The sequence below is a fragment of the Chitinophagaceae bacterium genome (assembly GCA_007695095.1).
Taxonomy (GTDB): domain Bacteria; phylum Bacteroidota; class Bacteroidia; order Chitinophagales; family REEL01; genus REEL01.
The window spans coordinates 1-42,702 of record REEL01000128.1; the positions used below are offsets into that span (position 1 = coordinate 1).

Genomic DNA, 42,702 nt, shown 5'->3' on the forward strand with positions numbered 1-42,702 from the left:
AAATCAGTTAGTACAAGTGAAGCCTCTTCACCAAAACAAACTTCCGTATTATTAGTAACTATCACACCCGGAGAACGATTTATACTTAATGTAAGCGTATCATTAAACGGGTTTCCGTCATCCTGTAAATTGGCTATAAAAGTAAACTCATATAAGCCTTCAAGTGACATGTCTAACACACTTGTTATCTCTATACTTAAAGTATCACCGACGACTAATGTCCCTGTATTTATAACTGTATTAAATGTTTGAGGAAGAATTCCATCAACAATTAATGTAATTTCTAAACTATCATCAGCAAAATTTAAATCCTGCAACCCCTGGTTAGAGACCAACACCTGAGCTATCTCAGTAGATGTATAACACTGATCCGGCAGAGGAGCTAAAATAGTTTCCAGAGCTATATCATTGTCCGGTGGTGTAAACTCATACGCTCCCGGATCCGGGTTCGCATCTCTGGTTTCTCCATCAATATCTAATGGTACAATTGAAGTTACAGCCGGGTCACCTATACCGTCTATTGCCGGATTCGTAGGAATGAAAATTCCATTTGCCGCATTTGCAAAAGAAGGATCTTCCTCTACACTATTTCCATCCTGGGTTGAAGCAGTTTGCCAAGAAGACAAATCAGCATAATTCGTTAATCCTAAACGACCTAATGTAATTTCAGATCCCGATCCTTCAATGTTAAAAACATTATTATCAGAAATAAATCCAGTTGTTGCCTGAGCAAACCAAAGCGCTCTGATAGTCCCTGTACCGGCATTTATAGCCTCAAATATATTGTTTTTAACCTCTATATTGTCGGCAGCAGTACTGTGATAGTATAAATAATTTGCCGAGGTTTTATTATCATCTACCAATGAAATGGTATTATGATAAATGTTTGTGAAATCCGATGCAAGATGTCTGATTACATAAGAAATAGATGATGGATTATCTATATTGTAAATTAAATTATTTGCAATCAAATTAGGGTTTGAAGCAATTGCAGAGGAAGCATTTATATAAATACCATAAAAAGTTGTACTAGGTGCCTCTTCATAGATATCATAAATCTTATTGCTATTTATTTCAAATTGGCTTGAGTTGCTGACTCTTATTCCATAATAGATAGCACTTACTGTTCTGGTTGGCCTGGTAACTTCATTACCAAAAATAAGATGTGCTGCTAACTGATCCGTGTAGATTCCATATGCATGAGCGTCCTGAAGGATATTATCTCTAATCACTATTCCCTGAGACTGTGCTAAACTCGAACCATTTAATCTAATATTATGATAACCACCGATAATTGTATTGCCTTCAATTAATAAATTATTGGCATTTTCACCATTCGAAGTTGCTAATGTATTTGAATTAGAAGCAATAATACCTCCTACATTACTAACTAATGTATTGGTCTTGTCCAACAGAATAATATTATTGGTTAAGTTTATTGAATCTGCATTGTTGGTCAAATGTATACCCCAACCAAAATCGCTGCTTAGAGCATGTATACCCAAATTATCTATAGTCAAATGTGAAGTTCCATCTAACTGAATTACATATCTGTCAGCTGAAACCTGATCCTCATAAGAGATAATAGACTCTTCCGGATTAGCACTTGTAAATGTTATAGTATTTGTTGAAGAAGCTCCGGGTATAGCAGGAATAATTATTTGTTCATTATAAGTAGCTGAATCCACATTTATAACCACAGGTCCTGAAACTCCGCAATTTACTAACTCCTCTACTGCTTCCGTAAATGAAATGAAGTCACCGTTGCCAAAAGCATTTATTGTATATGTTCCAGATAAAGGAGTTATACAAATAGTAGAGAAAGTTACCGGAGTAAAATTCCAATCTGACGTATCCGTAGCGCATATTACTCTCACATAAACATCATAATCAGCTAGGAAATCTAAAGCAGTAAGATTAAAAAACGTATCTGTGATGGCTGTAAAAGTAGCCGAGTCATTAAAAGTCTCGCCGGCATCTAATAATGCAACATCATAATTCACTGCTCCTGTTACCGGAGACCATACAGCTGTTGCTGAATTGGTAGATAAGTTGATGACAGCAATATTATCAGGTGTTATACATGCAGGAGCTTCTCTGATTTCAAAATCATCAATCGCAACATCACCATTGAAACTACTACCTTTTCTCACTCTGAATCGAACTTGAATAGTATCACCTACGTAATTATCCAAAATAATTTGGCTTGGGATATATGGAGCTGAACTGGATGTTTGTTGCTCTCCAACCAAAGTTTGTACAATATCCCAACCTGAACCGTTATTAATTGCCACACTAAAGGTATCAATATGATTACCATACATGTGGTAATAAAATCTTAATTCCGGAAGAGTAAGTGAAGTAAGGTCAATAGGCGGAGAAATAAAATCTGCTAAATCTCCCTCAGAACCATTTCCTGCTTCTGTAAATATATAGTTTCCACTACCTGTAGTGTTATCTCCTGAAGGACCTGTATTAATAGATCCTGTAGTACCTGTTCGAGTACCCCATGCAAAAACATTATTTTCAGAAGGGGTTCTAAACCAGCAACTATCTATTTCACTATTAATATTATTTGCACCGGTACCTGAAACCCAAATATTATCATCAAAAGTTTCAAGATAAGGAGCAGCAAATGGCGTACATATAGTTCTAAATCCAATTGGCCCAAGCCAATCAGAAGTATCACCTACTGCACATACCGATCTAATATAAAATTCATAATCTGTATTAGGGTCTAAGCCATCAACCGAAAATTCCGGTGTACCAAAAACATTAAAACGATCACCTAAGCCTAATGGAAAACCCTGAGGGCCTCCTTCAATCTGCCATTCTGTGGCCGGGCCTACTTCTGTCCAGCTACCTGACACATAATCAAAGGATAATTCTGTAATAGTTATATCTTCAGGCTCAAAACAAGTCGGAGATGGTTCAATAGTTAGAGTATAACCAACAGTCTGCGGAGCTGCCCATGTTGAAATAACAATATAATATGTATCACCACTATCTACAGGGAAAAAGTCAATTATTCTGTCTGCTGTTGTACTTGAAGCGACACCATCAAGACAGGCTGTACCTATATCTGCGCAGTCTGCATAAATAAAAATACCTGACCATGACCCTACAGGTGACATTGTAATATCAATATTGCCCGTAAAGTCTGCGGTATATGCATAAACAACATCATCACCATTTAAATAAGCACTAGTTGTTCCACAACCTGAAGAACCGGGTGAACCGCTGTAAACATCAAAATAATTCTCAGTATTATCAGTAGTTGTATATGGCAAAGAAGTAATCATAATTGGATTGCTGCAATCAGCACCCGGACCAAAAGTTTCAAAAGATGTCTGTGCCGGGCTTCCCAATTCTAAACCACAAATAGCTGCAACGAACGCATTATATACAACATTTGAATCAAGCCCTGACAATGCATAAAAATTGTCGGTAATGTTTAAAATAGTATCTAAATCACCGCTAGATGTATTTTCATATACCAAAACATAAAAATCTGCTCCCGGAACTGTATCCCAGTCAAATGTAACATCTGTTTGTCCTGTTTTGGTAGCCGTGAAATTTGAGGGGGTAAGGCAATTGGTACCAACTAACATCACGTTATCTATGGCCCACCACCAGCCCCAGGATCCAACATATTTCCACCTGAAGCGCACATCACTTTCTCCTTTTAAAGAAGTTACGTCAAAACTTGCAGTAATTGGATCCGGATATCCGGTACTGGATGTTCTGGTAACCAAGTTATTCCAGGTAACTCCCCCATCTGTTGAATAATCCAGAGAGCCTGAAGATGATACATGTCTGTAACTTTCGGAAAAAGTCAGAAATACTTCTGCAGAAGTAGAAGTACTAAGATCTATAGAAGGCGATATCAATGATGCATCCTGATTGTTGCCTGAACCATAGAAATCACTATCTAAAATAGCAAAAGAAGTATCAAAATCTGCTCCTACCAATGTTCTGTTTCCGGGATTGTCAAACATCCAGGTTTGACCGGTAGTTCCACCGTCATTAATATTTTGCCAATCAGCAATGCTATCGCTTGCTATAGGATTAGAAAAGTCTTCACTAAAATAAATATTTTGCGCAGACAAGCTAAATCCGGTTAAAAGCATAATGCAAAAAGTAAATACTTTAAGGGCTGCTTTCTTCTTAAGTAAGGTTTTCATGTTCATAATCATTTTTTTAATCTTGTAATTTCAAAATTAGAGTATTTTATTTTAAAAACAAATCTATTTCATATTTCTTTTTAGAATTTTAATACTTAGCCATTTAATGTGTTAGAAACTAATCACATGCATTAACTACTTACAGTCATATAAATAATAATAATTTGGAGCACAAAAACTAAAGCTGTCTCACTTACATTCTTATTTTGTACAAATATTTAATATTTATATAATTAATTAAATCAGATGTAAGAATTGGGGGAGTTTTCAACTTAGTTTAAATGCACTAACTTTTATCTGCCCTCCGGACATTAACCCAAAAGAGACAATTAGAAACTTAACGATATTAAAGTTTATACTAACCGTTCATAGAGATTAAAAACTCATTATTTGATTTTGTTCCACGCATCCTTTGGAGAAGGAAATTCATTGCTTCTTCGGCATTCATGTCAGCCAAATGGTTTCTGAGAATCCACATTCTTTGAAGTACATCTTTATCCAACAATAAGTCATCTCGTCTGGTACTGGAAGAAATTAAATCAATTGCAGGGTAAACACGCTTATTAGAAAGTTTTCTATCCAATTGAAGCTCCATATTACCTGTTCCCTTAAATTCTTCAAAAATCACTTCATCCATTCGGCTTCCGGTATCTATAAGAGCCGTAGCTAAAATAGTTAAAGAACCACCATTTTCAATATTACGGGCTGCTCCAAAGAATTGCTTAGGCTTATGTAATGCATTTGCTTCCACACCACCGGATAACACTTTCCCTGAAGGAGGTGCAACGGTATTATGTGCTCTGGCTAGACGGGTAATTGAATCCAGTAAAATAACTACATCATGACCACATTCAACCAGCCTTTTTGCTTTTTGTAAAACGATAGATGATACTTTTACGTGTCTGTCGGCAGGTTCATCAAAAGTACTGGCGACAACTTCAGCTCTTACGCTTCTTTGCATGTCAGTAACTTCCTCCGGTCTTTCATCAATTAACAAAATAATCAGATAAGCTTCCGGGTGATTTTTAGCAATTGAATTTGCTATATCTTTTAATAAATGCGTTTTACCGGTTTTTGGCTGGGCAACAATTAATCCTCTTTGACCTTTTCCTACCGGAGTAAATAAATCAATTATGCGGGTAGAATAATTATTATCGTCATCGCCCAGATTAAATTTTTCCATTGGAAAAAGAGGCGTTAGATAGTCAAATGGAACACGGTCACGTACATTCTTAGGATCCTGACCGTTTATTTTATCTACTTTTAATAAAGCAAAGTATTTTTCGCCTTCCTTTGGAGGTCTAATAGTTCCAAATACTGTATCTCCGGTTTTTAGCCCGAAAAGTTTAATTTGAGAAGGTGAAACATAAACATCATCCGGTGAACTTAGGTAATTGTAATCAGAAGACCTCAAAAAACCATAACCATCCGGCATCATTTCAAGAACTCCTTCCCCATCTATAACACCTTCGAGATCTAAATTAATAACGGGGTCTTTTTTTTGCTGGGGTCGCTCCTGCTTTGGAGCCTGCTTATGTTGAGGAGGCTGATTTTGTTGATTGTCGCTTCTTTCGTTTCTATTATCTTTATTTGACTGATGAGGTTGATTTTGCTGACCTTCACTTCGGGAATCTCTATCTCCCTTATTCGGCTGATTGCGATTTTCTCTTTTCGGTTGTTCCGGCTCTCTTTTTTCCTGTCTGTTAGAATCATCCCTCGATTGCTTCTCAGCTGATTTTTCAGAGAAATTCTTTTTCTCTTTATTAGGGTTAGCAGAAGCCTGTTGAGGGGTTTCTTTAAGCGGAGGTTTGTTATCTTCCTTCTTTGCAGGACGTCTGTTATCAGGTTGAGGCTTTGAATCTTCTTTTGGTAAGCGTGATCTTTTAGTTTGCTTTGGCTTTTCTGACTGAGAAGGTTTTGAAGAAGTTTTCGACTTTTCCTGTTCAGGTGCTGATTCAGGGTTTAAAGCCTGATGATCTAATATTTTATAGATTAGTTGTTGCTTGTTTAAGCGGCTGATGCCTTTAATCTCCATTTCTTCGGCAATTTCTTTTAAATCAGGCAATACCATTTCATTTAATCGCAAGATGTCATACATATATTAGAATGTTTTGTTTGTAGATATTTTATATTATTTGTGGGTGTACTTTGTTTAATAGCAGGCTTATTCAAAACCCTATTTCGTTTTTCAAAAAATTTAATGTAATTCAAATTTTAAGCTTACATTTATTCGTACATACTGCATAAAGCTGTTTTCATTGATATACTTTTCAGACTGAGATTAATTTTGGAGCAACTGTAAAGAGCTTACAGCATGTTTGTTGAATAGTACTTGACAAAAGTAAATGTTTTTTTTCAATCAAATGCTATCTTTGGAAAAAAATTTTATCAATGCTAACATTACAAAAAATAAGAGAAGAAAAAGAAGAGATAATAAAGGGTCTGAAAAAAAGAAATTTATCAGTAGAAAATACAATTAATCAGATCCTTAAGCTTGATGAAGAAAGAAGAAGTGCACAGCATGAACTGGATAGTATCTTGAATAATATCAAAACTCTTTCAAAAGAAATAGGTCAGTTATACGCTCAGGGTAAAGGAGAGGAAGCTGAGCAAAAGAAAACTGAAACTCAAAATAATAAAGAAACATCTAAAAGGATGCAGGAAAAAATGCAAAATGCCGAATCTCAAATTCAAGCATTGCTGATTGAAATACCCAATGTTCCTCATGAAGATGTTAAGGCAGGAAAATCTGCTGAGGAAAATGAAATTATAAAAGATCAAAAAGATTTACCGGTTCTACCTGAGTGGGCAAAGCCACACTGGGAGATAATGGAGAACTTAGATATTATGGACATGGCTGCAGGAACTAAAATAACCGGAGCCGGTTTTCCACTGTATAAAGGGAAAGGGGCAAAGTTACAAAGGTCTCTAATTCAGTTTTTTTTAGATAAAGCAACCGATGCCGGTTATCTTGAAGTTATTCCTCCATTATTAATAAATGAAGCTTCTGCTTATGCAACCGGGCAGCTACCGGACAAAGAAGGTCAGATGTATGAAATTCAAACCGAAAAGTTTTTTTTAATTCCTACTGCAGAGGTCCCAATTACAAATCTTTACAGAGATGCATTAGTTGATCCAAAAGAATTACCGGTAAAATTAGTCGGTTATACTCCCTGCTTCAGAAGAGAAGCAGGCTCATATGGAAAAGATGTGAGAGGCTTAAACAGGGTTCATCAATTTGATAAAGTAGAAATTGTGCAAATTCAAAAGCCGGAAAACTCTTATAAGGCTTTAAAAGAAATGATTGATTATGTCGAGTCTCTTTTAACGGAACTTAATATCCCATACAGAATAGTTAGACTTTGTGGCGGTGATATGGGTTTCACCGCTGCCATGACCTATGATTTTGAAATTTATGCCGCCGGACAAAAAAGGTGGCTTGAAGTTTCTTCAGTTTCGAATTTTGAAAGCTTTCAGAGTAACCGGTTAAAGTTGAGATATAAAGAGGAGGGTAAAACTAAACTTTTGCATACATTAAATGGTAGTGCATTGGCATTAGCCAGATTAATGGCAGTTATAATTGAAAACAATCAGACACAAGATGGCGTGAACATACCGGAGGTATTAAAGCCTTACACCAAATTTGATTCAATAACTTAGGACATATTATCCATAAGTCCCGGAGGTACTCCATCCGGAAAATATTGTTTAGCAAGATTTCCCATTTCAGCTTCGTAGATTTTAGTTACCTGCTCAAAAGCTTTATTGGTGGCAGACATGATAAGGTCTTCCAGTTCTTCTTTATCCCATTCATTAAGAGTTCCTCCAATTTCTACTGATTCTACACGCTGGTTACCTTTAACACTAACTTTTATCTGTCCTCCGGCTGATTCACCTGCTACAGATATATTACTCATTCTGCTTTTTAAAGCCTGCATTTCCTGTTGCATTTGCTGGATTTTTCCAAACATATCTCCAAACATATCTTTTGATTTTAATTTACTGACTAAACTTTATGAAATACCTCTGCAAAACTATAGATTTATTTATTAAGTTTTGATTAGAGATTGGAATTCATTTACAAATTAGCATTTAGCTTCAAAAAAAAAGCCGGAGTAAAATTTTCACCCCGGCTTTTAAAAATGGCATTAATCACAAATCATTAGCTGCAGCCCATGCTATTTCCACAATTCAAACACTTATAGCAAGTGCCGTTTCTTATAGTTATATGGCCACATACATTACAAGACGGAGCATCTCCCATCATACTGCTCATATAATCCTGAGTTGCAGATGTTCCTGAATTTTTATCATTCTCTTCCGGTTCGTTCCTTGAAAAAGTGATTTTTAAAGGCTCCTGATCAGAAGATTTATTGGAAATGCTGTTAGATTTCAGTTCTTTGGATGGTTTTGGTTTTACTACTTCCGATTCCTGCACTTTCTCAATTTCCGTCTGCACATGAACCAAATCCTTTCTGTCTAAATATTCATACCCCAACATACGGAAAACAAAATCAATTACTGAGGTTGTGGTTTTAATATTCGGGTGTCCCTGAACATTACCACTTGGTTCAAAACGTGTGAATGCAAATTTATTTACAAACTCTTCTAAAGGAACCCCATACTGCAAGCCTATAGAAACTGCTATTGCGAAACAATTTATAATCGAACGATAAGAGGCTCCCTCCTTATGCATATCAATAAAAATCTCTCCCAAAGTGCCGTCGCCGTAATCACCGGTTCTGACGAATACTGTATGATTATCTATCTTCACTTTTTGTGTAAAGCCTTTGCGTTTATTTGGTAACTTTTTACGTTCTACAATTTTAGAAAGCTCCCTTTTAAATGAAGTATCCGGTGATTCTATCATTTTATTTCTGGCAACCTCTAAAATCTGCTCAACGGTTAAAGTACTCAAGTCCAATGTTTCTTCAGATAAATTTATCTCTTCAGTATCAACTTTAGTTTTTGATTTCTTTTTATCTGATTTATTGGAAAGTGGCTGTGACATTTTACAACCGTCTCTGTAAAGTGCATTTGCTTTTAGTCCTAAGGACCATGAAAGTTCGTAACATTCCTTAATCTCATCAACATTAGCCTCGTTTGGCAAGTTAATGGTTTTAGAAATAGCACCTGAAATAAATGGTTGAACCTTGGCCATCATTTTTATATGGCCGTGAGGGTGTATATATCTAACTCCCTTTCTTCCGTTTCTGTTAGCGCAGTCAAATACCGGCAAATGCTCATCTTTCAGCTCCGGAGCTCCTTCAATAGTCATGGTTCCGCAAACATAATCATTTGCCTCTTCTATCTCGTCATCGCTGAATCCCAACTCATTTAGAAGAGAAAAGTCAGCCTGCATAAAATCTTCATCTAAAAAGCCCATTCTTCTCATGGTAGCGTCGCCCAAAGTGAATCTGTTAAATACAAAACCAAGTTCGAAAGTAGAAGGCAGTTGAGTTTCGATTTTCTCTAACTCTTCTTCAGTAAAGCCTTTTGCTCGAAGTGTTTCGTAATTAATATGTGGAGCACCTTCCAGTGTTGAGTGGCCTTTGGCATATTTTACTATTCTGTCTATTTCCTTTTCAGAATAACCCAGATTTCTCAATGCCTGTGGTATAGATTGATTAATTATCTTAAAGTAGCCTCCACCTGAAAGCTTCTTAAATTTCACTAATGCAAAGTCGGGCTCCACGCCTGTCGTATCACAATCCATAACAAGACCAATAGTACCTGTTGGAGCAATTACTGTAGTTTGAGCATTTCTATAACCATACTTTTCACCTAATTGAATTGCTGCATCCCATGAATTAGTGGCTGCTTCCAGAAGATAATCCGGACAAAACTCAGGATCTATACCCTGCGGTTTCGTTTCAAGACCTTCATAGGCATCATGTGCGTTATATGCTGCAAAGCGATGATTACGCATTACTCTCAGCATGCTTTTTTTATTGTTCTTATATCTTGGAAAAGGCCCTAAATGAGCGGCCATTTCAGCTGAAGTAGCATATGATGTTCCGGTCATTATTGCACTTACAGCCCCTGCTATTGTACGACCTTTTTCACTATCATAAGGAATTCCGCTAACCATAAGCATTGAGCCGAGATTTGCAAATCCAAGACCCAGTGTACGGTAATCGTATGATCTTTGCGCTACTTCTTTAGAAGGGAACTGAGCCATTAATACTGAAATTTCAAGTACTATTGTCCAAATTCTGCAAGTATGCTTAAATCCCTCTACGTCGAAATGCGTTTTCTCAACATCAAAAAGTTTTCTCAAATTAATTGAAGCCAGATTACATGCGGTATTATCCAGGAACATGTATTCTGAGCATGGGTTTGATGCCCTGATGGGGCCATCTTCCGGACAAGTATGCCATTCATTGATGGTTGTGTCATATTGCACTCCCGGGTCTGCACAACGCCATGCAGCATACGCAATTTGATCCCAAAGCTTTTGAGAATCTACTTTATCAATTACGGAGCCATCTGTTCTGGCTGTTAATTCCCAGTCTTTCTTCTCTTCCAATGCTTTGAAAAAGCTATTAGGTATTCTTACTGAATTATTTGAATTCTGGCCTGAAACTGTTTTGTAGGCTTCCCCTTCATAATCTGAAGGATACCCTGCTTCAATTAAGGCTGCTACTTTTTCTTCTTCTTTCACTTTCCAGTTGACAAACTCAACAATTTCCGGATGGTCTAAATCCAGGCAAACCATTTTTGCTGCCCGGCGAGTTGTACCGCCTGATTTTATAGCACCTGCTGCTCTGTCACCAATTTTTAAAAAGGACATAAGCCCGGATGAATAACCTCCGCCTGAAAGTTTTTCATTTTCTCCTCTTATATTAGAGAAATTTGTTCCCACACCTGAACCATATTTGAAAATTCTGGCTTCACGAACCCATAGATTCATTATCCCGCCTTCATTTACTAAATCGTCATCTACAGACAAAATAAAGCAAGCGTGAGGTTGTGGACGTTCATAAGCAGACGTGCTTTTTTCCAGTTTACCGGTATCAGGATTTACAAAATAGTGCCCCTGAGGTTTACCGGTAATTCCATACGTTGAATACAAACCTGTATTAAACCACTGAGGAGAATTGGGTGCAGCATATTGACCCATTATAGTATATACTAATTCATCATAAAAGATTTCTGCGTCCTTATTAGAAGCAAAGTAATTATATTTATTACCCCACTCTTTCCAGCAGTCTGCCAAACGATGTGCCACCTGTTTAATAGAATTTTCAGAACCAAGCGATCCGTCTTTTTGCGGAACTCCGGCTTTTCGAAAATATTTCTGTGCAAGTATATCAGTTGCTACTTGTGACCAGGTTTTGGGAACTTCTACATTATTCATTTCAAAGACAGTTTCCCCGTTAGGGTTTCGGATAACTGATGCACGCATATCATACTCAAATAAGTCATATACGGATTTGCCTTCTTTAGTAAAATACCTACTGACGTTAAGGCCTTTTTTTGTTGTTTTAGAATTTTTCATAAAATGTGTTTTAGGGTGTATCAAAGACAGAAAACAAACTTACCTCTATATTCAGATTATTCCAACTCAATTTTTCCACAAGATTTTGTTTATAACTCAATCTATTGATTTGCATACAGATATGCATTGTTACATTTATGCCTCTGTCCATATCTTTGTGCCTTCGGTGCAGTTTTTACATATATCGATTTCCGATCTACTTTTCCACAATTTCGCCCTGAATTGTTTATAATTTTCATTTTTCCAGATAGTTTGAAAATTATTTTCAGTAATATTTCCCATTGTATGAGATGCATCTTTATCAAAACAACAAGGTATTACTCTTCCATCCCATGTAAAAACACATGCATGCCATAATTTCCAACAATTATTGTCTAATTTATTCTTCAATTGGTAGGTTCCGTCCGGCATTTTTCTATAGCGTGAATATTTTTCGTTAGCAGGTATCAAAGGATGCCCATTCTGATAGTTATATATCTGAGCTGTTTTAAATTTCACTTCATCTACACCGTTTTCTTTTCCTAATTTTTTTACTTCCTCTATCTGATGTTCGTTAGGTCCTACTACTAAAAACTGAAAGATCACATAGGGTTTCTTGCTTTTTAATTTTTTCTTCCAGTAAATTAGATTGCGGGTACCTTGCAGTACCTTATCCAACTTTCCGCCAATTCTGTAGGATGAGTAAGTATCCTGAGAGGTTCCATCAATAGAAATAATCAATCTGTCCAATCCGGATTCAACCGTTTTTTTAGCATTTTCTGCATTTAAAAAATGTGCGTTAGTAGATGTTGCTGTATAGATACCGGCTTTATCTGCCTGTTTGACCATGTCCAGAAATGCCGGATTCAAATAGGGTTCCCCTTGAAAATAAAAGGTAAGATACCATGCATGGGATTTACTTTCTTCAATAATTTTATCAAAAACATCCCGCTGAAGCATACCGGTTGGTCTGGTAAATGCACGTAAGCCACTTGGACATTCCGGGCATCTTAAGTTGCAGGAGGTAGTCGGTTCAATTGCAATACTAAAAGGTAAACCGGACATTAAAGGTTTTCTTAGCAGTTTTGAAATATGGTATGATATATAAATTTTAAGTACGTTACTTATTTTCTTAAAACTTGATTTCCTTAAAAAATTTTTGAAATCATTAAACTTAGCTTTCATATTTTGGCATTTTCTTCCACTCATCAAGCATCACTTCTTCTTTTAAAGCATTTTTTAACATCTTTAAGTATTCCTCACGGCTGACGCCCACTGCTCCAAGACTTTTTAAATGGGGACTGTAAAGTTGGCAATCTATATAATCATAACCTAATTTTCTAAGAATTCTTGTCATATAAGCAAAAGCTACTTTTGATGCATCTGTTTGCAGATGAAACATCGACTCGCCTGAGAAAAACTTACCTACTGAAACACCGAATAAACCACCCACTAATTTATTTTCTACATATACTTCTAAGCTGTGAGCACGGCCTATTTCATGTAAGTCTATAAAAACCTTTTTAAATCTGGGAGATAACCATGTTCCATTTTGTGATTTTCGCGGTATATCAGCACAGTGAAAAAGCACTTTATCAAAATGCCGGTTTACAGACATCTGAAACTTATTCTTGTTCAAAGTACGTTTTAAGCTTTTTGAAAAAGGTTCTGTTTCTGTTGTTAAATCAAAAACCATTCTTACAGGCGGACAATACCAATAAAAAGCACTGTCAATTTCAAACCAGGGGAAAAAGCCTGCTGAATATCCCTTAAGCATCAAATCTATATCGAGATTTGGAGAAATACCCGCCAGGCCCTCTTCATCTGTATTAAAAGGATTAGGAAATGGTTTGTTGTTTAATATTAACTGCATGTATCGACTTTAATAATGCTATTTATAAACTACCATAAAGGTATCATTAGTTTCAAAATAGAGCTATTTAATCTAAATTTAATGATAAATATTTAAATATCATATAAAATTTCTATTCTCAATTGAGTCAGGATTATTTTTTTAGGTAATAAAATACACCCGGCAGTGAAGCAGTGTTATATTCTTCTTATTTTTGAGACTAAACGAATAAAATGATATTAATTACAGGAGCAGCCGGATTTATAGGTAGTTACCTGAGTGGGTTTTTGAATCGGCAGGGACATAAAGACATAATATTATGTGATGATTTCAAAGTAATCGGCAAAAAGTCAAATTGGCAACATAAATCTTATTTAGAGTTGGTTCAACGCGACTTACTATTTGAATACATTCAAAAAAATCATGCTGATATAGATGTTATATATCACCTGGGCGCCCGTACAGATACGGCAGAAAAAAATAAAGAAGTTTTTGATAAACTGAATTTAAATTTTTCAAAAAAGCTATGGGATTTATGTGTTAAACATCAAATTCCTCTGATATATGCTTCCTCTGCTGCCACATATGGAAATGGAGAATATAGTTATTCAGATGAGCATTCATTGATACCGAAATTAAAACCTCTCAATCCATACGGAGAAAGCAAACAGGATTTTGACAATTGGGTTTTGAGCCAAAAGAACTTGCCTCCCTTTTGGGCAGGTTTAAAATTTTTCAATGTTTACGGCCCAAATGAATATCATAAAGGTCGTATGGCATCAGTCATTTTTCATGCTTTTCATCAAATTCAACAAGAGGGGAAATTAAAACTTTTCCGCTCACATAAAGATAATTTTGCAGACGGAGAACAAAAAAGAGACTTTATCTATGTAAAAGATATAGCAGAAATATGTTACTTCCTCTATAAAAACCGGCTGCAAAGTGGTATATACAACGCAGGAAGCGGAAAAGCAAGAAGCTTTTTAGATCTGGCCAATGCTGTTTTTTCATCGATGAATATCAAAGCTAATATTGAATTTATTGATATTCCGGCCGATATAAGAGACACTTACCAATATTTTACTGAAGCTGATATGTCAAAGCTTTTAAAAAACAATTACCCAAAATCATTCACTTCTCTGGAAGATGGGGTACATGAATATGTGAATGCATATCTTATAAATAAAACGACTTTTTAAAAAAGAGTTCTGTTTATTAAAGTTGAAGATAGAAAATACAATTCCAGGCAAAACATACGTTAAAAGTTTTAATAAAACATATTTTGAATGTCAATCCGGTTTAAAAATTTCTTATCAATAATTTTGCTCAGTATATTTTTGATTTTTAGTACTTCATGCAGCAAAAAAAACTGCATTGAAAATCCGAAAGATGATTGTCTTTGTCCGATGATATATGATCCGGTTTGCGGTTGCAATCAAAAAACATACGGAAACAGTTGTGAGGCAGGTTGTGCCGGTATAACGGACTTTACTAAAGGTGAATGTGATTAAAAATCAGTTATATTGGACAGGCAACTTATTCTTCACACTCACGAATTATCTTAAACTTTTTAGTGATTGGTTCAATATTTTCATAAATCACCTGCCAGGCATCTGAACCATGTTGCAGATAAAGTGAAAGGAATGCTTCTTTACGCTCCATTAATGAACCTGAGGGGAAAAGTTTTTCCTTAATATTTTCAACTTGATTGACCAATGTTTCATTGTGTCTCTTTTCTGCACGAATAATTTTGCTTTCCAGATTCTTAAAACTATTAATTGATTTAGTTTTTTCAGATTCAACCGATTTTTCCAGATTTTTATCAATTTGCAAGGCTTTTTTCAAAACTTCATTATAAAGTTGGCTCAACCCTTCAATTTCAGTGTTTAAATTAAGTTCATTGGCAGATTTTTCCAAAATTTTACTTTTGACAATTTTATCTGTAGAGCGAAATAAATCTAAATCATCTATTTTCAGTTTATGCAATTTATTATTTCTGTATTTATCTATCCATAATAAACTAGCTCGGGGCATTAATACAGGGAAGCCGGCATTTGCAGCGTCAAATATTTCTTTCAATTCAAGCCAATAAGCTATTTCAGAGGGGCCGCCTATAAAAACGGCATCCGGTAAAACTGTTGACTGGTATAATGGTCTTAGAAAAACATTGGGGCTGAATTTTTCCGGAAATTCTCTGAGAACTTCCAGCCATTCTTCTTCATTTTTTTCAATTTTATCATCTACAGCCTCTATTATTGAAGATGTCTTGCCTTCTCTGCTAAGTCTTTGACGTTTACCATTTTCAAAATAAAAAAGGTTAATATCTCTGGGTTTTGCCTGAATTTTATGGTTTGCCGGCCAGTTTTTCAGACTTTTTAAAACACATTTCTGTGAAAAAGAATCCTTAATTTCCTTTTCCCAAATTGGTACCATTAAGGATTTTAAACTTTTATTATCCGGCCTCAAAATAACCAAGCCTAAATGAGCAAAAAAATGATGTATCCATTTGAAAGTAAACTTTCCAAATGTCTTACTTTCAGCATGAGTTTTGTCAAAAATTCCCAGAACTTTTTCAGCCTCAGGGCTTCCTTCAATTATGCCTGAAAGTTGATTTCTTAATTCCTCAAAACCCTTTAATGAAAGTCGACCGACAGGTCCTTCGGCTTCGCGCTCCCATTTTACACGCTTACCATATAGATCTACTCCCGAAATTTCTTCAAAATCGTGGTCTTCACTACCCATTACATAAACCGGAACATAAGTGTAGCCGAATGATTTTTCATTTAATGTGTCGGCTAATTTCACCGCATGAATTATTTTCAATGCTACATACAAGGGTCCTCCTAAAACTACCGGCTGGTGAGCAGCAGTAATTGTTAAGGTTTTCTCACTCTTAAGTTTTTCAAGGTTTTGCTGTAGTTTTTCCGGACAATTTACAGACTTATATTGGGCGTTTAGAACTTCATTCAATATCTTTCGGGAGATATATTTTGAAAGTGTATTCTCAGATGCCTGCCGAATACCATCAAAATCCGCATTAAACGAAGTAAACTTTTTCCAGATTTCTTCTTTAGCCAGATAGCTGATCAGGGTATTTGAGAAGGAATTTGTATCACTAAAGTTTATGTCGGACGGTTTGAATTTCATGGTTTATAGAGTTTATTGTTGCGGCAACAGATAAAAAAATAAATAGTTGCAACTATCACCAATATTAATAAATTCACTGAAATCAGAAATTTATTTTGTCAGGGGCACAGCGTACAAGTCAAATTCACCTGCATTAGTAATTTCAACGTCTACAAAAGAACCCGGAGACAAATACTCGTTTTCTGCAGTAATTAAAACTTCATTATCCACTTCCGGAGAATCTATTGCTGTTCGTCCTACAAAATAACCGGACTCTTTTTTATCAATTAAGACTTTTACGACTTTGCCAATAAAGTCAGTGTTCTTTTTAAAAGAAATCTCCTGTTGAATTTCCATTAAATCTGCACAACGCTGCTGTTTTACTTCATGAGGGACATCGTCTTTAAGATGATCTCCTGCAAATGTATTTTCCTCATGAGAATAAGCGAACACCCCTAATCTGTCAAATTTCTGTTCTTTCACAAAATCTTTCAACTCTTCAAAATCAGCTTCTGTTTCACCGGGAAATCCAACCAGCATAGTTGTTCTGATAGCTATGCCCGGCACTTTTTCTCTGGCTGTTCTTAATAGAGCTTCAATTTCCTCTTTGGTAATCTGCCTTTTCATGTTATTTAAAACATTATTTGAAATATGTTGCAAAGGCATATCGAGGTAATTACAAACTTTTGGGCTTTCATTCATCGCGTCAAAAATTTCTACCGGAAATTTTGAGGGATAAGCATAATGTAACTTAATCCATTCTATACCTTCTACTTCAGATAAAGCTAAGAGCAATTCATTAAGCGCTCTTTTCTTATATATATCAAGTCCGTAATAGGTTAATTCCTGAGCAATCAACATCAACTCCACGACTCCTTTAGCTGCAAGCTTTTTAGCTTCGTTTACCAATTCTTCAATAGGTTTGGAAATATGTTTTCCTCTCATTAAAGGTATGGCACAAAATGCGCAAGTCCGGTTACAGCCCTCTGAAATCTTCAGGTAGGCATAATGTGCCGGTGAGGTAAGTAGTCTTTCGCCAACCAATTCGTGCTTGTAGTCGGCTTTAAATTGCTTTAGCAGCCGAGGTAATTCTCTAGTGCCGAAATAAGCGTCAACTTCCGGAATTTCTTTTTCAAGGTCGCTTTTATATCTTTGAGATAAACAGCCCGTTACGTAAACTTTATCTACCAGACCTTTCACTTTTGCATCGGCATATTGGAGTATAGTACTTACAGACTCTTCTTTTGCATTATCAATAAAACCACAAGTGTTTATGATTACAATTCGTCTTTCATTTTCATTATCTTCATGAGCCACATCAACGTCAGCAGCTTTTAGCTGTGCCATTAAGACTTCGGAATCAACAAGATTTTTAGAACAACCTAAAGTAATTACATTTACTTTATTTCGTCCTTTGGGTTTCGTCTTCAATATAAATTAATTTTTAAACAGAGAATCAACAAAAGCTTCGGGGTTAAATACCTGCAGGTCTTCTACCTTTTCTCCTACTCCTATAAATTTAACCGGAATTTTAAACTGATCGGCAATACCAATTACAACTCCGCCTTTAGCAGTTCCGTCCAGTTTAGTTAACGCAATTGCAGTTACCTTAGTTGCTTTAGTAAATTGCTTAGCCTGTTCAATTGCATTTTGCCCTGTTGAAGCATCCAGTACAAGCATCACTTCATGCGGACCATCGGGTATAATTTTTTCAACCACCCTTCTTATTTTGGTCAGCTCATTCATGAGATTTACCTTGTTATGAAGTCGACCGGCAGTATCAATAATCGCCACATCAAAATCTTCTTTTTGTGCTCTTTCAGCCGTTTCATAGGCTACTGCTGCCGGGTCGGCTCCCATAGTTTTCATTACAATCGGGACATCCACTCTCTTAGACCAAACCTCTAATTGCTCAATAGCCGCAGCTCTAAAAGTATCAGCGGCTCCCAGTAAAACTTTTTTACCGTTATTTTTAAATTGGTTAGACAATTTTCCGATGGTCGTTGTTTTTCCAACACCATTAACTCCAACTACAAGTATTACGTAGGGCTTGGGGGCGCCGGCAGGAAAATAGTCAGCTGAAATAGGCTGATGATTTTCGGTAAGCAGCTTGGTAACTTCTTCCTTTAAAATGATGTTGAGTTCATCCACACCCAAATATTTATCTTTGGCAACCCGTGCTTCAATTCTATCTATAATTTTGATGGTTGTATCTATGCCTACATCTGAGGCAATCAATATTTCTTCCAAATTATCCAGTACATCTTCATCTACTTTAGACTTACCGGCAACTGCTTTAGTAAGTTTGGAAAAAAAACTGCTTTTTGTCTTTTCTAAACCCTTATCGAGCTTTTCCTTTTTTTCTTTTGAGAAAAAGTCAAATAATCCCATAATAATACATTTATTAACTTAATGATTGAGGAAAACAAAAAAAGCTTCTCTTGAAAAAAGAGAAGCTCCATAGTTTATTTACCTATCCAAAAAAGGGTATTTAAGATAAAGATTCTTTAACATTATCCTTATGAACAATCTTGGATTTGAAAGAATATGAGCCGGATTTACTCTTAACGGCACGTATTACTTTAACCATATCTTTACTTCCCGCAACACGGTCAGTTCTAGCGTTTTTACTTACTTTAGCCATAATTATTTAATTTCTTTGTGAATAGTATACTTCTTTAAAACCGGATTATACTTTTTAAGTTCCAATCTTTCCGGATGATTTTTCTTGTTCTTTGTTGATATATAGCGAGAAGTTCCCGACATACCTGAATCTTTATGCTCTGTGCACTCAAGTATAATTTGTTGCCTTCCACCTTTTGATTTCTTTGCCATGGCCTGTTGATTTAATTGTTACTTTATAGAAATTTTACCTTCTTTCTCGAGTTTTTTAAGATAGTTATAGATGCCATACTTATCAATCGTACGCATAGTCTTAGTACAAATCTTAAGGGTTATATACTCATCTAATTCCGGAATGAAATACGTCTTTTTTTGAAGGTTCGGATAAAACCTTCTTTTAGACTTCACATTGGAATGCGAAACCTTATGCCCAACCAAGGGTCTTTTACCGGATAAATCACATATTCTTGACATCTTAATACTTTTTTTTCAATAAGGACTGCAAAGTTCGATAAAAATATTTATTCAAACAAGCTTTTTTAGATTTTATTCTAAGCCTTTTGTGATTTCAAATTCGGTTCTTCTATTAAGCTGATGTTCGGCCTCAGAACAAGGCACACCTTCTGCACAATCATTCACCAATTTTCTTTCTCCAAAACCCCGGAAGGTCAGCCTTTCTCTATCGATACCCTTTTTAATCAGATAATCCACCGCTGATCGTGCTCTGTTATTTGATAATACCATGTTATAGGCGTCAGTACCCCGGCTGTCGGTGTGAGATTGCAACTCAATATGAATTTCAGGGTATTCCTTTAAAATCTCAACAAGTTTATCTAATACCAAAGCTGCATCCGGTCGGATATTATATCTGTCAAAATCATAGTAAATGTTTCTCAGCTGAAAAACTTCGCCGGCTATCAATCGACCCATACTTATAACTTTCTGTAAGTTTGTTGAAGTATCAATATCTACAGTAGAAATCGTTAGCTCATCATCAGCTGTATAGCCACTTTTACGGGTTGTAATTTCATATTCTTTATCCGCTTTAAGCCTGAATGAAACTATACCTTCTTCGCCTGTTAATTTTTCAACTATATCACCGGTTTCTTTATTAATAAGATTCACCAGGACAGAATCTATCGGCAATTCAGTTAAACGGTTTAAAACTAAAATTTCAATATAAATTTCTATTAGTTTATTGAAGCGATAAATGTCATCGTCTCCTTTTCCACCCTGCCTGTTTGAAGAAAAATATCCCCACTTTTTGTCTTCGCTTTTTATAATTCCAAAGTCATCACCGGAAGAATTTATCGGTGGTCCCAGATTTGTCACCTCCCAACTTCCATCACCATTTGGAACTGCTCTGTATATATCCAGTCCGCCCAAACCTACTCTACCATCTGATGCAAAATACAATGTTCCGTCAGGATGAATAAAAGGAAATACCTCATCGCCTTCTGTATTTAAACTTTCACCCAAATTTTCAGGCTCTCCCCATTCTCCATCTTCATTTTTATGAACCACGTATAAATCTCCCCCTCCAAAACCACCCGGCATGTCAGATGAAAAATACATAGTTTTACCGTCTTCTGTTAAAGTAGGATGCGCTGTTGAATATTCCACATCACCAAAAACAGGCCCCTGCACTTCCCACTTTCCATCTTTCAGGATAGCGTGAAAAACTTCGAGTTTCATAATTCCTTCCTGACTGACTCTGGTACGTCTGCCCTGATAAAAATTACGAGTGAAATACATTTCAGTATAATCTTTTGTAAATGTTAAAGGCCCTTCATGATAGCGCTGATTCACTTCACCTGTCAATAATTCCGGTTCTGAATACCCTCCCTCTCTAAGTCTTCTTGTTAAATATAAATCTAAAAAAGCCTGATCAGTCCAGCTATCAGCTCTTCTCTTTGAAGGAGTCGGTGCTCTTGATGACGGAAAAACCAGACCATTTTCTTGATAAAATGCCGGACTAAACTCGGCAGATTCTGTATTTATACCAATATTTTCAACCTCGAAACCTATGGAATCACTAATTAAATCTAAAATCTCTCCCATACCATCGTAGAGTCGCTGCCCCCTTGTGTCTTCGGGATTTAAATCTGCGTATCTACCGTAATAAATCCGTGCCTTTTCATAATTCTGATTAGAGCGCAAGGCCTGTGCATAATGAAAGTAATAAATGGGTTCAATATTTTCAAACTGAATAGCCTTTGCATACCATTTCTCTGCATTTTCAGGATCGTTAGTTAAACGGTAGCTATCTCCTAAACGCTTTACAGCGCGCTCATTTGAGGGATCGTTTTCTAACACAGTCTGATAACGCTCTATAGCACTGCTAAACCTAAACTTTTCAAAATCCCTGTCAGCCCTTCGCATTACCCTGTTTTGAGAAAAACTTTCGAGTACCGGGACTGTAATTAAAATTAATAGTAAAATCTTAATAAAAATCAACTTAGACATATAAATTCTATTTTGGGTATAAAAACCATTTTGACAAAATTATAACAAAAAAGACTAATTTAAGCCCCTATTACATTTTTTTGAATAACTTCCTTATACGTAACAAATTTACAGCGGTTACTTAGGGAAACATAAAACTGATACGTAATTTCTTTGTTACCTTTGTGAATCAAGTAATAGCATGAATAAAAACACAAATAATCATCCCCAATTTGACCCTGATAATCTGGAGGGTGCTTTCGGACATTTATCAAACAAAGATATAAAAACAAGAGACAGAATCTTTAGTCTTTTTAACAGTAAATTTTTAGTAAAATTTGGAACTTCAGCAGTCTATAAAGCTTCCAGGCTAGGGCTTCCCGTATCATTCTTTGTACCTAAAAAACTGTATCGTTTGTTTGTTGGAGGTGAAAATTTAAAGCAATGTGCCCCTTTGGTAATTAGGCTGCAAAAAGATAAAGTATTTACTATTTTGGATTATGCAGTTGAAGCAAAATCAGGTGAAAGAGAATATGATAAAACTTTAAATGAGAATTTAGATGCCCTGGCCTTCGGGAAAAAATACCCGGGACTTAAAGTAATTAGTGCTAAAATAAGTGGTCTTGCAGAGAATGCTCTTTTAGAATCTATTCAAAAAGGTGAAGATCTTACTGAAAATCAAAAAGATAAACTCAAAAAAGTAAGACAAAGACTGGATAAGCTGGCTCTATCCGCCTCCGAAAACAATACCGGCATTTTTTTTGATGCAGAAGAAAGCTGGGTTCAGAATCCAATGGATATGCTGGTTGATGAGTTGATGGAAAAGTATAATAAAGAGAAAGTTGTGGTATTCAATACTTATCAACTATACCGAAAGGACAGACTTGATTTTTTGAAAAAATCATTTCAAAATGCGAAGGAAAAAAACTTTCTGCTGGGAGCTAAAATTGTCCGTGGAGCCTATATAGAGAAAGAAAATGAACGCGCTATAAAAATGGGCTATCCATCACCTATTCATCAAAGCAAGTCTGATACAGATAATGACTACGATGCTGCAATAGACTTTTGTCTCCAAAACTTAAAAGATATTTCCGTTTGTGTAGCAACTCACAATGAAAATAGCTGTAAACTGGCATTAGACTTAGCTCAAAAATATAATATTGACCTTAATCATCCTCATTTGTTCTTCTCACAGCTCTTTGGTATGGGAGATCATCTAACTTACAATTTGGCAAATGCCGGCTGTAATGCAACTAAATACATACCCTACGGGCCCATAAAAGAGGCTATTCCTTATTTAATGAGACGAATACAGGAAAATTCTTCTGTAGAAGGTCAAATGGGACGTGAATTAGGATTATTAAAAAAGGAAATTAAACGAAGAAATATTTAACTTTTATCTTTAATAAACTTTCTCAACAAAACAGGTACGATAAACAAATCGGCTATAAATGCTATTGCCAATGTGATGCTGATTAAAAGTCCGACTTTAAAAGTGCTGTCATAGTCAGAAGTTGTCAAAACCATAAATCCCATAAATAAAATAATAGTTGTTAATCCAACGGCTTTCCCGGTCACCCTCATCATGTTTTGAACTGCTCTGTGGACAGGCATTCCGCTTGCTAAGTTTAATTTAAACCGACTCAAAAAGTGGATAGTATCATCCACGGCAATTCCAAAAGCAATAGCAAAAATGATGGAAGTTGGAGCATCTAATACCACACCTGCAAATCCCATAAAAGCAGCTGTAAGTATTAAAGGAAAAACATTAGGAATCAATGATATCAATACCATTTTAAAACTTCTGAATAAAAAAGCCATCAACACGCTTACAACCAGAAAAGCTAAACCAAGACCGGAGAGCAAACTTTTTATGAGATATTGATTATTATTATCAAAAAGCACCCCATTACCGGTAAACCTGTATGACAGCAGCTCTATATCAATGTTTTCGTTAAACCAATTGTCAAATTGCTGCATAAGCTCCTTTGCTTTATAAGAACCTACATCCTCCATTTTTCCGCTTAATCGGGCAATATCCCTGTCTTTTGTCTGAACAACTCCCAGCCCTTTAGGAAAATTAGCCGCTAATCGTTTATATCTTTCAAAGGTATTTTCGTCGCCGGGTAAATGAAAAAAACTGTTTCTGTCCCCATTATGGGCTCTGTGCAAGCTTTTATAAATATCTACCGGTGAGATAATCCCCGAAAAGTCCGGATGAGCCCTTAAATAACGGGTAACCTTCTCGATTTCAAGAGCCGTTCTATAATCATCTGTTTTTTTACCCTCTGCCGGTATTAAAGCCAGTTCAAGCGGTCGAAAACCTCCCAATTTTTCTTCATAAAACTCAAAATCATCTGTAATACGCTCATTAGCCGGTAAATCGCTTTTTAATCTCGCATCCGTAGATATAGTACTTATACCGTAAAAGCCAATAAGCAATAATATTAAACCTACTCCCAGTATTTTCTTTTCATGACTTATGGATATTCCATTCACTCTGAGTGCTAAAGCTTCCAGTCTGCGAATCAATCGCCACCTGCTTTTCATTTTTTTGTCATTTAACAGCAGCAGACAGGATGTTGAAAAAGTTATAGTAACCAAAAAAGCTATAAAAACACCCAATGCCGCCAATAAACCAAAATTACGAATGGGTTCAATCTGGGAAGATTGAAGAGATAAAAAACCTATAGATGTGGTAATACTGGTCAGCAATAATGCAGTTCCAATTTCTTTTAAAATCCTTTTTACAATTACTTTTCTGTCATCACCTTTATAAACTCCGTCGGTGTATGCAGAAAGTATGTGCACCATATCAGACATTCCTACAATAAGCATGATTATTGGGAAAAGGGTGCTCATAAAATCCAACGGAACTCTGAAAAACCCAAGAATTCCCATAAAAATCACTAATGCAATAATTACTGAGGTGAATGCTATAATTGTTAGTCGAATACTTCGGAAAATCAAGTAGAGTGCCAGCAAAACAATAACTGCAGAAATCAAAATATACTTTTGCATCTCTTCCAGTTGTTTTCTCACAAAAACAGTTTGAATATTAGCTCTGCCGGCTACGTGCCATTTTAGATGAGGGGCTTTTTTTTCTAATAAAGCAAACAAGCTGTCGTTCAGGTTTTCTGCTTGCTCCTGGGTTAAAAATTGCTCTGTTTCCAACACAATATTTAAGGTTGTTGCGTCTTCAGAGATTAGTTTTCCGTTAACAATCGGGTCTCCAGCAATTTTTAAACTATCTGATGAATAGCGTTCCGGCCGGTCTATATTTAATGCTGATATAGACGTTAATCCTAAAGGAGTTTGCAGTGGTCGTTGAATCGTATGAAGGCTAATTACACTTAAGACATGCGGTAATGTTTTTAACTCTTCTGTAATTAATTTCGTTTCCTGCAGAAATTCCTGATTATAAAGCCCTTCTTCGCGGTTGAAAGCTACAAAAAGTACATTATCATCCGGTTCAAATTGTTCTCTGAAATCTCTATAAAAAGCATAGTCAGTATCTGTTGACGGAAAAAAGGCTTCGAAATCATAAACAACATTTATCCGTAAAGCATAAAACCCAGCTACGACACTAATCAGTAAATAAATAAAAACAATCCACTTCCGCCCTTTGTATATAAGCATATAAAGTATTCGACTTCTTAATCGATTTTAAGATTTGAGTAAAATAAATTTTTGTAAAACTACATTAGTTAACTATTTCTACGCCTGAATGTTCTTAAATTTGCAAATAGATTTTGGAAAATTTACAAAACATAAAACAGCTGCTCGAAAAGAGTGACCACTGGCAACAAACTGCAAAGCTTTTGACCGGTAGCGACTCGAATGCCTGTTACTTCAAAAATCTGTTTCCCTCAGCATCAGCCTTTTTTACCGGAATTTTTGTTGAAAAGTTAAACAGGGTGCATGTTTTCGTACTTCCGGAAAAGGAAGAAGCAGCTTATTTTTTCAATGATTTAAAAGCGATAGTTGAAAAAGATATTTGTTTTTTTCTGCCGGATTCTTTCAAAAGACCCGGGCAATTCCTGCAGGTAGATAAGGAAAATGTTGTGTTGCGAACAGAAACTATTCATAAGCTTTTAGACAGAAAAGAAAACCAACCACTGTGTCTGGTAACCTATTCAGAAGCATTCTTTGAAAAAACCATACAGCAAAATACCTATTCAAAGTTTAAAATTGAAATTGACAAACACAAAACCTTGGACAGTGATCATTTACTGGAGCAACTGGGTAATTTTGGTTTTGAAATAGTTGATTTTGTTTACGAACCCGGACAGGCCAGCATGCGGGGTGGAATCATCGACATTTTTTCTTATGCAAATGATTACCCCTACCGAATTGAATTATTTGGAGATGAAGTTGAGTCTATAAGAGTTTTTGATCCCGGCACCCAACTTTCTGTAAAATCACTGCAATCCCTTTCAATAGTTCCGGACATTCAAGAAAAAAGTACGGCGCAGGAAAAAATAGCACTGCCTGATATTTTCCCAAATGACACTATAGTCTGGTTAAAAGATTGGGATCTGATTAATGAACGTATAAAAAATGCTTTTGAACGTTTTCATGAAGAGGTATTATCACAGGAGGGCAAGCACAAAGAAGACAAACATCACTTTTTCAGAAATGCTGTTTTTCACAATTTTGAAAATATAGTTTCCCTGATAAGCAAGCTTGAACAATTCAAAATTATAGAGTTTGGAGCTAAGGCACACTTTAATACTTCTCATGAAGTAGACTTTAAAATTGAACCTCAGCCCGGATTTAATAAAAACTTTGACTTACTAATTGAAGATTTAAAAAAAAGAAAGTCGGCCGGCTATGAGATCTATCTTTTCTGTGAAAACAAAAGACAAATTGAGCGATTTTATGCCATATTTGAAGACTTAAAAGCTGATATCATTTTTCATCCTATTCCTTTTGCTATTCACAAGGGCTTCATTCATCATGGCTTAAAAATATGCTGCTATACAGACCATGAAATTTTCCAGCGCTTCCACAAACACAATATAAAACGAGGTTTTGACAAAAACAAAGCCTTATTATTAAAGACCATAAAAGAGTTGCAACCGGGAGATTATGTAACTCATATTGATCATGGTGTGGGTGTTTTTTCCGGCTTACAAAAAATAGATGTTAACGGCAAAATGCAAGAAGCCGTAAGAATAACTTACAAAGACAATGATTTACTTTTTGTAAATATTAACTCCCTGCATAAAATTGCTAAATTCAGCAGCAAGGAAGGGACGAAACCAAAAATAAATAAATTAGGGTCCGATGCCTGGGATAAAGTAAAGCGAAAAGCAAAAAAACGCATTCAGGATATCGCTCAGGAATTAATTAAACTTTACGCAAAAAGAAGAGCTTCAAAAGGATATTCCTTTTCAAAAGACACCTATCTTCAAAATGAACTGGAAGCTAGTTTTATATATGAAGACACCCCTGATCAGGAAAAATCGACAGAGGATATAAAGAAAGATATGGAAGCAAGCTATCCAATGGACCGGTTAATTTGCGGAGATGTCGGATTCGGAAAAACTGAACTGGCTGTCAGAGCTGCTTTTAAAGCTGTAACGGATAGCAAACAGGTTGCTATATTGGTTCCGACAACCATTTTAAGTATGCAGCACTATAAAACATTTAAAGAGCGATTATCGGAATTTCCCTGTAACATCAGTTATTTAAACCGGTTTAGGTCAGCTAAAGAGAAAAGTGAAATTTTAAATAAAGTTAAAGAAGGGCAAGTTGACATATTAATTGGAACGCATGCTATTCTGAGCAAAAAAATTGATTTCAAAGACCTCGGCTTACTTATTATTGATGAAGAGCAAAAGTTTGGTGTAAAAGCTAAGGAAAGACTTCGTCAACTCAAGTTTCAGGTAGACACACTTACCTTAACAGCTACCCCTATTCCGAGAACCTTACAATTTTCTCTGATGGGTGCCAGAGATTTGTCAGTGATTCAGACTCCCCCGCCTAATCGTCAACCGGTAGAAACACAGTTACATGTTTTCAGTGAAGATGTTATTCGGGATGCAATAACTCATGAGGTTTATCGTGGCGGGCAGGTATTTTTTGTACACAATCGGGTAAAAGATATACAAGAAGTTGCTGCAATGCTTAAAAAGCTCTGTCCTGATGTGGATTTTGCCGTTGCACACGGGCAATTAGATGGTGACAAACTGGAAAAAGTGATGCTTGACTTTATGGATCATAAATTTGATGTGCTTGTCTCAACAAATATTGTAGAATCCGGTCTGGATATTCCCAATGCAAATACGATTATAATAAATAATGCACATTGGTTTGGATTAAGTGATTTGCACCAGTTGAGAGGTCGGGTGGGGCGCTCTAACAGAAAAGCATTTTGTTACTTATTTTCTCCTCCGGTTTCGGGATTACCCACAGATTCCAGAAAACGCCTACAGACTATTGAACAATACTCTGAATTAGGCAGTGGCATGAATATTTCCATGAGAGACCTTGACATAAGAGGCGCCGGAAATATACTGGGTGGTGAGCAAAGTGGGTTTATTTCTGAAATTGGTTTTGATATGTATCAAAAAATTCTGGATGAAGCAATAGACGAACTAAAAGAAAAAGAATTCAAAGAGCTATATGCCGAAGAACTGAAAAATAAGAAAGTTTTTGCAAGAGATTGTCAGATTGATACCGATCTTGAAATAATGATACCCGACAGCTATATTCCAAATATCAATGAAAGGCTGAGTATTTATACTCAAATAAATAGCTTGAAAGACCGGGAAGCAATGAATAAAATGATGGAAACACTGGAAGATAGATTCGGACGCTTACCGGAAATGGTTAAAGAAATTTTCAAAGCTGTTGAACTCAGAAGGGAAGCCAAAGAATTAGGTTTTGAAAGATTAAGTATAAAAAACAAAAAGCTAAAAGCCTGGTTTGTTGAAAATCAAGATTCATATTTTTATCAGAGTGAAATTTTTGGAAATATATTGCAATGGGTTCAGCAAAATGCAGCAAATTGTACCTTAAAACAAACTAGTCAACATCTTATACTAAGTTACCAACCTGTTCAAAACATAAATCACTGTTTACAAATACTCAGAAAAATGAAAGATGATGTGTTAACAGAAAAAATCAGTTGATTCTGATTTTTTTGTGAAGTTTGCTGAGGTCTCTATATTTTTACATAAAACAGCATATATGTCAACATCTTCATTTGAAATCAACGTTTACGGAAAAGTACAGGGCGTCTTTTTTCGCGCTTACACTTTAGAAACAGCCGAAAAACTATCTTTAAAAGGCTTTGTCAAAAACATGAATGACGGCAGTGTTTATATATTCGTACAAGGTAAATTATCAAAGATTGAGGAGTTGATTGAATGGTGTAAAAAGGGCTCTCCAAATGCTGAAGTAAGTAATGTAATATCTAATGAGGTTAAATCTTCTGAACAATTTACCGATTTTACTATCAGACACTAATTTGTTATAGAATCTAACAAGCTTAACAAGTATTTTTACATCTGCCAACACTTTTTTTATTTAATAGCTGTATTCATTTGTACACATAGCTATCAGGCTAAAATTTCTTTTTTACGCCCACATTTTAATATGTTGGCTTTCAAACTTTAAAACTTATTATTTTATTTTCTATAAAAAAGAAAGCGGACATAACTTCACCACAACTTTAATAAATTTACTATTTTAGTATAAATATATTTTATCTATGAGTGATATCTATTCTTATTTTTCCATTTTAAATTCTATAAAAGATGCTTTAATAGTTCGAGACCTCGCAGGAACTATTCGTTTTTCCAATAAATCAGCTGACCGTTTATTTGGGCATAAAGCCGGAAGTCTGTCCGGTAAAAATATTGAAATTTTAATCCCTGAATCAAAAATTAATGAAGAAAAAAGATTAGTTGAAAGTATATTATGGGGTGAAGATATAGACAATTACGAAACTGTATATATTGGTGCAAAGAAAAAAATAATAAATGTATCTGTCAGTCTTTCCCCATTTAAAGATGAAGTTGGTAAAATTTTAGGCATTACGACAGTACTAAGAAATATTGGTGACAAGATTAAAGACGAGGAGAAGTTTCAGTCATTGCTTGAATCAGCACCTGATGCAATGGTGATAGTTAATAAGTTTGGTCAAATGGTATTTGTAAATACACAAACAGAAAAAATGTTTGGTTATGTCCGTTCAGAATTGTTGGGCAAGGAGGTGGAAAGTCTAATACCCAAACGATTTACAAATAAACATGGAGGACATAGAAAAAACTTTTTTAAGAGTCCAAAGGTAAGGGAAATGGGTGCCGGCCTCGAATTATTCGGAATGCGAAAAGATGGCTCTGAGTTTCCGGTTGAAATAAGTTTAAGTCCACTTAAATTAGAAAATGGAGTATTTGTGTCGGCAGCAATCCGGGATATAACTTTCAGAAAAAAAATCGAAGCCAAATTTAAAGGGCTGTTGGAATCGGCACCTGATGCTATGGTAATAGTAAATAAAAAAGGAGAAATTCAGTTGGTAAACGCACAAACTGAAAAGCTTTTTGACTATAAACGGGAAGAAATTATTGGAAAAAAGGTTGAAATTTTAATTCCTGAAAGATTTAGTAAGGTACACCCTACCCACAGAAAACTTTTTTTTACAGAACCACATACACGTGCAATGGGAGCAGGACTGGAACTTTACGGAAAAAAGAAAGACGGTACTGAATTTCCGGTTGAAATAAGCTTAAGTCCTATTGAAACAGAAGACGGGCTGCTGGTTTCATCTGCCATAAGAGATATAACTGACCAAAGAAATGCAGCAATTGCTCTAAAAGATTATGCTGACAAACTGGAAATTTCAAACAGAGAACTCGAACAGTTCGCTTATGTAGCTTCTCATGATTTGCAGGAGCCTTTACGCAGTATAACCAATTATGTACGTTTACTGGAAATTAATACTAAAGAAAGTCTCCGGGAAGAAACTATACATTTTCTGAAAGTAATTACAAATTCTGCTGAAAGGATGAAAGTGCTTATCCGGGAATTATTAAATTTTTCCAGAATAGGCAGAGACAGGACTGTAACTGAAGTAGACTGTAATTTACTTTTAAAAGAAGTTCTTTCTGATATGCACTACATGATAGAAAACAGCGGGGCAAAAATAAAAGCTGAAAAACTGCCGGTTCTAAATGCAAATGAAATTGAAATAAAGCAATTATTTCAAAACCTAATCAGTAATGCCATTAAATTCAAAAAAAGCGATACTGTTCCCGAAATTCATATTGAGTCTAAAGAAAGTGAAGATTTGTATGAGTTTTCGGTGAAAGACAACGGTATTGGAATAAAAGAAGAACATATGCATAAGCTGTTTTTTATTTTCCAAAGATTACACAACGAAAAAGAATTTCCGGGAACAGGAATAGGCTTAGCAACTTGCAAAAAAATTGTTGAATTAAATGAAGGTAAAATATGGATAAAATCTGAACCCGGTAAAGGTTCTGTTTTTTGTTTTACTTTTCCAAAATAAATTAAAATAAAAAAATATATGAAAGAACTCAACTGTATTTTATTAATAGATGATAACCCTGATGACAACTTTTATCACACCTATGTCATTAATGAAGCTAAAGCTGCGAAACAAGTAAAAGCTGCGCTTACCGGTGAAGAAGCACTTGTCTATTTTGAAAAAACTGAAACAGATCCTGAAAACTATCCCTATCCTGATTTAGTATTTCTTGATATTAATATGCCCGGGATGAATGGTTTTGAGTTTCTCGAAGTAGCCAAAGAAAGAAAAATTATTACTGAGACAAAGCCTGTTGTAGTAATTATGCTATCCAGTTCATTAAATCCTTTTGATGAAACTAAAACAAAAAAAGATTTTTTTAATGAAGTGAAGGAATTTCAAAACAAACCCCTTACTATAGAAATGCTTGAAGAGATAATGAACAAATATTTTTAAAATTCTTTTAAGAGGGTTTTAATTTTTTGTAGTATAGCCGGAAAATAACATTAAAGATGACAACCTTATCCGCAGATGAAGCCATAAAAAAGATACAATCCGGACAACGCGTATTCGTTCAGGGAAGCGCAGCAACTCCATTACATTTACTTAAATCTCTGGAAAAAAGAGCAGAAGAGTTGAATAGCGTAGAATTGGTAAACATCAGTATGTTAGGTGATATTGGAATTAATAAACCTGAATATTCAAAAAGCTTTTATTTTAACTCGCTATTTGTCTCGGCTCCTATCAGGAAAAATGTAAATGAATCAAATGGTGATTACATACCGGTATTTCTCAGTGAAATTCATTTGCTTTTTGACAGGAATGTTTTACCGCTCGATGTCGCATTAATTCATGTATCTCCTCCTGATCATCATGGTTATTGTTCATTGGGTGTTTCTGTTGATATTACGCGTTCAGCGCTCAGAAATGCCAAACATGTAATTGCTCAGGTCAATCCTCAAATGCCCCGCACTCATGGCGATGGAATGATTCATGTGAGCAGGATAGATACTTTTGTGGAAGTTGACGAAGCACTACCTGAAGTAAATTACAGTGATGCTGTTACAGATTGTGAACGGACGATTGGCAAAAATGTAGCTTCATTAATAGATGATTATGCAACACTGCAAATGGGTATTGGCACGATTCCCGATGCTGTTCTAGACTGCCTTAGCGGTCATAAAGAAATTGGTATCCATACAGAAATGTTTTCAGACGGTGTAGTTGACCTGATGCAAAAAGGTGTGATTACTAATAAATACAAGAAGAAACACCGCAACAAAACAGCCACTGCATTTGCTATTGGCACAAGAAAATTATACGATTTTGTAGATGATAATCCGGCTTTTTCTTTTTTAGAAGCCGGTTATGTAAATGACGGAAAAGTCATACGCTCAAATCCAAATGTAGTAGCAATTAACAGCGCCATAGAAATTGATATTACCGGACAAGTTTGTGCCGATTCAATTGGAACTAAACAATATTCCGGAGTTGGCGGACAAATGGATTTTATTCGCGGGGCAGCCCTTTCTGAAAACGGAAAACCAATTATTGCTATGAGTTCTACTACGGGAAAAGGCATTTCAAAAATTACACCTTTCTTGAAACAGGGAGCAGGTGTGGTCACTACCCGTTCACATGTACACTATGTTGTTACAGAATATGGAATTGCCAATCTATTTGGAAAAAACCTGAGTCAGCGGGCGAAAGAACTTATCCGGATTGCTCACCCTGACCACCGGGAAGAGTTGGAAAAAGCGGCTTTCGAAAGATTTAAGTAAATATAAGATGCTGATATTAGGCATTCAGATGTATTAAAAGTATGAAGAATAAAGAGACAATGATTGGCATTATGGGCGCAATGCCTGAAGAAATAGAAGGTATAGCGGCTTTGTTAAAGGATAAAAGAGAAGAAACTCATGGCATGAGAACCTATTATTCAGGTAGCATAAACGGAACTTCTGCCGTAGTTGTCTTTTCAAGGTGGGGTAAAGTAGCTGCCGCCACTACGGTTTCAACATTAATGCACAAATACAATATCACACAATTGATTTTTACCGGTGTTGCCGGTGCCATTTCAGCCGAATTGAATATTGGTGACATTGTGATAGGGAAAAGGCTCATACAGCATGATATGGATGGCAGGCCGTTGATGAAACAGTTTGAAATCCCCTTGTTGGGGAAAACGTATTTTGAATGCGAAAAAAATGAACTTAATCAGGCGCTCAAAGCTGCAAAGGAGTTAACTGAAACCAAAAAAATAAATGCTATTTTTAGTGAAGAGACACGAACCGCTTTTAAAATTACGCAGCCACGCGTATTTACCGGAGACATTGCCAGTGGTGATCAGTTTTTCTCTGACAATACTCAAAAGGAAAATTTAATTAAAGCTTTGCCGGGCGTTTTATGTGTAGAAATGGAGGGCGCAGCAGTTGCTCAGGTATGTTATGAATATTCTGTCCCTTTCAGCATCATCAGGGTAATATCAGATACGGCAGATGATAGGTCTCATGTTGACTTCCCCGAGTTTATCAAATCAGTTTCAAGTAAATATACGGTGGAGCTGATCAAAAATATTTTTGTTCAATAAAAAATGCATCATACCTTAGGCCGTACCTTTTATTTACTAAATAGTTTTAATGGAAAAGAATCAACTCAAGCTAAATTTCAAACAGATAGAACACAATTCAGTTGACTATTGGAAAGCTGTTGAATTGCGGGATAAAGTGTTAAGAAAACCGCTTGGGCTTGAGTTTTCTGAAAAAGAGTTGATGGAAGAACACACTCAAATACATTATGCTGCTTTTTATCAGAATGAATTGATTGCTTGCCTTTCGCTTGTGCCTTTAGATCACAGCAGGATTAAAATGCGTCAGGTTTGTACTCATCCGGATTTCAGTGGAAAAGGAGTTGGGCGGCAACTGGCAAAATTTACAGAGCAGAAATTATCCGAATTGGGCTATAAAACCATTGAATGTAATGCACGCAAAACAGCCGTTTCTTTTTATGAAAAAATGAATTACAAAGTGATAAGCGATGTATTTTATGAAGTAGGTATTGAACATTTTAAAATGGAGAAAAGCCTTTAGGCTGCTTTCTCAAGACCCAAGGATAAAGTAGGCAGGAGGCAGCGGCAGTAGGCAGGGACGTACAACGTACAAAGACCCAAGTCCCAAATTTCAAGAGACCAAGATCCAAGAATTCAAAAATTTAAGGTTGACAATTTTATTAACCCGTCCATAAAAGGGAAAACCTAAAAAATTACCGTCATTATGAGCGCGACTACTGTAAATATTGGATTTTGTACATGCTCCTGAGTCGCGTGTAATAATCTCCTGAATAGAAAGAGCCTATTGAAATCTGTTTGACCCCCCTGCCCCCAATCAGGAGATTGTCACACTTCAAGCCCACCCGCACAGCTCCCCTTTTGAAGCTACCAATGACGGTGGGGTGTGAGGCTGTTCTCTGTCCATTTTCTTCTCAAAGTCTAAGCGTTCCGGTTTTATTGTTTTATTGAACAATCCCTCAAGGCCCGATTTACGGCACAAAAGGCTTTTGTATCGATATAGATGATAAACTCTTTGCAGAAAGATCATAATGAAACTCCCTCGCAGAAGGGATGCGGCCTTTATTCCGCACTTGGGGTACCCGCTGCTTGAATCTTGCGTAAAAAATTTTACTGTCCGACGCAAGGAGTTTAAAATTTTTAGCAAGTGAAAGCACAGCGGGTCAAGGAGGAATTCAGCCGCGATTTTTTTGTTAACCATTTTTTCTAAAAAAAAGGGTTAGAAAGGGTTTTATGATAAAAAATGTAGTGGTAGCTCCATGACACAGGTTGCCTCTTTGAGGAATAGTAAAAAACCTCGAAACTATTGATAAGGAAACAGAAATAGTTAGAAAAGAAGCCTCCAAATAGCCGGGTTTAAAAACTTAATGGAACTTTATCCATTTCAGTCTGCAAGTATTATTACTCCTGAAGCGTTTCAAAAAATATTGGAACAGTAAAAAATAGGTAATTCACCAAACACAATTAGAAAGCTGCTCTAAAAGTAAAAAATCTTCTCCTAAGTCTAATAATTCGTTCCCAAGTTATATTTAACAAGCCCTTTATTCTCAAAAAAGCACAAAAACTAAAAAAATTGCATTGTGATAACCTGACAAAATTCACACTCCCCATTTCATAACATACATCAATGCAGAGATAGAACATACACTGTATTTTTGTAGTAATTAAAATAAATAGTTATGGCAACAAAAAAAACAGAAGTAGTTTTATCGCCCCGCGAGCCGCATTTCGTAGGTGACGGATTTCGGGTGCACAATTTTATTCCAAGCGGTCAAAGAGTTGACATGAAACGCATGGATCCTTTTATCATGCTGGACTATAATTCAAAGTATTATTTCCCGCCGGCAGATAAGCCGAGAGGTGTGGGTGTACATCCGCACAAAGGCTTTGAAACCGTAACAATTGCCTACAAAGGTAAAGTAGCACATCACGACAGCAGTGGCGGCGGTGGAGTAATTAGCGAAGGCGGTGTACAGTGGATGACTGCCGGATCCGGGATTTTGCACAAGGAATATCATGAGGAAAATTTCAGCAAGGAAGGCGGCGATTTTCAGATGGTACAGTTGTGGGTGAACCTGCCTGCAAAAGACAAAAATACAAAACCAAAGTATCAGGGATTTGCCAAGGAGCAGATTGAAAAATACAATTTGGCTAATGGTGCCGGTGTAGTTGAAATCATTGCAGGGGAGTATCACGGAATCAAAGGCGCAGCAAGCACTTTCACACCTATTCATCTGTTGAATGCACGCCTGAACAAAGGAGGAAAAGCAACTTTTAGTTTTCCGGCAAATTACAATACATCCTTACTGGTGATAGAAGGTAGTATAGTGGTAAATGACACTGAAGACGTTCCGGTTAATCATTTTGTATTGTTTGAAAACAGTGGTGAAACCTTTGAAGTGGAAGCTAAAGAAGATGCAGTATTACTCGTTTTGAGCGGCGAACCAATTAATGAACCCATTGCAGCTCACGGCCCTTTTGTGATGAATACTTATCAGGAAATTGCACAGGCCATAGAAGATTTTAATATGGGTAAATTTGGTTATCTTGAGGAGTGATTTTTTTTAGGCTGGAAGCAGGAAGCAGGAAGTATCTTCACACTTTCTTTTTTGAAGTGCTATCCATAATTTTGATATTAATTTAATCTAAAATCATGCAAAACAATATTAAACTACCGAAATTATCTTACAAAGGCTTTGAAAAAAGCAAATTAACGCTCCACCTGTTTTTTCAAATTATAGGGAAAACAAGATTAAGTTATTCACACAGAAAGAATCACTGGTGGTATGTTACCTTATATGCTGACAGCAGGGGTTTTACTACAGGACCTGTATTTACAGAAGATGGCTTGAATACATTTACTATCTCTTTAAATATTCATACTCATCAGATAGAAATTTTTAAAAGCACAGGCGAAAACATGTTTATTGAATTAACCGAAGGAATGACTATTGCTGATTTTTACAATCAATATAAAGCTTTTTTGAATCAACTCGATATACAGTTTGATATACATGATAAGCCTTATGACATGCCTGTAACTAAAAAATTTAGTGAGATTACTGAATACAAGCATTATAACAAGGAATACTCTAAAGATTTGTGGAAGGCTTTTTTATGGATTGATGGTGTATTTAAGGAGTTCAGTGGCCGGTTTTATGGCAAAACCTGTCCGGTTCATTTATACTGGCACTCTATGGATCTCGCTGTTACACGATTTTCCGGAAAAGAAGCACCTAAAATGCCGGAATCGGCAAGACTTTCTGATAAAGACGCATACTCACATGAATGTATCAGTTTTGGTTTTTGGGCAGGAGATGACAATATGCAAGAGCCTGCATTTTATTCATATACTTATCCATCGCCGGAAGGTATAGAAAAGCAAAACCTTTTACCCGAAAAAGCTGAATGGATTGACAGTAACGGAAGTCCAATGGCAATTCTGCGATATAGTGATTTATTAAAATCTTCAAACCCAAGAGTTGATTTATTGGATTTTCTGGAATCAGCCTATCAGGCAGGAGCTTCTCTTGCAGATTGGCCGGTGAAAAAGTTAACAGTTCCACCATTGTCAGCACTTTAAAATTAAATCTAACAACATGTCAAACATTTCACTCATTATAGAAGAACGGGCTGCGGATATCGGCAATTTCATGGTTGGCAGGTTATTGCCTTTCCGTCAGAAACGAGCAGTAGGTCCTTTTGTTTTCATTGACCACATGGGGCCGGCAGAACTGAAGGATTTTGAAAATCTGGATGTCCCGCCGCATCCGCATGTCGGGCTTTCAACACTCACGTATCTTTTTGAAGGAGCCATGATGCATCGCGACAGCATCGGGTCTGTTGTGGAGATTCAACCCGGTGCCGTAAACTGGATGACAGCCGGAAAAGGCGTAGTACATTCCGAGCGGACACCGGAATCACTCAGGAAAACAGAAAAACGATTACACGGACTGCAAATCTGGGTTGCATTACCTAAAGAGTTGGAAGAATCAGATCCCACATTTTCACATATTCCTGCTCAGTATATTCCGCATTGGGAAAAAGATGGTGTTCAAATCAAATTGATAGCAGGAGAGGCTTTTGGCAAAAAATCCCCTGTACCGGTACACAGTGCTTTATATTTTATTGAAATCAAAAGTAAAGCTGCTCAAGCGCTGAATCTCGGTGACGGCTTGTTTGGAGAAAGTGCCTTGTACATTCTTGAAGGCAGTATAAAAAGTGATGGGCATGCATACGGGCCAAAACAAATACTGGTAGCAAAAGACAGTAAGTTGTGTGCTTTTGAAATCAGCGAAAATTCAACGGTTTATATTTTCGGTGGAGAACCTTTTCCCGAAGAGCGGTTTATTAACTGGAATTTTGTTTCCTCCAACAAAGAACGCTTAAAACAAGCGATTGAAGACTGGAAGGAGCAGCGTTTTCCGAAAGTCCCCGGAGAAACAGATTTTGTACCTTATCCTGTAATGAAAGTATGATACGAAAAAGAAAAATGGCTTTAGTCGGAATGAAATAAATAGAATAAATTCTTTTAGGTTTGACTAAAGGACAGGTAATCTAAACCGGCAGAAAGTGATTAACGGCTTTTCAACAACCTATAAAGTTTCACCACTTTTTAAAAGTATCGTGCACAAAAGCATGAATTTTTCCGGTATAATGGAAAAATTAGTACAAATATTTCCGATATAATGGAAATATTAGGGGTTTTTTAGAGAAAGCGGCAGTGAGTATTTTGCTTTTAAATTTAGGGATTTTGAAAAACATCCTCAGGCTACATTTTTATTTTCGAACACATTAATTTTATCTAATTCATTTTTTTTCTCCGCTTTTTCTTCTTCAATGTCATAATCATCTTGTAATCCAAGCCAAAACTTTGCTGAATTGCCAAAATATTTGCTCAGCCGAAGGGCAGTGTCCGCTGTAATTCTTCGTTTACCCTTAATAATTTCTGAAATTCTTGTTTGTGGTATATTCAATTCTTTCGAAAGCCGGTACGCTGTAATTTCAAGCGGTTCAAGAAATTCATAGTAAAGGACTTCTCCCGGATGTACGTTTGCTAACTTTTTCATTTTTTAATTCTTTTAATGATAATCAGTTATTTCAACTTCTTTTGCATTTCCATTATCCCATTTAAAAATGATTCTCCATTGTTTACTAATACGAATGCTATAAAAATCTTTTAGATTACCTGTAAGTTTTTCCAGTCGGTTAGACGGTGGAATGCGCAAGTCAACAATATTCTGTGAATTGTTCAACATTCTCAATTTCCGCCTTCCTACATTTTGAATATTAACCGGTATTTTTTTTACGCGGTATCCATTCCAAATGTTCTCTGTTTTCTTGGAACCAAAAGAAATAATCATAATACTGTATCGCGTTACTAACGCCAAAGATAAGTAAAATATTTTAAAATTAAGATACTTTTTCGCCTCCGGAGCTACTAATAATTTGATAGGTTTTTAAAAAGACAATCATAGTAGCTAAAACAATTGCCATTCTCAGGTAGTTTGCTGTCTGCCAAAGTTCACCGGTTATTCCCAATTGTTCTACAGGTATGTCTTCAAGCGGATCTAAAAACAAAACAAAGTTTTTGGGTAAAAAGTAAGTTAAGGTAAATACTTCTGTCAAAACAACTCCGGCAAGGGCAATCAACATCCACTTGTTAGCAGATTTTGGCCTGTTTCTCAATAAAATAATTGAAGTGATTAAACTTAAAACAGTTAAAGGCACCAGTGTCTGAAAGAAAAATCCCGGATGTGTTACATGGAAAAACTCCCTATAAGCAATCAGCGAGTTGGGAATGTCAGCAGACCAGTTTGGCACTTCAGCAATAATCTGATAAATATTGCCTCCCATAACTGCACTAAAAGCCATCAGTGATATTGAAAAGAGGATAAACCCGATTTTAAAGCGAGTAGATTTTGAATTACTCATATATTTTGCTTTTTAATTTTAACAAACAATACAAAAAAAAAATATTCTGCCCTTTAAAAATTGTATTTAACGGACATATTCAAAAAGATGACCTGCAACATTACTTTTCTTGCTTTGGTAGGCTTTGGGTGTAATTGATGTAAATCTTTTAAAAGTCTTAATAAAATGCGATTGATCTGAAAATTCGCAGGCATAGGCAATCCGGGTAAGTGATAAATTTGAGTAATGAATGAGATCTAATGCTTTTCGATACTTCAAATAAAGCAGTGTATTTTCAGTATTCATTCCGGTTAGTCCGTAAAAAATCCGTGACAAATGACGTGGCGAATAACAGAGCCAATCTGACAAAGTCGGCACATCTAAAGTTTTATTTACCTGCATGCAGAGCAATTCATTAATTGCAAGTTCAAAATCAGTCAAAGAACTTAGGCGCTTGAACAGCCAGTCAGAAAAATAAATTGTTCTTTCCTGAAAAGTTTCTTTCTCTGCAAGTTGATGCCATAAAGTATTAAATGCAGGGTCTACCAGAGTCAGGTCAATACATTGCCTTGCAAATTCTCCGGCAGGTACCTGAAACAGGCTTCTTGTTGCTGTTGCTTGCAACACTACTCCAAACAAAGATTGACTATCCGGTAAATCAAGGGTTATCGGACAAGTGTGATAGCCTTGAATAAAGCATTTTGGAATTTTAAAAGTTTCATTATAAAGTTGAGAATTGAATGCTACTTCAGATGAAAAGTTAAATACAATTTCAACTATCCCTTTTGGTACGATAACCTCTTTACTAAGACCGGTGTTCTTTCGGTTTATCTCCCAAAACAATTGCACCGCATTTTTAAGCGGTTTTTCACGTGGTATGTATACTTGATCTTCCATTATCAAATAATTGTACAGAAACTTTCATCAATTGATGTAAATTTTCTGATTTAGCATCATCATATTCCATAATACACACCAAATATAAAATAAAAACACATATATTCAAAAAGCAAATCTTATTTTTGGCATAAAATTTACTTTATTTATTTCTCAAAATCTATGCATTACACATAATTTTTAGTTCGTTTCACTTCAACTTTTTATGCTTTATCTCATATTTTCGAGACCAAAAGATAATTAACGGAACCAAAATAGCAGTTGGCAATAACCAGGCAATCACTCCGGGTAAAAATGTATTGTTTACGACCAAAAAAGCAGTGATAGTTGCGATGTAACTTCCAATCATTCTCTGAAAGTGCGTTACTAACCAATAATTTTTTACACCTGCTTTGCCCTTAAAATTTAAATAATCCTGATAAACAAAAACTAAACTAATAACTCCAAATACCAAAAATACAATTCCAAAAAAGTTAGATTTGAAAACAAGGTAGAAGCCAAAAGCAATGAAAGCTGCACCGAATAAAAGCATTATAAAAGTCAGCAGCCAATCAATGTGTTTTACATCCGTAATTTTCTTCTTTTTCAAATATCTTTTACCGCTCAAAAGCATATATGCTGTAAAAACACCCACTATAAACAGAAAGTAGTTTGGACGTAAATACGTCATTATAAAAGCCGAAAAAACCGTTAATATCATTGCATAGAAAAAAATATTCCCAATAGATTTATGTCTTTTATCACCTTTTTTGATTAGCAAAATAAACAGACCGATCACCAAACTTATGCCTCCAAAAAAAATGTGGGCAATCATTATAATATTAAATAGTGTCATGGATAGTTTGGTTGAAAGATTGAATTCTTTTATAAAATCAGTTCATCTAATAGATTTCAAATATAATATTATTTTTTAAATTATATACCGCTATTTTTAAAGAGCTTGAATTCCGGTTGTTTTATAAAAAATCCTTTACTAAATTTGGTTATTACAGCTCCAAATATTCAGATGGACGGGAAGTAGGAATAATCTATATAAATAGAAACTTATTTACTATGTGTAAAGCTATTCAAAGTAAAAATTATCTAAAGTCTTTCATTAACTCTTTCATATCTTCTATAGGATAAGCATAGCGTTCTTTTTCTTGCTTACCTGCACTCATTGGGGTGTTATTAATGTGATGGTTAATCAGCTTTAATGGTTTGCCTTGTGAAGGCGGATGTGTATCATGTAATTTGAAAATATATACATATTCATTCATTGTCCCTATTGCTTTTTTATCATTGTTTGTTTTAGTTAATGTTAGGGGCAACAATTTTTGAAAAACCACCAATGCATCATCCGGTTTAATAATTTTATCAAATTGTAATTGTTCAATTAAACGATTCACAAATAAGCTTTCAAAATCTTTCAAATCAGCCTTTTTGATATCCTGAATGATTAAGCAGTAATAGGATTTGTTATTCACGAAAATCAGATTTTTCCTACGGTTCAGGAAAAACAAATGCGCATTCCAGTCTCCCCATGGGTTTTCTTCGGGTGAATCAATCACTTTAATGTTCTTGGGACCGATAAAATCTTTGAGTTTATGCGAGCAGTATATTGTTGTCATTTGATGATGATTTTAGTGTTCAGATTCATCAGGTTTATTTAACGATTTTTGTCTCAATACATTTTTTCTAAAGAAAAGCCAAAATAATATTTTTTTTAGAAAACACAGCCAAAGAATGAATTGATATTCATCATTCAGTCCTATTTCATTCCTATCTTTTTATTTATTTGCTATTTTGATTAGAAGGGTTAAATCTATCCTCTGCCCAATTAGCGGGGTTGTTTTTTATGTATTGTGCAATACGATAATAGGATGTTTTATCGCGAATAATGTGGTCATGAAATCGGGATTGCCATGCGAAATCAGGTTCAATAATTCTCGCTTGTATTGCTACGGCCGATTTGAATCCACGAACAATGGATGCCAAATTTTTTGATTGTGGACCAAATTGATTTTTTGCCGGATTCGATGATGCGGGGAACGCGTGGGATTGTGTAGAGACGCAATGCATTGCGTCTCTACAATGTGATTCACGTTGTTGTTTTTTCCCGCCGTGGTTGGTCTTATT

36 protein-coding genes are annotated in these 42,702 nt (G+C 35.8%); 14 read left to right on the forward strand and 22 right to left on the reverse strand.

Translation table 11 applies throughout. The features are described from left to right. A partial coding sequence (locus tag EA412_10170; protein ID TVR77714.1) for a hypothetical protein occupies positions 1 to 4,196 on the reverse strand: 4,196 nt, incomplete at its 3' end. 346 nt (positions 4,197 to 4,542) lie between these two features. Further along, positions 4,543 to 6,282 carry a transcription termination factor Rho gene (locus tag EA412_10175; protein TVR77715.1) on the reverse strand — a complete coding sequence of 580 codons (1,740 nt, stop codon included), beginning with the start codon at positions 6,280 to 6,282 and terminating at the stop codon, positions 4,543 to 4,545. A gap of 293 nt (positions 6,283 to 6,575) precedes the next feature. On the opposite strand from EA412_10175, the gene EA412_10180 reads away from it, so the two are divergent. After that, positions 6,576 to 7,844: a serine--tRNA ligase gene (locus EA412_10180; protein TVR77716.1), complete on the forward strand. Its 1,269-nt coding sequence runs from the start codon at positions 6,576 to 6,578 to the stop codon at positions 7,842 to 7,844. Here the strand turns inward: EA412_10180 and EA412_10185 are convergent. The 4 genes from EA412_10185 to EA412_10200 form a co-directional block, all read right to left on the reverse strand. Then, complete coding sequence (locus tag EA412_10185; GenBank protein TVR77717.1) at positions 7,841 to 8,167, reverse strand: YbaB/EbfC family nucleoid-associated protein; 327 nt, start codon at positions 8,165 to 8,167, stop codon at positions 7,841 to 7,843. The genes EA412_10180 and EA412_10185 overlap by 4 nt on opposite strands. A gap of 179 nt (positions 8,168 to 8,346) precedes the next feature. After that, entirely contained in the window at positions 8,347 to 11,685 is a 3,339-nt protein-coding gene (locus EA412_10190; GenBank protein ID TVR77718.1) for a vitamin B12-dependent ribonucleotide reductase, read from the reverse strand. 135 nt (positions 11,686 to 11,820) lie between these two features. Continuing rightward, complete coding sequence (locus EA412_10195; GenBank protein TVR77749.1) at positions 11,821 to 12,849, reverse strand: radical SAM protein; 1,029 nt, start codon at positions 12,847 to 12,849, stop codon at positions 11,821 to 11,823. Continuing rightward, the gene (locus EA412_10200; protein TVR77719.1) at positions 12,839 to 13,537 is read right to left on the reverse strand and encodes a leucyl/phenylalanyl-tRNA--protein transferase; all 699 of its coding nucleotides are present in this window, start codon (positions 13,535 to 13,537) and stop codon (positions 12,839 to 12,841) included. Before EA412_10200 ends, EA412_10195 begins: the two co-directional genes overlap by 11 nt. A gap of 212 nt (positions 13,538 to 13,749) precedes the next feature. Between EA412_10200 and rfaD the strand changes: the two genes are divergently transcribed. Together rfaD and EA412_10210 are read left to right on the forward strand one after the other, a co-directional pair. Next, entirely contained in the window at positions 13,750 to 14,715 is a 966-nt protein-coding gene (rfaD, locus tag EA412_10205; protein TVR77720.1) for an ADP-glyceromanno-heptose 6-epimerase, read from the forward strand. 87 nt (positions 14,716 to 14,802) lie between these two features. Beyond that, complete coding sequence (locus tag EA412_10210; protein ID TVR77721.1) at positions 14,803 to 15,027, forward strand: hypothetical protein; 225 nt, start codon at positions 14,803 to 14,805, stop codon at positions 15,025 to 15,027. 25 nt (positions 15,028 to 15,052) lie between these two features. On the opposite strand, the gene bshC is transcribed toward EA412_10210, so the two are convergent. The 7 genes from bshC to EA412_10245 form a co-directional block, all read right to left on the reverse strand. After that, on the reverse strand, positions 15,053 to 16,663 hold the full coding sequence (bshC, locus tag EA412_10215) for a bacillithiol biosynthesis cysteine-adding enzyme BshC (protein ID TVR77722.1): 1,611 nt from the start codon (positions 16,661 to 16,663) through the stop codon (positions 15,053 to 15,055). 90 nt (positions 16,664 to 16,753) lie between these two features. After that, positions 16,754 to 18,073 carry a 30S ribosomal protein S12 methylthiotransferase RimO gene (rimO, locus tag EA412_10220; protein ID TVR77723.1) on the reverse strand — a complete coding sequence of 440 codons (1,320 nt, stop codon included), beginning with the start codon at positions 18,071 to 18,073 and terminating at the stop codon, positions 16,754 to 16,756. Between the two features lie 6 nt (positions 18,074 to 18,079). Further along, the gene (ftsY, locus tag EA412_10225; protein ID TVR77724.1) at positions 18,080 to 19,033 is read right to left on the reverse strand and encodes a signal recognition particle-docking protein FtsY; all 954 of its coding nucleotides are present in this window, start codon (positions 19,031 to 19,033) and stop codon (positions 18,080 to 18,082) included. A 100-nt stretch (positions 19,034 to 19,133) separates the two neighbouring features. Continuing rightward, positions 19,134 to 19,286 carry a DUF4295 domain-containing protein gene (locus EA412_10230; protein TVR77725.1) on the reverse strand — a complete coding sequence of 51 codons (153 nt, stop codon included), beginning with the start codon at positions 19,284 to 19,286 and terminating at the stop codon, positions 19,134 to 19,136. 2 nt (positions 19,287 to 19,288) lie between these two features. Then, positions 19,289 to 19,477, reverse strand: a complete 189-nt coding sequence (gene rpmG, locus EA412_10235) for a 50S ribosomal protein L33 (GenBank protein TVR77726.1) — start codon at positions 19,475 to 19,477, stop codon at positions 19,289 to 19,291. A gap of 18 nt (positions 19,478 to 19,495) precedes the next feature. After that, a complete protein-coding gene (gene rpmB, locus EA412_10240) occupies positions 19,496 to 19,738 on the reverse strand; it encodes a 50S ribosomal protein L28 (GenBank protein ID TVR77727.1) in 243 nt (80 codons plus the stop codon). Positions 19,739 to 19,810: 72 nt separating this feature from the next. Continuing rightward, complete coding sequence (locus EA412_10245; protein ID TVR77728.1) at positions 19,811 to 21,730, reverse strand: hypothetical protein; 1,920 nt, start codon at positions 21,728 to 21,730, stop codon at positions 19,811 to 19,813. Between the two features lie 181 nt (positions 21,731 to 21,911). On the opposite strand from EA412_10245, the gene EA412_10250 reads away from it, so the two are divergent. Then, positions 21,912 to 23,102: a proline dehydrogenase gene (locus EA412_10250; GenBank protein ID TVR77729.1), complete on the forward strand. Its 1,191-nt coding sequence runs from the start codon at positions 21,912 to 21,914 to the stop codon at positions 23,100 to 23,102. On the opposite strand, the gene EA412_10255 is transcribed toward EA412_10250, so the two are convergent. Beyond that, positions 23,099 to 25,348 carry a hypothetical protein gene (locus tag EA412_10255; protein ID TVR77730.1) on the reverse strand — a complete coding sequence of 750 codons (2,250 nt, stop codon included), beginning with the start codon at positions 25,346 to 25,348 and terminating at the stop codon, positions 23,099 to 23,101. The two genes, EA412_10250 and EA412_10255, sit on opposite strands and share 4 nt — an antisense overlap. 113 nt (positions 25,349 to 25,461) lie before the next feature. Between EA412_10255 and mfd the strand changes: the two genes are divergently transcribed. The 7 genes from mfd to EA412_10290 all read left to right on the forward strand — a co-directional run bounded on the left by mfd (position 25,462) and on the right by EA412_10290 (position 34,297). Then, on the forward strand, positions 25,462 to 28,848 hold the full coding sequence (gene mfd / locus EA412_10260) for a transcription-repair coupling factor (protein TVR77731.1): 3,387 nt from the start codon (positions 25,462 to 25,464) through the stop codon (positions 28,846 to 28,848). Between the two features lie 58 nt (positions 28,849 to 28,906). Further along, positions 28,907 to 29,185 carry an acylphosphatase gene (locus EA412_10265; protein ID TVR77732.1) on the forward strand — a complete coding sequence of 93 codons (279 nt, stop codon included), beginning with the start codon at positions 28,907 to 28,909 and terminating at the stop codon, positions 29,183 to 29,185. 244 nt (positions 29,186 to 29,429) lie between these two features. Continuing rightward, a complete protein-coding gene (locus EA412_10270; GenBank protein TVR77733.1) occupies positions 29,430 to 31,229 on the forward strand; it encodes a PAS domain S-box protein in 1,800 nt (599 codons plus the stop codon). An 18-nt stretch (positions 31,230 to 31,247) separates the two neighbouring features. Further along, entirely contained in the window at positions 31,248 to 31,664 is a 417-nt protein-coding gene (locus EA412_10275) for a response regulator (protein ID TVR77734.1), read from the forward strand. A 56-nt stretch (positions 31,665 to 31,720) separates the two neighbouring features. Next, on the forward strand, positions 31,721 to 32,989 hold the full coding sequence (locus tag EA412_10280; protein ID TVR77735.1) for an acetyl-CoA hydrolase/transferase family protein: 1,269 nt from the start codon (positions 31,721 to 31,723) through the stop codon (positions 32,987 to 32,989). A 41-nt stretch (positions 32,990 to 33,030) separates the two neighbouring features. Then, positions 33,031 to 33,798 carry a 5'-methylthioadenosine/adenosylhomocysteine nucleosidase gene (locus tag EA412_10285; protein ID TVR77736.1) on the forward strand — a complete coding sequence of 256 codons (768 nt, stop codon included), beginning with the start codon at positions 33,031 to 33,033 and terminating at the stop codon, positions 33,796 to 33,798. Between the two features lie 49 nt (positions 33,799 to 33,847). Then, positions 33,848 to 34,297, forward strand: a complete 450-nt coding sequence (locus EA412_10290; protein ID TVR77737.1) for a GNAT family N-acetyltransferase — start codon at positions 33,848 to 33,850, stop codon at positions 34,295 to 34,297. 312 nt (positions 34,298 to 34,609) lie between these two features. Here EA412_10290 and EA412_10295 read toward each other — a convergent pair whose 3' ends face one another. After that, complete coding sequence (locus EA412_10295; protein ID TVR77738.1) at positions 34,610 to 34,975, reverse strand: hypothetical protein; 366 nt, start codon at positions 34,973 to 34,975, stop codon at positions 34,610 to 34,612. Between the two features lie 478 nt (positions 34,976 to 35,453). Between EA412_10295 and EA412_10300 the strand changes: the two genes are divergently transcribed. The 3 genes from EA412_10300 (at position 35,454) to EA412_10310 (ending at position 38,252) form a co-directional block, all read left to right on the forward strand. Next, complete coding sequence (locus EA412_10300) at positions 35,454 to 36,332, forward strand: pirin family protein (GenBank protein TVR77739.1); 879 nt, start codon at positions 35,454 to 35,456, stop codon at positions 36,330 to 36,332. A gap of 95 nt (positions 36,333 to 36,427) precedes the next feature. Further along, positions 36,428 to 37,357, forward strand: a complete 930-nt coding sequence (locus EA412_10305) for a hypothetical protein (GenBank protein ID TVR77740.1) — start codon at positions 36,428 to 36,430, stop codon at positions 37,355 to 37,357. A gap of 16 nt (positions 37,358 to 37,373) precedes the next feature. Next, positions 37,374 to 38,252: a pirin family protein gene (locus tag EA412_10310; protein ID TVR77741.1), complete on the forward strand. Its 879-nt coding sequence runs from the start codon at positions 37,374 to 37,376 to the stop codon at positions 38,250 to 38,252. 288 nt (positions 38,253 to 38,540) lie between these two features. On the opposite strand, the gene higA is transcribed toward EA412_10310, so the two are convergent. From higA to EA412_10345, 7 genes are all read right to left on the reverse strand, one after another. Further along, positions 38,541 to 38,843: an addiction module antidote protein, HigA family gene (gene higA, locus EA412_10315; GenBank protein TVR77742.1), complete on the reverse strand. Its 303-nt coding sequence runs from the start codon at positions 38,841 to 38,843 to the stop codon at positions 38,541 to 38,543. Between the two features lie 12 nt (positions 38,844 to 38,855). Continuing rightward, entirely contained in the window at positions 38,856 to 39,137 is a 282-nt protein-coding gene (locus tag EA412_10320) for a plasmid maintenance system killer family protein (protein TVR77743.1), read from the reverse strand. Positions 39,138 to 39,186: 49 nt separating this feature from the next. Then, positions 39,187 to 39,708 carry a DUF1772 domain-containing protein gene (locus EA412_10325; GenBank protein TVR77744.1) on the reverse strand — a complete coding sequence of 174 codons (522 nt, stop codon included), beginning with the start codon at positions 39,706 to 39,708 and terminating at the stop codon, positions 39,187 to 39,189. A gap of 66 nt (positions 39,709 to 39,774) precedes the next feature. After that, entirely contained in the window at positions 39,775 to 40,584 is an 810-nt protein-coding gene (locus EA412_10330) for an AraC family transcriptional regulator (GenBank protein TVR77745.1), read from the reverse strand. 190 nt (positions 40,585 to 40,774) lie between these two features. Further along, entirely contained in the window at positions 40,775 to 41,398 is a 624-nt protein-coding gene (locus EA412_10335; GenBank protein ID TVR77746.1) for a DUF2306 domain-containing protein, read from the reverse strand. A gap of 265 nt (positions 41,399 to 41,663) precedes the next feature. Next, positions 41,664 to 42,134 carry a hypothetical protein gene (locus EA412_10340; protein TVR77747.1) on the reverse strand — a complete coding sequence of 157 codons (471 nt, stop codon included), beginning with the start codon at positions 42,132 to 42,134 and terminating at the stop codon, positions 41,664 to 41,666. 223 nt (positions 42,135 to 42,357) lie between these two features. Further along, on the reverse strand, positions 42,358 to 42,702 hold a 345-nt coding region (locus EA412_10345; protein ID TVR77748.1), incomplete at its 5' end, for a hypothetical protein.

Bases quoted from the DNA above. Each gene is read 5' to 3' on its own strand.
- EA412_10275 (TVR77734.1), top strand. From the start codon at position 31,248: ATGAAAGAACTCAACTGTATTTTATTAATAGATGATAACCCTGATGAC.
- EA412_10295 (TVR77738.1), bottom strand. From the start codon at position 34,975: ATGGTTAACAAAAAAATCGCGGCTGAATTCCTCCTTGACCCGCTGTGC.
- EA412_10180 (TVR77716.1), top strand. From the start codon at position 6,576: ATGCTAACATTACAAAAAATAAGAGAAGAAAAAGAAGAGATAATAAAG.
- EA412_10335 (TVR77746.1), bottom strand. From the start codon at position 41,398: ATGATTGCCCACATTTTTTTTGGAGGCATAAGTTTGGTGATCGGTCTG.
- EA412_10325 (TVR77744.1), bottom strand. From the start codon at position 39,708: ATGAGTAATTCAAAATCTACTCGCTTTAAAATCGGGTTTATCCTCTTT.
- EA412_10270 (TVR77733.1), top strand. From the start codon at position 29,430: ATGAGTGATATCTATTCTTATTTTTCCATTTTAAATTCTATAAAAGAT.
- EA412_10300 (TVR77739.1), top strand. From the start codon at position 35,454: ATGGCAACAAAAAAAACAGAAGTAGTTTTATCGCCCCGCGAGCCGCAT.
- EA412_10285 (TVR77736.1), top strand. From the start codon at position 33,031: ATGAAGAATAAAGAGACAATGATTGGCATTATGGGCGCAATGCCTGAA.
- EA412_10320 (TVR77743.1), bottom strand. From the start codon at position 39,137: ATGATTATTTCTTTTGGTTCCAAGAAAACAGAGAACATTTGGAATGGA.
- EA412_10210 (TVR77721.1), top strand. From the start codon at position 14,803: ATGTCAATCCGGTTTAAAAATTTCTTATCAATAATTTTGCTCAGTATA.
- EA412_10310 (TVR77741.1), top strand. From the start codon at position 37,374: ATGTCAAACATTTCACTCATTATAGAAGAACGGGCTGCGGATATCGGC.
- EA412_10190 (TVR77718.1), bottom strand. From the start codon at position 11,685: ATGAAAAATTCTAAAACAACAAAAAAAGGCCTTAACGTCAGTAGGTAT.
- rpmG (TVR77726.1), bottom strand. From the start codon at position 19,477: ATGGCAAAGAAATCAAAAGGTGGAAGGCAACAAATTATACTTGAGTGC.
- EA412_10200 (TVR77719.1), bottom strand. From the start codon at position 13,537: ATGCAGTTAATATTAAACAACAAACCATTTCCTAATCCTTTTAATACA.
- EA412_10265 (TVR77732.1), top strand. From the start codon at position 28,907: ATGTCAACATCTTCATTTGAAATCAACGTTTACGGAAAAGTACAGGGC.
- rpmB (TVR77727.1), bottom strand. From the start codon at position 19,738: ATGTCAAGAATATGTGATTTATCCGGTAAAAGACCCTTGGTTGGGCAT.
- EA412_10245 (TVR77728.1), bottom strand. From the start codon at position 21,730: ATGTCTAAGTTGATTTTTATTAAGATTTTACTATTAATTTTAATTACA.
- EA412_10290 (TVR77737.1), top strand. From the start codon at position 33,848: ATGGAAAAGAATCAACTCAAGCTAAATTTCAAACAGATAGAACACAAT.
- higA (TVR77742.1), bottom strand. From the start codon at position 38,843: ATGAAAAAGTTAGCAAACGTACATCCGGGAGAAGTCCTTTACTATGAA.
- rfaD (TVR77720.1), top strand. From the start codon at position 13,750: ATGATATTAATTACAGGAGCAGCCGGATTTATAGGTAGTTACCTGAGT.
- ftsY (TVR77724.1), bottom strand. From the start codon at position 19,033: ATGGGATTATTTGACTTTTTCTCAAAAGAAAAAAAGGAAAAGCTCGAT.
- EA412_10230 (TVR77725.1), bottom strand. From the start codon at position 19,286: ATGGCTAAAGTAAGTAAAAACGCTAGAACTGACCGTGTTGCGGGAAGT.
- EA412_10250 (TVR77729.1), top strand. From the start codon at position 21,912: ATGAATAAAAACACAAATAATCATCCCCAATTTGACCCTGATAATCTG.
- EA412_10330 (TVR77745.1), bottom strand. From the start codon at position 40,584: ATGGAAGATCAAGTATACATACCACGTGAAAAACCGCTTAAAAATGCG.
- EA412_10195 (TVR77749.1), bottom strand. From the start codon at position 12,849: ATGAAAGCTAAGTTTAATGATTTCAAAAATTTTTTAAGGAAATCAAGT.
- EA412_10185 (TVR77717.1), bottom strand. From the start codon at position 8,167: ATGTTTGGAGATATGTTTGGAAAAATCCAGCAAATGCAACAGGAAATG.
- EA412_10280 (TVR77735.1), top strand. From the start codon at position 31,721: ATGACAACCTTATCCGCAGATGAAGCCATAAAAAAGATACAATCCGGA.
- EA412_10255 (TVR77730.1), bottom strand. From the start codon at position 25,348: ATGCTTATATACAAAGGGCGGAAGTGGATTGTTTTTATTTATTTACTG.
- EA412_10305 (TVR77740.1), top strand. From the start codon at position 36,428: ATGCAAAACAATATTAAACTACCGAAATTATCTTACAAAGGCTTTGAA.
- bshC (TVR77722.1), bottom strand. From the start codon at position 16,663: ATGAAATTCAAACCGTCCGACATAAACTTTAGTGATACAAATTCCTTC.
- EA412_10175 (TVR77715.1), bottom strand. From the start codon at position 6,282: ATGTATGACATCTTGCGATTAAATGAAATGGTATTGCCTGATTTAAAA.